The sequence below is a fragment of the Actinopolymorpha rutila genome (genome assembly GCF_013407855.1).
Lineage (GTDB): Bacteria > Actinomycetota > Actinomycetes > Propionibacteriales > Actinopolymorphaceae > Actinopolymorpha > Actinopolymorpha rutila.
Window position 1 is genome coordinate 916,476 of record NZ_JACBZH010000001.1, and the last position, 57,082, is coordinate 973,557.

A 57,082-nucleotide genomic window follows, 5' to 3' on the forward strand; every position below is an offset into this window, starting at 1 on the left:
CAACGTCGCCGACACCATCCCGCCGGCGCTGCTGGACCGGATGGAGCTGGTCGCGCTCGACGGCTACACCGAGGACGAGAAGGTCGCCATCGCCCGCGACCACCTGCTGCCCCAGGCGCTCGACCGGGCCGCGCTGTCGGCCGACGACGTGCGCGTGGCCGAGGACGCGATCCGTACGGTCGCGGCCGACTACACGCGCGAGGCGGGCGTCCGTACGCTCGACCGCGCCCTGGCGAAGGTGCTGCGGAAGGTCGCCACTGCGCTGGCCACCGGCAAGGCCACCGCGCCGGTGGAGGTCGGTGCCGCCGACGTGCGCACGTACCTCGGCCGGGCGAGGTTCCAGCCGGAGTCGGCGCGCGACGGCTCGACGCCGGGTGTGGCTACCGGGCTGGCGGTCACCGGCGCGGGCGGCGACGTGTTGTACGTCGAGGCCGCGACCATGGCCGGTGAGCCCGGGCTCAACCTCACCGGGCAGCTCGGCGACGTGATGAAGGAGTCCGCCCAGATCGCGGTGTCGTACCTCCGGGCGCACGGCGGCGAGCTCGGCGTACCCGTCGACGCGCTGACCGGCGGCCGGGTGCACGTGCACGTTCCCGCGGGCGCCGTACCCAAGGACGGGCCCTCGGCCGGGGTCACCATGACCACCGCGCTGGCGTCGCTGCTGTCCGGGCGGCCGGTCCGGCCCGAGGTGGGGATGACCGGCGAGGTCTCCCTCACCGGACGGGTGCTGCCGATCGGCGGGGTCAAGCAGAAGCTGCTGGCCGCGCACCGGGCCGGGCTCACCGAGGTGATCCTGCCGCGACGCAACGAACCCGACCTCGACGACGTACCCGAGGCGGTGCTGGCGGACCTGACCGTCCGGCTCGCCGACGATGTGTCGGAGGTGGTGCGCTGGGCGCTCGCGGACAGCGGCGCCGCCGGCAGTGACGCCGACGGGGCGGCCGTCCGCGCGGCCTGACGTTCGAGTGGAGAACTCGAGGCAGGAGAAGACGAACGGGAAGCGGAGCGCCGTTGTCCAGGGCGGGCCACGAGGTGGTCGAAGATCGGGCCCGCCCCGGACCGGCCACCGGTGAACCCGCGCGCCAGGGGGCGACCAACAACGGCGTCGGCGGGGACCGGCGGTTCGGGACGGTCCTGGTGATGCCGCTGGTGCGTCTGCTGCCTTCGCGGCGTTGATTAGAGAATGATCGACCGCCGGGCGAAGTGGATCAGTGCGCGTACTCAGCTTCGGTGCTCCGGCACTCAGCGGCTGCCTGAGTTCTCCCGCCCGCCGCGCCGCTGTGGCCCTTCTGGATGCCCGCGTCGAATGTACCCTTGCGGTTACGTATCCGATTGGGTACGTTCCCCTCATGGATGCGGTGTTGCAGGCATTGGCCGACCAGAGCCGCCGCACGGTACTCGAGATTCTGCGGGATCATCCGGCGACGGCGGGCGAGCTGGCCGAGGCACTGCCTATTGCGCGGCCCGGCGTGTCTCGGCACCTGCGCGTTCTGCGTGAAGCCGGGCTGGTCGACGTACGCCAGGAGGCGCAGCGGCGGATCTACAGCCTGCGAGCGGAGGCGCTCGTCGAGGTGGACGAGTGGCTGGAGGGATACCGCGCGCTGTGGCGGAACCGGCTCGATGCGCTGCACACGGAGATCGCACGAGGGAAGAAGGCGCGGAAGTGAAGATCATCGGGACGATGCGAGCACTCGACGAGACCCGTGGGATGGTGCGCGTCGAGGACGTGTACGACACCCACATCGACGACCTGTGGAAGGCGTGCACCACGCCCGAGCGGCTGGCGCGGTGGGTCGCCGAGGTCTCCGGCGACCTGCGTGAGGGTGGGACCGTGCAGGCCGTCATGACCAGTACGTGGAACGGCCCGCTGCGGATCGAGCTGTGCGACGCCCCACACCACCTGCTGCTGACCTCGGAGCCCGGGACGGACGACGAGAGCCAGATCGAGGCGTGGCTCACCGCCGAGGGGGCGGGCACCCGGTTGGTGGTCGAGGAGCGCGGCCTGCCGGTCAACTCGCTCCACTTCTACGGAGCCGGCTGGCAGGCCCACCTGCAGGACCTCGGACGCTCACTTGCGAGCGACGGCTCCGCACACCTCGGCGGATGGTCGGAGCGGACGCCGGCCTCGGCCTGGCACGAGCGCTGGACCGAACTCACCCCTGCCTACGAACAGACGCCGGTCGGCTGATGTGCGACAGCATCAGACTGAACGGGACGACGGTGAACGCACCCGACGCCCTCGCCCTTGCGGAGTTCTACGCCGAGATCACCAACGGCGTCGCCAGGGGTGACTCGCACTGGGCGACGGTCACCGGCCCGAACGGTTTCATCGCCTTCCAGCGGGTCGAGGACTTCCGGCCGCCGGTGTGGCCGGGAAACGACGTACCGATGCAGATGCATCTCGACTTCCTCGTCGACGACCTCGAGGCGACCGAAGCCCGGGTCCTCGCCGCCGGGGCCATGCTGCTCGAGTTCCAGCCCAATTCCGATCACTGCTTCGTGTACGCCGACCCGGCCGGGCATCCGTTCTGTCTGTCGACCTGGGACGGCCGGGAGCTTGCCGAAGGCTGGCGGCAGCCACGTCGGCTGAACGCCCGGATGACAGGAACTGCTCGTCCGGTCGTCCGGTCGTCCGGGTAGTCCGGGTAGTCCGGGCAGCCCGGGTAGTCCGGTTGATGGGGACTCGGGCGTGGCGTCTCACCGCAAGGTAGGGGTGGGGAACGACCTACGGACGACGCCCGGGCCGGTGTCGGCGACTTACGGTCGAAGGGCCGGGACGACAGCCGAGCACTGATCCGGAGCGGCCGATGGGCACCGTGGAATGAACGTCGTAGGGCGGGCGACGGCGGCCGCGGCCTCGCTGACCGTGCTGGTCGTGCTGGCTGTGCTGGCCGCCGACGCGGTGCTGGTCTTCCCGGCGAGCGCCCAGGCGGCCCGCCGCTCCGCCCCGCCGCCGGATGCGGGCCTGGCCCTTCCGGCACCCACCGGCAGGTCCCTGGTCGGCGCGACGACGCTGGACCTGCTCGACCGCCGGCGCGCGGATCCGTGGCGGCCGGCCGTACGCCGCGAACTCATGGTCACCCTCTGGTATCCGGCCGGCGCGCGAACCCGCCGCCTGCTGGCGTACACCACTCCGGAGGTCTCCGCCGGCGTCCTGGGGAGCATGGGCGTGGCCCGCTCGTCCTGGCCGGGAGTGCTGAGCGCGGTCCGTACCCACTCCTACGTCGACGCCCCGCCGGCGGGGTCGCCGGGAAGGCGCCCACTCGTCCTGCTCTCGCCCGGCTTCGGCATGCCGCGGTCCTCGCTGACCGCGCTGGGGGAGGACCTCGCCAGCCGGGGGTACGTCGTGGCCGGTGTCGACCACACCTACGAGGCGGCCGGGGTGCAGTTCCCCGACGGCCGGTTCGCCGGTTGCGTGCCGTGCTCGTCCACCGATCCCGAGCGCTTCGGCAAGGTGATCCGCGGCCGGCGGGAGGACCTGTCGTTCGTCCTCGACCGGCTCACCGGTGCCCACCCGGCATGGTCCGGCGCCGGGATCATCGACAGTTCGCGGGTCGGCATGGCCGGCCACTCCATCGGCGGCGCGGCCGCCCTGGCCACCCTGCAGACGGACCGGCGGGTGCGGGCCGGACTGGACCTGGACGGCACCCTGCTGCCGCCGCGGCACGAGGTGCGCAGACCCTTCCTGCTGGTCGGCAGCGACGTGCACGGCATGCCCGGAACCGACGGCAGCTGGGAAGCCTCCTGGGCGGAGCTGACCGGCTGGAAGAAGTGGCTGCGGCTGGCCGGTGCGGGCCACCTGACGTTCACCGACTGGGGTCTGCTCGCCGAGGGGCTCGGCGTGCGCCGTCAGCTTCCGCCCGACAGCGCCGCGGAGCAGTACGGCACGATCGGCTCCGCCCGTGGCCTGCGGATCACCCGGGCCTACGTCGCGGCGTTCTTCGACGCGAAGCTGCGGGGCGAGCGGGCACCACTGCTGACCGGGCCGTCGCGGGCGTACCCGGAGATCTCGTTCAAGGTGCCCCGCTGATGACCTGCCCGGTGACGGTGCCCCGATGGAATTGGTCCGGTTCGCCCCGCCCGCAGCCGGTCCGCCCGCCCCAGTCCCCTATTTCCGGCGGATCCCGGCCGGTGGGGCCGGGTACGTGACAGGTGCCGGCCGGACGGTTCGAAGGCGGAGGAGTGAGAACACATGGGCCTCGTGGGTGCGCAGGCGGTCGTGGTCACGGACGGCCCGGTGGTGACGCCTGGTCTGACACCTGGAGTGGATGCCGGGTGGTACCGCGAGGTGACGGAGTTCGCCGCGACGACCCCGGGCTGGCTGGCCGACATGGCCGAGGTCGCCACCGACGCCGGGCTGGCGGCGTTCGCGCTGCTGTTCGTGTTCGCGTGGTGGCGGTCCCGGCGCGGCGACGCCCGCGGTGTCGCCCTTGCTGTGATCGCGCCTCTCGCCACGGTCGTCGCGTACCTCGTCAGCGAGGTCACCAAGTCCTTCGTGCGCGAGGATCGTCCCTGTCGCGCGGTGGCCGGAGTCGTCACCCTCGTGCCCTGCCCGGCGACCGGCGACTGGTCGTTCCCGAGCAACCACGCGACGATCGCGGCCGCGGCCGCCGTCGCGCTCGTGCTGGCCTGGCGCCGGCTCGCGTGGCTGGTCGTACCGCTCGCGCTCCTGCTCGGGTCCACTCGCGTCTACCTCGGCGTGCACTACCCGCACGACGTGGCCGCCGGCCTGCTGCTCGGCGGCGGCGTGGCGTTGCTCCTAGGCCTGGTGCTCGCCGGTCCGCTGGTGCCGGTGGTCCGGCGGTTGCGGGTGCTTCCCCTGGTCGGTGTGTTGATGGTCGCCGGAGGAGCGGCGGCCGGGCGTACGCCGGAAGCGGCCGGCCCACGTGCCCAGGTGATGCGCGGCCCGGCTCGGCGGGTGTCCACGACCTCCGTACGGTCCGACCGTACGGACGGCGGCTCGCGGAGAGGCACCTGAGGCGGATGACGCGGGCGACCTCGCGAGGGTCGCGCAGTACGCCATAAGCTCGCCCGGTGCCCGCACGCCTGCGTCCCGCCGATCCGACCGACGCGGCCGCCGCGCTCGGCCGAGTCCTGCACGCCCACGACGCCGGGGAACGCCCGCCGGCCGAGGACCTGCGACTGCTGGTCCGGCACTCCCTCGCCCTGTTGCTGGCGCGGGCGCCGGGGCGTTCGGTGGAAGTACGCGTTCCGCCGTACGCCGCCATCCAGTGTGTCCCCGGCCCCCGGCACACCAGGGGCACGCCGCCCGGCGTCGTCGAGACCGACCCGCTGACCTGGGTGCTCCTCGCCGCGGACCGGATGACCTGGGCGACGGCCCGGGAGTCGGGAGCGCTGGCCGCGAGCGGGGAGCGGACCGACCTGTCCGTCTACCTGCCGCTCCTCCCGTCGGCCCAGGCCGCGCCGGGCGATCCCGCGGGCTCCGACGACGGGCCGAGCTGACCGGGGTGATCGTCACGCGGCCCGCTGACCTGGGGTTATGCGGTGCGTTCCCATTGCGGGAAAAAAAGTCGGGGAAATTTGCGCCCAGATGGAACCGAACCGGGAACCATCCCGTCTGATCGCCGGTGGTCCGAAGCCATCTGAAGGAGCCCTCGCGATACCCCCCGACGCGGGGGCTTCTTCATGCCCGGATTCAGCGCCCGGATTCAGTCCTCGGATTCAGGCCTCGGACCGATGCCCTGACCCAGGCCGGTCGCGCGGCATCGGCTGTCGGCGCGGTCCACTAGCGTCGGCCAGGTGACAGCCCACCAGCCCAACGACCCGCCGGCCGCGCGGAGCGCGGGTGACCCGCCGCCCGACTGGGCCCTGCGCGAGCCCCCGCCCGACGACTGGGACCCGGGTGATCCGCCCCCGCCCGACGACTGGGACCGAGCCGAGGTCCGCCCGTCGAAGGCACGTCCGCCCTCCCGGCCCGACCAGGCCGAGCGGGTCGTGTCTCCGCCGGCCGATCTGCGCGCGGAGGCCGACGCACACCTGCGCCGGCTGGTCGGCCGGGACGACGCCGCGTTCCGCGAGGGTCAGTGGGAGGCGATCGAGGCACTGGTCGCCCGGCGCCGACGGGCACTCGTCGTCCAGCGCACCGGCTGGGGCAAGTCGGCCGTCTACTTCGTGGCCACCGCCCTAAGGCGCGCCCAGGGCGCGGGCCCCACCCTCATCGTGTCGCCGCTGCTCGCGCTGATGCGCGACCAGGTGGCCGCGGCCGAGCGGGCGGGCATCCGGGCGGTGACGATCAACTCCGCCAACGCCGACGAGTGGGCCGACGTGGTGAAGGCGCTGGGCGAGGACGAGGTCGACGTCCTGCTCGTCAGCCCGGAGCGGCTCAACAACCCACGCTTCCGCGCCGAGCAGCTGCCCGAGCTCGCCGAGCGCACCGGTCTGCTGGTCGTCGACGAGGCACACTGCGTCTCCGACTGGGGCCACGACTTCCGCCCCGACTACCGCCGCATCCGTGACCTGCTGGCCCGGCTGCCCGCCGACACCCCGGTCCTCGGCACCACCGCGACCGCCAACGCCCGGGTGGTCGCCGACGTGGCCGAGCAACTCGGCGGGGGCGAGGTGCTCACTCTGCGGGGCCCGCTGGCCCGTGACAGCCTGCGGCTCGGCGTACTCCGCCTGCCCACCGCTCAGCAGCGGCTCGCCTGGCTGCTCGCCCACCTCGACGAGCTGCCGGGCAGCGGCATCATCTACACCCTCACCGTCGCGGCGGCCGACGACATCGCCGCGTTGCTGCGGGAGGCCGGCCACGCCGTGCTCGCCTACACCGGCCGCACCGACGACGCCGAACGCCGCTCCGCCGAGGAGGCCCTGCGCGGTAACGACGTCAAGGCCCTGGTCGCGACCTCGGCGCTCGGCATGGGGTTCGACAAGCCCGACCTCGGCTTCATCGTGCACGTCGGCGCCCCGTCGTCCCCGATCGCCTACTACCAGCAGATCGGTCGGGCCGGGCGGGCCACCGAGCGCGCCGACGTCCTGCTGCTCCCGGGTGTCGAGGACGCCGACATCTGGCGTTACTTCGCCACCGCGTCGATGCCGCGCCAGGACCAGGCCGACGCCGTGATCGCCGCACTCGGCGACGCCGGCAAACCAATGTCCACCGCCGCGCTGGAGGTCGTCGTCGACGTCCGCCGCACCCGGCTGGAGCTGTTGCTGAAGGTGCTCGACGTGGAGGGCGCGGTCCGGCGGGTGTCCGGTGGGTGGGAGGCGACCGGCCGGCCGTGGGTCTACGACGCCGAGCGGTACTCCCGGGTGGCCGGCGTCCGGGACGCCGAGGCCACGGCGATGCTCGAGTTCGAGAAGCACGACGGCTGCCGGATGGCCTACCTGCAGCGTGCGCTGGACGACCCCAGCGCCGCCGCCTGTGGCCGCTGCGACCGGTGCGCCGGTGAGTGGTACCCCACGGACGTGCCCGCGCCGGCCCAGGAGGCGGCCGCCGGCCGGCTGGCCCAGGTGGGCGTCCCGATCGAGCCGCGCGCGATGTGGCCGAGCGGGATGGACCGGCTCGGTGTTCCGGTGCGCGGGCGGATCGCCGCGGCCGAGCGCGCGGAGACCGGCCGCGCGGTGGCGAGGCTCACCGACCTCGGCTGGGGGCAGCGGCTACGGACGCTGCTGGCACCTGGTGCGGAGGACGCGCAGGCACCGGAGGGGGTGCTGAGCGCCTGCGTCGACGTACTCCGCACCTGGGGCTGGGAGCGGCGGCCGGTGGCGGTGGTGGCGCTGAGCTCGCGTGCGCGGCCGCGCCTGGTCGGCTCGGTCGCAGAGGGACTCGCCCGGATCGGCCGGCTGCCGCTGCTGGGCACGATGGAGGTCGTCCACGGCGGGCCGATCGGCGAGCCCGGCGGCAACAGCGCGTTCCGGCTGGCGGGGGTGTGGGAGCGCCTCGACGCCGGCACGGAAGTACGCGAGGGACTGGCGGTGCTGGCCCGGGACACCGGCGAGCCGCCGCCGGTGCTGCTCGTGGACGACCTGGTGGACTCGCGGTGGACGATGACGGTGGCGGCCCGGGCGCTCCGGCAGGCCGGAGCCGGGAAGGTACTGCCGTTCGCGCTGGCCGTCGCCGGGTGACCGCCGTGACGGTCCCGCGCCGGCGACACGCTCCGGGGAGGTGCCGGCCCACTGGCCGGGCACCACCTACCGGGAGGTTCTCAGGCCGCGACCGGCTCCGCCTCTTGGGCTTCCGCGTCGAGTTCGGCCCTCTCGGCACGGTAGGCCCGAAGCGACCACAGCACGGCGCCCGCCCACACCGCCGCGATGATCACGTAGGCCACGGTGCGCGTGCCGGCGGCCGCGTCCACCAGGTCCGACTTCAAGATGGTGCGCACGTTGGTCAGCACGATGATGCCGCCGACCAGCGAGCCGAGGATGCGACCGGGCAGGAGCCGGACCAGCCAGGCCGCGATCGGCGCCGCGACCAGGCCGCCGACGAGCAGCGCGGCCACCGCGCCGAGCGGGATGCCCTCGCCGCCCAGGCCGATGAGAAAGCCCAGGCTCGCCGCGACCGAGACGACGAACTCGCTGGTGTCGACGGAGCCGATCACCCGGCGCGGCTCCATCCGGCCACTGGCGAGGAGGGCAGGAGTGGCGACCGGCCCCCAGCCGCCACCACCGGTGGAGTCGATGAAGCCGGCGAAGATGCCGAGCGGCGCGAGGAACCTCGCCCGCACCGGCTTGCCGAGCTGGCCACGCGGAGTGCCCCAGGCGGTGAACCGGATCAGGATGTAGATGCCGAGCGCCAGCAGGATGCCGGACATGACCGGCGCGGCGGAGTCGGTGGACAGCGAGCTGAGGAAGGTCGCGCCCGCGAAGGAGCCGATCGCTCCTGGGATCGCGATCCGGCCGACGACCTTCCAGTCGACGTTGCCGAATCTCCAGTGCGAGGCACCCGAGGCCAGCGTCGTGCCGATCTCGGCGAGGTGCACGGTCGCCGACGCTGCCGCCGGCGCCACCCCGGTGGCCAGCAGGAGCGTGGTCGACGTGACGCCGTAGGCCATGCCCAGGCTGCCGTCGACGAGCTGGGCCGCCAGCCCGACGATCGCGAGAAGAACGAGCTTGCGCACGCGCACGCCCACCTTTCACATATTCCCTATCTAACCGATGGGATTAGCGTAGGGGAAGCGGTGTGGGGGCATGCACACTTCGTCCAGATGGGAAGACGCCGGACGTCGTCGCGGCGGCGTACGCTGGCGCACCGTGACCAACATCGACCCCCTCGAGGCCGTTCGAGCCGTGCTTCCCGCAGTTCGGGACGACCTGGAGCGGCTGATCCGGATCCCGTCCGTGAGCGCCGACCCCGCCGCCCGAGCCGACGTACGCCGCACCGCCGACCTCACCGCCGAACTGTTCCGTGCCGAGGGCGCGCAGGACGTGGAGATCCTCGAGGTCGAGGGCGGCCAGCCCGCGGTGGTGGCGCACTTCCCGGCGCCCGCCGGCCAGCCGACCGTCCTGCTGTACGCCCACCACGACGTCCAGCCCACCGGCGAGGTGGCGCAGTGGACCAGCCCGCCGTTCGAGCCGACCGAACGCGAAGGTCGCCTGTACGGGCGCGGCGCAGCGGACGACAAGGCCGGCATCGCCCTGCACCTGGCCACGGTCCGGGCGTTCGGTGGCCGACCTCCGGTCGGGGTGACGGTGTTCGTCGAGGGCGAGGAGGAGATCGGCTCGCCGGCGCTCGGGGAGTTCCTCGCGAAGTACCACGACCGGCTCGCCGCCGACGTCATCGTGCTCGCCGACTCGGCCAACTTCGACGTCGGCGTCCCCGCGCTCACCACCACGCTGCGCGGCCTCGCCGACTGCGTGGTCGAGGTGCGCGCCCTCGACCACGGTGTGCACTCCGGCCTCTACGGCGGTGCCGCGCCGGACGCGCTCACCGCTCTGTGCCGGCTGCTGGCGACCCTGCACGACGAGGAGGGGAACGTCGCCATCGAGGGCCTGGGCACTGCTCCGGCCCCGGCGGTGGACTACCCGGAGGAGAGGTTCCGGGCCGAGGCCGCGATGCTCGACGGCGTACGCCTGCTCGGTGAGGGAACCATCGCCGAACGCATCTGGGCCCGTCCGACCGCCTCCGTGCTGGCCATCGACGCACCCCGCGTCGCCGACGCGTCCAACACCCTGGTGCCGGTCGCCCGGGCCAAGGTGAGCGTCCGGCTCGCGCCTGGTGACGACGCGACGCTGGCGATGAAGGCGCTGACCGAGCATCTGCGTACCCGCGCGCCGTGGGGTGTGCAGGTCGAGGTGACGCCGGGCGACGCGGGACAGCCCTACGCCGCGCAGGCGTCCGGCCCGGTCTACGACGCGGCCAGGTCGGCGTTCGCGCAGGTGTGGAACCACGAGCCGGTGGACATCGGCATCGGCGGCTCGATCCCGTTCGTGGCGGAGTTCGCCGAGACCTTCCCCGACGCGGCCATCCTGGTCACCGGCGCGGCCGACCCACACTGCCGGGCACACGGGGTGGACGAGAGCCTGCATCTCGGCGACTTCGCCCGGGCCTGCGCGGCCGAGGCGTTGCTGTTGACGAAGCTCGTCCGGGCGTGAACGCCACCGCGGGTGTCCGCATACTGAGCTTTGCTACGGAGTTCGGAAGAACCGCGCGGCCGGGTTTGCTGCGCTGACAATGCCCTCCGCACAGTCCTCGACCCAACCGCCCGACCGGCCGGCCGCACGATCGGCCGGCCGGTCGGCCGAGCAGCCGTCCGAGCAGACCCGGCGCCGGATCGCGCCGGGTCTGATCGTCCTGCTCGGCGGGCTCACCGCCCTGGGGCCGATGACCATCGACCTCTACCTCCCGGCGCTGCCGCACATGACGCGGGAACTGCACAGCAGCCAGACGCTCCTGCAGCTGACGCTGACCGCCGCGCTGGTGGGCCTCGCGGTCGGTCAGGCCGTGGTCGGCCCGCTCTCCGACGCGGTGGGGCGGCGACGCCCGCTGCTGGTGGGTCTCGGCACGTACGCCGTCGCCTCGGTGGTGTGTGCCGTCGCGCCGACGGTCGAACTGCTGGTCACCGGCCGGTTGGTGCAGGCGCTCGGCGGCGCGGCGGGGATCGTGATCGCCCGCGCGATCGTGCGTGACCTGGTGTCCGGACGGGAGATCGCCCGGCTGTTCTCGCTGCTGTTGCTGGTCACCGGCCTGGCCCCGATCCTCGCGCCGGTCGTGGGTGGCCAGCTGCTGCGACTGGGCTCGTGGCGGATGCTGTTCGGGGTGCTGACGGCGTTCGGGGTGGTGCTGTTCGTCGGCGTGCTGCTCGAGCTACGGGAGAGCCTGCCGGCCGAGCGCCGCCGTCAGGGCGGGGCCCGGGACGCGGCCAACAGCTACCTCCGCCTGGTCCGCGACCGGTCCTTCCTCGGCTACGCCCTGGCCGGCGGGTTCGGGTTCGCCGGGATGTTCGCCTACATCTCCGGCTCGCCGTTCGTCTACCAGGGGGTCTTCGGGATCAGCCCGCAGTTCTACGGCGTGCTGTTCGGCCTGAACGGCCTCGGGCTGATGGCGTTCTCCCAGACCAACGGCAGGCTGGTCCGCCGGGTCGACCCGCGCCGGCTGCTGGCGATCGGCCAGTTCACGTCGCTGGCCGGCGCGGCGCTGCTCGTCCTCGCCGCCGCGACGTCGGTCGGCGGAGTGGTGGGCGTTCTGCTGCCGCTGTTCGTGGCGGTGGCGAGCCTCGGCATGGTCGGCCCGAACGCGATGGCGCTCGGCCTGGCCCAGCACCCGGACATGGCGGGTACGGCGTCGGCGCTGATCGGCACGCTGCAGTTCGTGGTGGGCGCGCTGGCGGGTCCGCTGGTCACCGCGGTCCAGGTGCGTTCGGCCCTGCCGATGGCGATGGTCGTCGCCGGGTGCGTGGTGCTCGGGATCCTGGCCCGGGTGATTCTCACCAGGGACGACCGGTCCGAAGAGTCCGAGAAGGTGTCCGAGGCGTCGGAGGAACCGTCCGGGCGGCCGGCCCGCCCTGCTACGGCGTCGGCGGAGGAGAGCTGAGCAGGCCGCGTTCGTCGAGCAGTCCGAGCACTTTCGCCGCGGCGTCGTCCACCGTCACGTCACTGGTGTCGATCGCCAGGTCGGCGTCGGCCGGCGGTTCGTACGGGTCGGAGATCCCGGTGAACTCGGGGATGAGGCCGGCCCGGGCCTTGGCGTAGAGGCCCTTGCGGTCCCGGCGTTCGCACTCGGCCAGCGGGGTCGACACGTGGACCAGCACGAACGTGCCGCCGGCGGCCTCCACCATCCGGCGTACCTCCGCCCGGGTCGCGGCGTACGGCGCGATCGGTGCGCAGATGGCGAGCCCGCCGTGCCGGGCCACCTCGGCGGCCACGAACCCGATCCGGGCGATGTTCGCCTCGCGATCGGCGCGGGAGAAACCGAGCCCGGCGGACAGCATCCGGCGTACGACGTCGCCGTCGAGCTGGGTGACCGTACGGTCGCCGCGTTCCAGCACCAGGTCGTGCAGGCGGCGGGCGAGCGTCGACTTGCCCGAGCCGGACAGGCCGGTGAAGAACACCACCAGGCCGCGCTGGTGCGCGCCGCGGGACGCGGGCCCCAACGTCGCGGCGATCGGTGCCGGGTGTCCGTCGCGGTCGCCCCCCTCGGCTGCCGAGCGGGAGGTGGGCTCGACCGTGAGCCGGACCGGATCGCCGTACGCCCCGGCCACCAGCTCGCGGAGGGCGAGGTCGGCCGCCGGGTCGGTGCGTGCCGCCAACGGCACGGGAACCACCAGGGGCTGCCCGGGCAGGAGTTCGGCGGCGGCGAAAGTGGCGCGGACCAGCGTGTGCGCCGAGACGCCGCGCGGGGACCCGGCGCCGACCAGCGGAAGCAGCACGGTCGCGTCGTACCCGGCGACCGCGTCGGCCAGCCGGTCCAGCGCCGCGTGGTCCAGCGGAGCGTCGAGGACGACCGCCGCGACCCGGCCGCCGGAGCCGGACCCAGGGCCGAGCAGCTCACTCACCTGCGCCGGACTGCGGTGCAGGTGACGGAACACGCCGTCCTCACGGGGACGCAGCGGTGTGACGGTCCCGGTCAGCGCCCAGGCGCCGGGTGCGGTCTCCGCCGCGGCGGAGACGTCCAGCCGGGCCACCGGGGTGCCCTCCAGGTCGGTGAGCTCGGCGGCGGTGAGCTCGGCGGCGGTGGCGTCCCCACCCGGGACGAGGTTCGCCGGCACGGCCACGGTGACCTCGGTGAGGATCCCGTCCAGGGCCAGCGCCAGGTCGTCGTACTCCCGCGGCGACGGCGCCCACCGCGGGGCGTCGGCGCGATCAGGCTCGCTCATCGACTGCTCACACCTCCATGACCAGCGTGACCGGTCCGTCGTTGACCAGCGAGACGTCCATGTGCGCGCCGAACCGGCCGGTCTCCACGTGCGCCCCGAGGCCGCGAAGGGTCGTGCAGAAGTGCTCCACCAGGGGTTCGGCGACCTCGCCGGGCGCGGCCTGCGACCACGAGGGCCGGCGGCCCTTGCGGGTGTCGGCGTACAGCGTGAACTGGCTGACCACCAGCAACGGCGCGCCGACCTCGGAACAGGACCGCTCCTCGGCCAGGATCCGCAGCCCCCAGATCTTGCCGGCGAGCTTCTCCGCCAGCGCCGGGGTGTCGGTGTGGGTCGCGCCGAGCAGGACCAGCAGGCCCGGCTTGTCGATCGCGCCCACGGTCTCGCCGCCGACGACCACCCGGGCCTCGCTGACACGCTGGACGACCGCACGCATGGCCCCCATTGTTCCGGCTCTGCCAGGATGCGGTGCATGCCGACCCTCATCACGGTCGCCCCGACCGGGGCGGAGACCACGAAGGAGGCGTGTCCGACCCTGCCGACCACGCTGCCGGAGCTGGTCGAGACCGCCCGGCGCTGCCAGGACGCCGGTGCGGCGATGATCCACCTGCACATCCGTGACGCCGAGCACCGGCCCACGCTCGACGTCGGCCGGCTTCGGGCGGCGGTGGCGGCCGTACGCGCCGAGACCGACCTGGTGGTCCAGCTGTCCACCGGCGGCGCGGTGACCGACCCCTTCGAGGACCGCCTGCGGGTGCTGGACGCCGAACCCGACTCGTGCTCGCTCACGATGGGCACGGTCAACTTCGGTGACGACGTGTTCACCAATCCGTGGCCGTTCGTCACCCGGCTGTACGAGCTGACCCAGGAGCGGGAGGTCGTCCCGGAGTTCGAGCTGTTCGACCTCGGCCACGTCGCTGCGCTGCACCGGCTCCTGGACACCTACGGCCTGCCGTACGGCGGCCGGGTGCATGCGGACCTGGTGATGGGCGTTCCCGGCGGGATGCCCGGCGACGCGGCCACCCTGGTGGCAGCGGTACGGGCGCTGCCGGCCGCGGTGACGTCGTGGTCGGCGACGGGAATCGGGCGGACGACGCTCCCGGTCGCGCTGGCCGCGCTCAGCTGCGGCGGCCACCTTCGGGTCGGCATGGAGGACACGCTGAACTTCGCCCGGGGCCGCCCGGTACGCCACAACGACGAGCTGGTCGCCCGGGCCGCCCGGCTCGCCGACCTGGCCCAGCGGCCGCCGATGTCGCCGGACGAGGCGCGCGACCTGCTCAACGTCAAGGCGCGGTAGCGCCGCGAGCCGCCGTGGGGCCAAGCCTCACCGGCCGGGGGTAGTGTGCGGCCTCGTGTCGTCCCTGATGTCGTCTCGGCCCCAGCAGCCCGCCCACCTTCCCGTCGTCGCCGAGGTCGTCCGCTCCGGCTTCGTGGAGTGCCGCCACCACGGCTCGGTGGTGGTGCTGGACGCGGACGGTTCGACCGCCCTCGCGCTCGGTGACGTGGAGTCGCCGATCTACCCCCGCTCGGCCAACAAGCCGATGCAGGCGGCCGGGATGCTGCACAGCGGCCTGGACCTCGAGGGCGAGCTGCTGGCGCTGTCCACCGCGAGCCACTCGGGCGAGGAGTTCCACGTCGCGGGCGTACGCCGAATCCTGGCCGGTGCCGGGCTCACCGAGGACGACCTGCGCTGCCCGCCCGACTGGCCGGCCGACGTGGCCGCGCGGGACGCGCTCGTCCGGGCCGGTGGCGAACCCGCCCGGGTGACCATGAACTGCTCCGGCAAGCACGCCGCGATGCTCGCCACCTGCGTCGCGGCCGGCTGGCCGACGCAGACCTACCTCGACCCGGGCCACCCGCTGCAGAAGGCGATCCGGGAGTCGGTCGAACGCCTGGCGGCGGAGAAGGTCGCGCACACCGGCGTGGACGGCTGCGGCGCCCCGCTGTTCGCGCTCAGCCTCACCGGCCTGGCCCGCGCGTTCCAGGCGATGGTGCGGGCCCCGGAGGGCTCGCCCGAGGCCCGGCTCGTGGCCGCGGTCCGTGCCCACCCGGCGTACACCAGCGGCAGCACCCGGGACGAGGCGGCGCTGATCGGCGCGACGCCGGGACTGTTCGCCAAGGGTGGGGCCGAGGCCTGCTACGCCGTCGCGTTGCGGGACGGCCGGACGGTCGCGCTGAAGATCGAGGACGGCGGCCAGCGGGCGCGCCCGGTGGTGATGGCCGCGGCACTGCGCCGGTTGGGCGTCGCCAACCCGGTCGTGGAGGCCCAGGCGTACGCCGTGCAGACCGGCGGCGGGGTTCCGGTCGGTGAGATCCGCGCCGTGGGTTTCTGAGGTGTCCACGGCCTGCTGAGGGCTCGTGCTCGTTCGGCGAATCGCGGAGTCCGCGACGCTGATTTGCTGTGAGTTTGCGCTTGCTAGCTTTTGCAAGCACACTGGGAGTCATGAAGGTCCGGTCCATCGGTCCGCTCGGTGACTACCTGCGGGAGCAGCGACGCAACGCCGAGCTCTCCCTGCGGCAGCTCGCCGACCTCGCCGGGGTCTCCAATCCCTACCTCAGCCAGATCGAGCGCGGTGTGCGCAAGCCCTCCGCCGAGGTGCTCCAGCAGCTGGCCAAGGCGCTGAGGGTTTCCGCGGAGGTTCTCTACGTACGGGCCGGACTGCTCGACCCCACCGACGGTGACGGCGAGCAGGACATTTCGGTCGAGATGGCCATTCACGCCGACCCAATTCTCTCGGTACGCCAGAAGCGGGTCCTGCTCGACATCTACTCGTCGTTTCGCCGCGAGGCCGACGAGGAAGAGACCAGTGAGCCGGAACGCGAGAGCACGACCCAGAACCGGGCTGTACGTCACGCCCGTCAGGAGGACTGACATGCCCCGCACCACTCGCAACAAGAACATCAGCGAGACCATCACCCCGCTCTACGTCCTGGCCGGTGCCGGCGACCTGGCGGTGGAGAAGATCCGGGAGATCTCCAAGATGGCCTCCAGCAAGATCTCATCCCTGGAGACCACCGACCCGGCCGAGGTGTCCGACCGCATGCAGGTGCGGATCGAAGAGGGCGCCGACACCCTCGGCGTGGCGCTCCGCAGCGCCACCAGCGACATTCGCGAGCAGGCCAAGGGCATCTCCGGCCGCGCGCAGTCGGCCATGCAGGCGATGTGGATGTCGGCCGGCGACGCCTACGACGACCTGGTCGAACGCGGTGAGGGTGTCGTGAGCCACCTGCGCGGCCAGAACGGCCGGACCATCCAGCGCGCCGCCGCCGGTGCGCGCGGCGGCCGCACCACCGCGGCCAAGAAGGCCACCCGCTCGGCCACCAAGTCCGCCGGCACCAAGGCCACCGGCACCAAGTCGACGACGAAGAAGTCGGCGGGCAAGACGGCCGGCCGTTCGACCACCAAGTCCGCGTCCAAGTCGACGCGTACCGCCAGCAAGTCGACCACCCGGAAGCGGGCGGCGAGCAAGGGCGGTCGCGCCAACTCCTCGGGCTCGGCCAACAGCCGCAAGTCCACGACCAGCGCGTCGAAGTCGACGCCGGCCGGTGCGGCGCGGCCCGCGAGCAGCAACACCTCGACGGGAACCACCACGACGAGCGCGTCGTCGACCCCCACGACCAACAGCACCAGCAGCAGCTGAGCCCGTAGCGGCTGAGCCTCCCGTCCGGCGGGTGGACGCGGGTGGTGTCTCGGGGCGGACACCACCCGCGTGCTCAGTACGCCTACACACCGCGCACCGTGTGTGCGGTTGTGCCCCACTTCGTGGCATCCGGGCCGTCGACGCCCTTTCGTCCTCCTCGCATGCCCCGCTCGCTGTGCGAAAGCGGTTCGGCAGGGCGAAACGCTCCGGTCGGGCGACCGGCACCGGGTGCGTCCGGCGGCTACCCTCGGGGTGTGTTCGAAGCCACCTCGATCGTGTTCTACCTCCAGTTCGCCCTCTGGATCATCCTGCTGGTCCTGAAGGCGTTCGCCCTGGGTGACGCCGTGATGCGGCCGGCGGATGCGTTCCCGGCCGTCGACAAGCAGACCAAGCCGCTGTGGCTGATCCTCACCGGCCTCGCCCTGCTGATCCACCTGATCCCACAGTTCTGGTCGCCGATCAGCCTGCTGAACATCGCGGGCACCATCGCCGCGGCCGTCTACGTCGTCGGCGTCCGGCCTGCGGTCCGCGAGATCGGCGGCAGCCGCGGCGGCCGGGGTGGCGGACCTTCCGGCGGCTGGTGAGCGCAGACCCTCGCCCGGCGTACGTCCTGACCGGCGCGGGCCGTCCCACCACCGTCTTCGCGCCCGGGCTCGGCGGCTCCGTCGAGCAGACCCGGCCGTTCGGCAGCGGGGTGCGGGGCACCCGGGCGTTCCTCGAGTTCCACGGCGGCGGAGAGGTGGGGCCGGCCGGGAGCCCCGGGCAGAACCTCACGTACGCCGACCTGGCCGCCGACGTGCGCCGGATCGCCGGCGACGCCGGGGCGACCCGGGCGGTCGGCGTGTCCCTCGGAGCGGGCGCGATCCTGCACCTGTTGGCGGCGACGCCGGACCGGTTCGAACGCCTCGTCCTGTTGCTGCCGGCGGCCCTGGACCGCCCTCGTCCCGCGCGGGTGGCCACCCGGATGCGGGCCGCGGCCGAGCGTGCCGACCGCGGTGACGTGGACGCCGTGGCCGCGGCCCTGCGTGACCTCCAGCCTGGTTCGGCCCGTGACCGCCCCGACGTCGTGGCCTGGTCCCAGGACCGCGCGCGGGCGCTGGCGGGCCCGGCGTTCGCGCGGGTGCTGCGGGCGTTCGCCGATCAGAAACCGCTCGCCGACCGCGGCGTACTCGCCCGGTGCACGGCCCCGGTCCTGGTGGTCGGTCAGGAAGGCGACGACGCCCATCCCGCGGACGTGGCGCGGGAGACGGCGGCGGCACTTCCGAACGCCGAACTCGAGGTGTTCCCACCCGGCGGCCTGCTCTGGGAGCACCGGTCGGCGACCCGCGCGCGGATCAGCGCGTTCCTCAACGGCGCCGGCGGCAACGGCGTCGGCGACGGCAACGGCGTCCACGCCGATGTCGACGGGCCCGATGCTGTCGGTGGCCTCCCGTAGCGTGTCCGCATGACCACCGCCGACTTCGACCGCCACGGGCGCACACACCGGCTCGAGCTCACCGACCAGAGTGTCCGGGAGTGGGACGCGACCGTTCTCGACGCCGGTGCCGAGGACGGCATCGTGCTCGACCGGTCGGCGTTCTATCCCGGTGGCGGCGGCCAGCCGCCCGACGAGGGCGTGCTGTTGTGGGGCGGCGTGCGCACCCGGATCGTCGGCGTACGCAAGGGCGACGACCTCGCCCTGCTGCCCCACGAGGACGACCCGATCCCGCCGTCGGCACATCCGTGCGCGGCGCGCTGGAAGACGTACGCCGCACCGCGCTGATGCGCACCCACTCCGCCCTCCACGTGCTCGGCGGTGTGGTCTTCCGCGATTTCGGCGCCCTGATCACCGGGTCGAACATGAACCCCCTGGAGGGGCGGCTGGACTTCAACCTCGACACCCTGCCCGAGGGGTTTCGCGACCGGATCACCGAGGCGGCAAACGCCGAGGTCGCCGCCGACCGGGCGATCGAGGTGCGGGTGCTGCCGCGGGCGGAGGCGTTCGCGCTGCCCGACATCATCCGCACCGCCACCAACCTCGTTCCCGCCGACGTGGAGGTGGTCCGGTTGGTCGACATCACCGGGCTGGACGTCCAGGCCGATGCCGGCACGCACGTGGCGTCCACACGGAGCATCGGCGAGATCGAGATCGCGAAGGTGGAGAACAAGGGCCGCGGCTTCCGCCGGGTGCGGGTCCGGCTGCGTTGATCTCCGAATCATGCGCTGTCCCGCGGCCGGGCAATAATGGGCCACGGGGGAACGCCATGACCGAGCATCCGAGGCCTCCGGTGCCCACGCCGGTACGCCACCTCCCGGAGGTGGACGCGGGACGACTGTGGGCCGGTGGCCTGGCCACGGCGCTGGTCGCGGCGTTGATCGTGATCGTCGCCGCCTTCGTCATCCAGGCGTTCGTCACCATTCCGGTCGTACCACCCCTGGGAGCCACCCACCTGGGCGACATGGTGACCCTCGCCTACGCCCTGCTGGCCGCCCTGGCCGCGATCGCCGCCACCGGGCTGCTGCACGTGCTCCTGGTGGCCACTCCGCGCCCGCTGCTGTTCTTCTCCTGGATCGTGGCGCTCACCACCGTGGTCGCGGTGGTCACGCCGTTCCTGGCCGCCGCGAGCCGCGACAGCCAACTGATCACCGCCGCCATCAACCTGGTGGTCGGCATCGCCATCCTGTCGCTGCTGAACGGCGTCGGACTGAGTGCTGTGAGGCGCCCGTGAGTCCCCGTGTCGTACTCCTCGAAGGTGACATCACGGCCCAGTCGGTCGATGTGGTGGTCAATGCCGCCAACTCCGCGATGCGGGGCGGCGGCGGGGTCGACGGGGCGATTCACCGGGCCGGCGGGCCGGCCGTCCTGGCCGACTGCGTGCGGCTGTTCCCCGACGGGCTCGCCGTGGGCGCCGCCGGTGCGACGACGGCCGGCAACCTGGCCGCCCGCTGGGTGGTGCACGTCGTCGGCCCCAACTGGAACGCCGGCCAGCGCGACCGCGGCCTGCTGGCCGCCTGCTACCGCAACGCGCTCGGCGTGGCCGACGACCTCGGCGCCGCGACTGTCGCGTTCCCGGCGATCTCGGCGGGCATCTTCGGCTGGCCGCTCGACGACGCGGCACGGACCGCGGTCCAGGTCGTCCGCGACACCCCCACACGAGTGGTGGAGGCGAGGTTCGTGCTGTTCACGACCGCGGTGTTCGGTGCGTTCTCCCAGGCGCTGGGCGCGGCCTCGGCGGGTGAGCCGGCGTCCGGTTCGGACACCCGGGAATGACTCGCCGACGCCCGGGGGTTGCAATGGATCAGGCCGGCCGTGCCGTCGGCCGCGATCGGGAGCCGGGTCGTCGGCGGAGGAGGTGCGTCGGGGTGCGCCATGGATTCGTGCCCAGGCGGGTGGCGATGCTGAGCGTCCACACCTCGCCGCTGGACCAGCCGGGCACCGGTGACGCCGGCGGCATGAACGTCTATGTCGTCGAGCTCGCCCGCCGGATGGCGGCGCTGGGCATCGAGGTGGAGATCTTCACCCGGGCGACCAGCAGCGACCAGCCGCCGATCGTCGAGGCCGGGCCCGGTGTCCGGGTCCGGCACGTGGTCGCCGGCCCGTTCGCGGGCCTGGCCAAGGACGAGCTTCCCGCACAGCTGTGCGCGTTCGCCCGCGGTGTGCTGCGCACGGAGGCGGCCCACGACGTCGGGTGGTACGACCTGATCCACTCCCACTACTGGCTGTCCGGGCAGGTCGGCGCGCTGGCCAAGGAACGCTGGGGCGTGCCGCTGGTGCACTCGATGCACACCATGGCCAAGGTCAAGAACGCCCAGCTCGCCAGGGGGGACCGGCCCGAGCCGAGAGCCCGGGTGATCGGTGAGGAGCAGGTGGTGGAGGCGGCGGACTGGCTGGTCGCCAACACCGACGAGGAGGCCCGCCAGCTCGTCGAGCTGTACGACGCGGACCCGGCGGGCTTGGTCACCGTCAACCCCGGCGTCGACCTGGACGTCTTCGCACCCGGCGACACCCGGGCCGCCCGGTGCGAGCTCGGCCTGCCCGACGACGCCGTGGTGCTGATGTTCGCGGGCCGGATCCAGCCCCTGAAGGCGCCGGACGTGTTGGTCCGCGCGGCCGCCGAACTCCTGCGCGTGCGCCCCGACCTGCGGCGCCGCCTCGTGGTCGCGGTCGTGGGTGGCCCGAGCGGATCGGGTACGTCCGCGCCGGGCAAGCTGGCCCGGCTGGCCCGCGACCTGGGCCTGGGCGACGTGGTGCGGTTCGTGCCGCCGGTCCGGCAGGCGGAGCTGGCCCGGTGGTACCACGCGGCGACCCTGGTGGCCGTTCCGTCGTACAACGAGTCGTTCGGGCTGGTGGCGCTGGAGGCGCAGGCCTGCGGCACCCCCGTGGTGGCGGCCGCCACCGGCGGCCTGCTGACCGCGGTGGCCGACGACGTCTCCGGCGTGCTGGTCGACGGCCACGACCCGCGCAGGTGGGCCAAGGTGCTGGGCGACCTGCTCGACGACTCCGACCGGCTCGCCCGGCTGGGTGCGGGCGGCGTACGCCACGCGCAGGGGTTCGGCTGGGCGGTGACGGCGGCGCGCATGCTGGACGTCTACTCCGCGGCCCTCGCCCCGCCCGAACGCTCGGTCACCATGCTCCGCTGATCGGGGCCCGTCGCGTCGGCTCCGCCGGCCGGGCCGCGGCCCGGCTACGGTGGGCGGGTGAGCGATGATGCCGCCGCCGTGATCCGGGCCGCCCTCGCCGACCTGGGCGTCGACGCCGAGGAGCCGCGCCCGGGATCGTTCGTGGTGCAGCTGCCCGGTGAGCGCAAGCTGCGCACCACCTGCGTGCTGGACGTGGGCGAGCAGGCGGTGAGCGTGCACGCGTTCGTCGCCCGCCACCCGGACGAGAACCACGAGGCCGTCTATCGCTATCTGCTCGAACGCAACCTGCGGTTGTACGGCGTGGCGTTCGCGGTGGACCACCTGGGCGACATCCACCTCACCGGCAAGGTCGCATTGACAGCGGTCACGCCGGAGGAGATCGACCGGATCCTCGGCACGGTGCTGGACGCGGCCGACTCCTCGTTCAACCAGCTGCTCGAACTCGGCTTCGCCGGCGCGATCCGCCGCGAGTGGGAGTGGCGTACGTCGCGGGGTGAGTCGACGGCCAACCTGGCGGCGTTCCGCCATCTGCTTCCCGACGAGCAGTAGGCCTGGCGGTGCCGTCCGGTGCCGGTTTCGACCGGCCGGCCCTCAGGTGCCTGGCCGGTCGACCGTGGCGATCGTCCCCTGGGCGACCGCGCACAGGATCGACGTGCCGGTGTCGTCGCGGGCCGAGACGTCACAGCGCACCACCGCGAGCCGCCGGCCGCCGTTGACCACTCTCGCCTCGGCCGCCAGCCGTTCGCCCCGAGCCGGCCGGAGGTAGTTGATCGAGAACCCGACGGTGGTCACCGCCGGGCCGAGCACCGAACCACCGGCGAAGGTCATCGCGTTGTCGGCGAGGTAGCTGATCACGCCGCCGTGGGCGTGGCCGTACTGCTGCAGCAGGCGCGGGCCGAGCGGGACGGAAAGCTCCACCCGGCCGGGCCGGAAGCCGTCCAGCCTGGCCCCCAGCAGCGTGCTGAACGGCTGGGCGGCCAGCAGTTCGCGGCCGAGCCGAAGGAGCGCTTCGGGGTCTTCGGGGAGTGAGCGTTCGGTCACGCCGACCCAGTCAACCGTTCCGGGGTGCGGGCCGCCCGGGAAGCGTCGGTAAAGTCGGGCGCATGAGCGCAGCGCCGTACCGACTTGTCCTCCTCCGCCACGGCGAGAGTGAGTGGAACGCCAAGAACCTCTTCACCGGCTGGGTCGACGTCAACCTGTCCGCGACCGGTGAGGCGGAGGCACGCCGTGGCGGGGAACTGCTGCGCGAGCGTGCCCTGCTGCCCGATGTCGTGCACACCTCCGTGCTGCGCCGGGCGATCCGCACCGCCGAGATCGCGCTGGACACCTGCGACCGGCACTGGCTGCCGGTCCGCCGCAGCTGGCGACTCAACGAGCGGCACTACGGCGCACTGCAGGGCAAGGACAAGAAGCAGACGCTGGAGCAGTTCGGCGAGGAGCAGTTCATGATCTGGCGGCGGTCGTACAACACGCCGCCCCCGCCGATCGAGGACGCCTCGGAGTTCTCCCAGGCAGGCGATGCCCGTTACGCCGACCTTCCGCCGGAACTCCTGCCCCGCACCGAATGCCTGGCCGACGTGGTCGAGCGGATGCTGCCGTACTGGTACGACGCGATCATCCCCGACCTGCGGCGCGGGTCGACGGTCCTGGTGGCCGCGCACGGCAACTCCATCCGTGCCCTCGTCAAGCACCTGGACGGGATGAGCGACGAGGCGGTCGTCGGGCTGAACATCCCCACCGGCGTTCCGCTGCTGTACGAGCTCGACGAGCAGATGCGGCCGGCCAAGGTGGGCGGGGAGTACCTCGACCCGGCCGCGGCCGCCGCCGCGATCGAGGCGGTCAAGAACCAGGGCCGCTGATCACTTCCCGTTCGCTGGGCCCGGGAGGTCGGCCGACCTCCCGGGCCCAGCGAACCGGCAGCCGAACCGGCGCTGCGAGCCCGGCCCGGCGAACCGGCAGCGAACGCCCGGCAAATTGGTGCGACAAAAGCTGCTCCCCGACGTAACCACGGACGGCGTTGGGGAGTTGACAGTTCCGGATGACCAAGGGGCGGCACGTCGCGTCGCGTCCATGATGTGGAAAGCGGTCGCGAGTTTCGCACGCCCCGGTTAGCCTTTTGTCATTCGCAGACGACGAAGCCTGCTTCCTTCAGTTCCTGGCCAACCCACAGCAGCAGTTGAGGTGCGTGCGCGCCATGTCAGCGTCACATCGGACGCTTCGCAAGATCCTTCCCCACCGACCCACAGTGCGGCGCTATCACCCGCACGTTCCCGCGTACTTCTTCCCGTCCATTCTCTTGTGACAGGGACCCTCGGCACGGGCGCCTGAGAGCACTCGTGTGGAGAGGGAACGCCGGACCCTGTGGCGAGCTGTAGCCACCTGAGTGGGATCGTTTCCACAACCTGGACCCGCGAGACGACCTGACGCCTGCCGCGCTGCGGCCGGTGGCTGATCGTCGCGCCCGGACCTGCCGTGCGCACCCGACTGGTGTGCCGTGGCGTGTCCGGGTTGTGTTCGAAGGATCCCCCGCGGTCTGTTGCCCTGCCATGGAGTCCGCGACTTCCTCTCCCGCACCTGCTCGACCTTGCGACCACCTCGCCGTCGGCGGACGAGGTGCCCGACCATGCCGGCCCTGTTGTTATGTGACACCGACGTTCCGCCGTCGGCGGGAAAAGACGAATCGTGTTCTCTCTTGGGTCCCGGGCCGGGGCCCGGACCAGACCTGTCCTGCCCACGCCACGTTCTGACGGCGCCACACCGGCGTCCACACCGACGTCAACACCGACGGCCACGCCCATCGCGACCTCGTCGGTGTCCGTCGCCCGCCAACCTAAGGCGACGCCGAAAGTCCTTGTAAACAAGGGAAATTCGGCACTATCGGCTCAGTCCGCTCCTGTCAAGGGCTGGTTGCGGTGGCTGGCTCCCTACCTCGGTCGCCATCGCCGCGCTCTGGTGACCGCCCTGGCCGCCGCCACGGCGTGGACCGCCGCCTTGGTCAGCGCGCCGCTGTTGCAAAAGGTCGTGGTCGACGACGCGATCGTGGCGCGGACCAAGCCGGTGCTTCCGTGGGTGCTCGCCCTGGTGGGCGTCGTCGCGCTTCGGGCCTGCGCCAGCGGCCTGTGGCGGGAGACCGGTGGACGGCTGAGCATCCACGTCCAGAACGACATCCGCGACGACCTCTACGCGCACCTGCAGCATCTGGACGCCGCCGCGCACGAGCGGATGCAGAGCGGCCAGCTGGTCGCCCGGGTCAACTCCGACCTGGTGCTGATCCAGCAGGCCGTCGGTCTGCTGCCGCCGGTGCTCGGCACCGTCCTGCAGGTGACCTTGGCCCTGTGCATCATGGCCACGTTGTCACCCCTGCTGGCGTTGGTGTTGTGCGCCGTCCTCGTGGTGCTGGTGATCGTGACCCGCCGGCTGCACATGCGGGTGTACGCCGCGTCCTGGGACGCCCAGCAGCGTGAGGCGGACATGACCACGGTCGCCGAGGAGGCGATCACCGGCGTGCGGGTAGTGAAGGGCTTCGGCCAGGAGCGGGCCGAACTCGGCCGGTTCGTCGAGTCCCTGACGGTCCTGTTCCGTTCGCGGGTACGCGCGGTGCGCGAACGCTCGCCGCTGCTGGCGACGCTGCAGGCCTCGCCGCTGGCCGGGCAGGTGCTGGTGCTGTTGTTCGGCGGCTGGCTCGCCCTGAACGGTCACCTGACCGTCGGTACGTTCTTCGCCTTCCTGGCCTACCTCGCCGACCTGAACGGTTCGGCCCGGCTGCTGGCGATGGTGCTCACGCTGCTCCCGCGGGCGCGGTCGGGTACCGAGCGGATCGCCGAGGTGTTCGCCGTTCACCCCGAGGTGCGCGACGAGGTGGCCGGCCGTGCGGACCGCGCCGGTGACACCAACGGCGACAACGCAGCCGGCAGTGCCGAACGCGGTGCGTTCGTGACGTTCGACGACGTGTCGTTCTCCTACCCCGACGGGCCGGAGGCGCTGGACGGGTTCAGCCTGGACGTCCTGCCCGGTGAGACCGTGGCGATCGTCGGGCCCACCGGGTCCGGCAAGTCCTCGGCACTGCAGTTGGTGTCCCGGCTGCGCGACGTGAGCTCGGGCCGGGTGCTGCTGGACGGTGTGGACGTACGGGAGCTTTCGCTGCCCGACCTGCGCCGGCGGGTCAGCGTGGTCTTCGACGAGGCGATGCTGCTGTCCGGTTCGATCCGGGACAACATCGCCTACGGCCGCGCGGACGCCACCGACGACGAGGTCGTCGCGATGGCGAAGATCGCCGCCATCCACGACTTCGTGGCCAACCTGCCCGAGGGGTACGACACCGAGGTGGGGCAGGAGGGTCTCGGCCTGTCCGGCGGGCAGCGGCAGCGGATCGCGCTCGCCCGGGCGCTGGTGGCCGACGCGGACGTGCTCGTCCTGGACGACGCGACGTCGGCGGTGGACGTGCACGTCGAGCGGCGCATCCTGGACGCGATGCGTGAGGTGGTCGACGGCCGCACCGTGATCGTCGTCGCCTACCGCGAGTCCACCGTGGCGCTGGCCGACCGGGTGGTGCTCGTGGACGGCGGGCGCGTGGTCGACCAGGGCACCCACGAGGAGTTGCTGGTCCGGTCGGAGCTGTACCAGGCACTGATGTCGGAGCTGGCAGACGCCAGGGCCGACGACACCGGAGCCGGCTCGCCGGGGACCGCCGAGGTGACCGCCGAGGTGACCCCCGAGGCGTGGCAGCCCTCACAGACGGCCATGAACCCGTTGCGGGCAAGGGTCGGCGACCCGGTGTCGCCGGAACTCCTGTCCGCGCTGGCCGCACTGCGCCCGGCCACCGACCAGATGGGCGTCGACGTCGAGCGGGAGTCGAACCGGCACGAGCGGTTCAAGCTCACCCGGATGCTGCGGCCGCAGCGGTGGGGGATCCTGCTCGGCCTGGCCCTGCTCCTGGTGGACGCGCTGGCGGTGCTGGCCGGTCCGCTGCTGGTGCAGAACGGCCTGGACCAGGCCCTGGGCAGCAGGTCGCTGGGCATGCTGCTGGTCACCTGCGCGGTGTTCGGCCTGGTGGCGCTGATCGACTGGAGTGATGTCTGGGCCACCACGTTCGTCACCGCACGTACCACCGAGCGCATCCTGTACGCCTTGCGGATAAGGCTGTTCGCCCATCTGCAGCGGCTCGGCATGGACTACTACGACCGCACCCACGCGGGACGGATCATGACCCGGCTCACCTCCGACGTCAACGCGGTGGCCGAGCTCATCCAGGCCGGGCTCACCAACGCCCTGGTCGCGATCGTCACGTTCACCGGCATGACGGCGGTGCTGCTGGTGCTCAACCCGACGCTCGCGCTGGTGGTGCTGGCGGTCGTCCCGCCGGCGACGGTGGCCACGATCTGGTACCGCCGCGTGGTCGGTCCCGCGTACGAGGAGGCACGGGAACTCAACTCCGCGCTGAACACCTACCTGCACGAGACCCTCGCGGTGCTGCCGGTCACCCAGGCGTTCCAGCGGGAGCACGCCAACCAGACGCACTTCCGGGGCCTTGCCCAGCGGCAGTTCGTCGCGCGGCGGACGAGCAACCGGGCGACCGCGATCTACGTCGCGTTCATCGAACTGCTGGCCGGGCTCACCGTGGCAACCACGCTGCTGGTCGGCTGGCACCTGGTCGAAGCGGGTCAGTTGCGGGTGGCCGAGCTGGTGCCGTTCCTGCTCTACCTCGCGCTGGCGTTCGCACCGATCCAGCAGATGGCGACGGTGTTCGACATCTACCAGCGGGCCCGCACCGGCGTCACCAGGATCGCGGCCCTGCTGGCGGAGGAGGTCAGCGTGCCCACGCCGGCCGAGCCCGCCGAGATCGGCAAGCTGCGCGGCGACATCGAGCTCCGCGACGTCACGCTGCAGTACAACGGCACCCGCAAGCCCGCCTTGCGCGAGGCCAACCTGCGTATCGACGCCGGTGAGCGGGTGGCGTTCGTCGGCCAGACCGGTGCCGGGAAGTCCACGATCGCCAAGGTGATAACGAGGTTCTACGACGCCACCGGTGGGCAGGTCGAGGTTGACGGTGCGCCGGTGACCGGCTTCGACCCGGAGAAGTTCCGCCAGTCGATCGGTTACGTCCCGCAGGAGCCGTTCCTGTTCTCGCGCACCATCCGGGACAACATCGCGTACGGCATCCCGGACGTCACCGACGAGATGGTGGAGCAGGCCGCCCGCGCCGTGGGTGCGCACGACTTCATCGCCGGACTGGACGGTGGCTACCTGCACGAGGTGCAGGAACGCGGCCGGTCGCTGTCGGCGGGACAGCGCCAGTTGCTGTGCCTGGCCAGGGCGCTGGTCATGGACCCGCGGATCCTGGTTCTCGACGAGGCCACCTCACATCTGGACCTGCAGAGTGAACGCCGCGTCGAGCAGGCGATGGCGAAGGTAGCCGCCGGACGGACGACCATCGTGATCGCGCACCGGCCGCAGACGCTGCGGTGGGTGGACCGGATCGTCACCGTGCACGACGGGCAGGTGGTCGCCGACCAGACCGCCGAGCAGTTCCAGGCGGCCCGGGTCTCCGCGGTGCAGTAGGCCGGAAACGAAGAACCGGGGCCGGTGTCGGGATCGACACCGGCCCCGGTCGCGTTCGAGGGCAGGTTCGCGGGCTGCGAGAAGGCAGCCCGGTCAGGAAGAACGGACCGGCACGTCCCCGGTCACGAGGTAGATCACCCGGCGGGCCATGGAGACCGCGTGGTCGGCGATGCGTTCGTAGTAGCGCCCCAGCAGGGCGATGTCGATCGCCGCCTCGACGCCGTGCGACCAGTCCTTGTCCAGCACGATGTGGAACAGCGACCGCCGCAGCCGGTCCATCTGGTCGTCCTCGGACACCAGGTCGACCGCCTGGGTGACGTCGGAGGAAGCCACTGTCTGTGCGACCTTGTGCACCATCCGCTCCGCCACCGACCCCATCTCGGCGATCGTGTCGTGGAGCTCGGCCGGGATCGCGCACTCGGGGTAGCGCATCCGGGCGATCTTGGCGACGTGCTCGGCGAGGTCGCCCATGCGTTCCAGGTCGGCCACCATCCGCAGCGCGGCCACCAGGGCGCGCAGGTCGCTGGCAACCGGCTGTTGCAGGGCAAGCTGCTCGAACGTGCGTTCCTCGACCAGAGACTGCAACCGGTCGATCTGGGCGTCGGCGGCGATCACCCGCTCGGCCCGCCGGGCGTCGGCCTCCAGCAGGGCGCCGGTCCCTTCCCGGACGGCGACCTCCACCAGATTGGCCATTTCGACCATGCGGTCGGTCAGATGCTGAAGCTGTTCGTGAAACGCGTCTCGCATAGCGAACACCGTAGGTGATTCAGGTGACCAGGCGGAGTACGCGGTCAAACAACGGGTGAACTCTGGCCGTCGGCTGTGCGGATGACCGCCCCCGACGAGGGCTTTTGCTGGGAAGGTCGGCTTACCATCGGGGCGTGGAAGCGACGCTCGCCGCGACCCTCAGCGGCCTGGTCGGCCTCGCCATCGGCGCGGTCGCGGTCCTCGCCTTCCGGTTGAGCGAAGGCGCCCAGACCAGGGCGCCGGAGGAGCCGGAGCCGGCCGTGCCGCCCGACGTGGCGAAGGTCCTCGCCGTGCTGCGCTCGGCCGCCGTGGTCGTCGGTCCCCACGACGAGGTACGCCAGGCCAGCGCCCCGGCCCGGTCGTTCGGGCTGGTCCGCGGCAGCCGGATCGTGGTCGAGGACCTTCTCGAGCTCGTGAGACAGGTGCGCAAGGACGGTGAAATCCGGCAGTGCGACCTGGAGCTCCCCCGTGGCCGCTTCGGCCAGGACGTCCTGTCCGTTTCCGCCCGGGTCGCCCCGCTCGGCAGCGAGCTGATCCTGGTGCTGGTCGAGGACCGCACCAAGGAACGCCGGATCGACACCATTCGGCGCGATTTCGTCGCCAACGTCAGCCATGAGCTGAAGACCCCGATCGGGGCCCTCGTCCTGCTGGCGGAGGCGGTCCAGCACGCCGCGGACGACCCCGAGGCCGTCCAGCGGTTCGCCGGCCGGATGCAGGTCGAGAGCGACCGGCTGACCCGGCTGGTGCAGCAGATCATCGAGCTCTCCCGCGTGCAGGCCGACGACCCGGTGGAGGAGGCCGCGCCGATCGAGCTGGACCAGGTGGTCGACGGCGCGCTGGACCGGTCCCGGGTGGATGCGCAGACCAAGCACGTCACGCTGGTCCGGGCCGGGGACACCGGCCTCGCGGTGACCGGAAGCGCCCAGCAGCTGATCATCGCGCTCGGCAACCTGGTCGAGAACGCCGTGACGTACAGCCCGGAGCACACCCGCGTGGTGGTCGACGTACGCCGGCGGCCCGCGGCGACCTTCGAAGGCTTCGGCCCGATGGTCGAGATCGCGGTGTCCGACCAGGGCGTCGGCATCCCGGAGAAGGAGCTGGAGCGAGTCTTCGAACGCTTCTACCGGGTCGACCGGGCCCGCAGCCGGCAGACCGGCGGCACCGGCCTGGGCCTGTCCATCGTCAAGCACGTGGCGGCCAGTCACGGCGGGGCGGTCGACGTGTGGAGCGTGGAGGGGGAGGGGTCGACCTTCACCCTCCTGCTGCCGCTGCGTCCCGACCTCGCGTCGGAGTCGTCCGCGCCCATCCGCGAGATCGGCTCGGTCCGCCTTCCCGGCCCGGCCGAGCTTCCAAGCCCCGGGCGGCTCTCGGCCGCTGCCGCGGACCAGTGCGAGCAGAACAGACCAACAACCAGACCCACAACCAGACCCGCAAAGGCGGCGGACGCGAGTGCCGTACGCCGCCCGAAGGAGGCAAGCCGGTGACCCGAGTGCTCGTCGTGGAGGACGAGGAGAGCTACAGCGACGCACTGTCGTACGTGCTTCGCAAGGAGGGGTTCGAGGTCGCGCTGGCGGCCACCGGCACCGTCGCGCTGGAGGAGTTCGAACGCGGTGGCGCCGACATCGTGTTGCTCGACCTGATGCTGCCCGGACTGTCCGGCACCGAGGTCTGCCGTGAGCTTCGCCGCACCTCCAACGTCCCGGTGATCATGGTGACGGCGAAGGACACCGAGATCGACAAGGTGGTGGGGCTGGAGCTGGGCGCCGACGACTACGTCACCAAGCCCTACAGCCCGCGCGAGCTGGTCGCCCGGATCCGCGCGGTCCTGCGCCGCGGCACCGAACCGACCGGCGAGGTCGTCCAGGCCACGCTGGAGGGCGGACCGGTCCGGATGGACGTCGAACGCCACGTGGTGTCGGTGGGCGGCGGCGACGTACGCCTGCCGCTGAAGGAGTTCGAGCTGCTGGAGATGTTCCTGCGCAACACCGGCCGGGTGCTGACCCGCGGTCAGCTGATCGACCGGGTGTGGGGCGCGGACTACGTGGGTGACACCAAGACGCTGGACGTGCACGTCAAGCGGCTGCGGGCGAAGATCGAACCGGACCCGTCCAACCCGCGCCACCTGGTGACGGTGCGCGGGCTGGGCTACAAGTTCGAGGGCTAGCTGGGGCGCGTTTCGACACGCCCCAGCGACTCAGCCGGGGATCGACTACGACGGGAGCTTCGGCGTGGGGCTACCGGGCGGCGGCACGGTGGCCCAGATGCCCTTACGGGGCACGACCAGGACGTCGAGGCGCACGGTGCCGGCTCGCTGGAACCGGAACGTCACCGGGACGACGAGGCCGGGCTTGAGCCCGGCGCCGGTCAGTGCGGTGGGTACTGCGGCACCCAGGCTGGTGTCGACGCCGAGCACCGCCGTGCCACTGGCGGGCAACGGCACCGTGCCCGAGCCCACCTTGCCCCGTCCGCCGGGCAGCTGCACGCCCGTCAAGGTGTCCGCGCCGGCGCCGACGTTGAAGATCGTGCCGACCAGCGTGGCCTCGCCCTCGCGTGGCGCGACCGCGACGATGTTGCGAAGCTCCAGGCCGTCGTGGTTGGTCCACACACCGTCGGCCGGGGTGTAGGGCGTCTGCGAGGCGGAGGAGCCACAGCCTGCGAGAAGGGGCAGAGAGACGGCGACCAGGCCTGCGGCCAGGCCGCGGCCGATCCTCGATGACAGCACGGCGTTCCTTCCTCGGTGTCACACGCGGCGCGTCGCACAGCGTATCGGGCCTTCCTGGACGCCCCGACGCTCAGGGCACGAACGCGCGCCGGGCACGCCGGCGGTACGCGCGCGGGGAAAGTCCGTGTGCCCGGTGGAAGCAACGGGTGAAGTACGACTGGCTGGCGAAGCCGGTGCGGTGGGCGATCGCGGTGACGGTGAGGTCGGTGGTGGCCAGCAGGACGCGGGCGCGTTCGAGCCGCAACTCGGTGACGAAGCGGGTGGGCGAGGTGGCGTAGTGCGTGCGCATGGACCGGGCCAGGTGGGCGCCGCTCACGGTCGCGAGCTCGCGCAGCCGGGGTACGCCGGCCCGGAGGTTGTCCTCGGCGCGCATCTCGGCGCAGGCGCGTACCAACCAGGCCGGGCGGAGCTCGCCGGCGCGCACACCGGAGCCGGCGCGTTCGGTGCCGGTGTGCGCGTCGAAGGTGCCGAGGGCGAGGATCTCCGACCAGAACCTGATCAGGTCGAGCATCGTCGGCGTGCCGTGGAACGCCGCGAGCGCCCGGTCGAACGCCGCCCGCCCGGCCTCGCCGCGCTCACCCCGCAGTGCCAGCAGCGGAGGGTCGGGCCGCTGCTCCAGCTCCCCGTCCGGATCGGCGCCGGCGAGGTCGACGAAGGCCTGCCAGGCCGGCGCGGGAAAGGCGACGTTGACGAACGTCACCCCGGCCGGTGACCGCCCGGCGATCGCGTGCTGGTCGCGTGGGCGGACGAGAACCACGTCGCCCGGTGCCAGTGCCTGGACGCCGGTGCCGACGTGGTGGTCGGCATATCCGTCGACGACGGCCATCAGCTCGTAGAAGTCCGCGTGGCCGTGCCGGTCGGAGCCGCCCGATCGGGGGCCGAGCCGGACCTGGGCGGCGTGGTAGGCGCGCCCCAGGGCATGGGACTCGAACCGCAGCGGCTGCCGGGAGGGCATGTCAGAAAAGTACACATTCCCGCGTCGGCAGTGCTATCGCACGACCCGCTCCGGATCCGACGATGGGCGCAGGACACGGAAGTGCCCATCAGGACGATCGCCGACGAAGGGGACGAGTTCGATGAGCGCAGAAGTACTGGACGAACGCGACGCACGCGAACGCTACGACACCGACGGCTACGTGATCTTCCGCGACGTCATCGACGCCGACCTGATCAAGGAAGTGAACGCCCACGTCGAGTGGCTGCAGGCCCGGCACCCTGAGCTGCGGCCCGAGAACCTCGGGCACGTTCTGATGCGGGACGACCCGTTCTGGGTGCGCCTGATCGGTGACGACCGGTTGGTCGACATCGCGCAGCTGTTCGTGGGCCCGGACGTCGCGTTGTTCGCGTCCCACTACATCTGCAAGCCGCCGTTCTCCGGCCAGCCGGTGCTGTGGCACCAGGACGGCGCGTTCTGGCCGCTGGAGCCGATGAAGGTCGTCACGCTGTGGCTGGCGGTCGACCCGTCCACCCCGGAGAACGGCTGCGTACGGCTGGTCCCCGGCTCGCACAAGTGGGACGTCGCGGGGATGCGGGACAACACCGACGTGGAGAGCGTTCTGGGCAAGGAGATCGCGGTCGACGTGGACGAGGACCAGGCCGTCGACATGGTGCTGCGGCCCGGCGACGTGGAAGTCCACCACCCGCACATCGTGCACGGGAGCAACGCGAACACCTCACCACAGCGCAGATGCGGTCTCACGATCCGCTACATTCCGACCACGACACGTATCGTCACCGACGAGTTGCCGTGGCCGAGCGCGTTCCATCTGCGCGGTGCTCCGGGCGTCAATCCGTACCAACCGAAGCCCGTGTACGTCGAGGGAGAACACCTGCCTTTCCGGGGCTGTGAAGCCTGGTCGTAGCCGCTCCTTGCAGGCCCTTTCACCTGCCCGAGCATGCCGCGACGCGGCTTGTCAACCCCCCATCCCCGCGCTGACCTGCGGAAACGTCGAGGGTGTCAGGATCGCCCCGTGTTACCCTTGTCACCGAGGAAGGGGTACCTGACATATGACTTTCAAGGTCGGCGAGACAGTGGTGTACCCCCATCATGGGGCTGCCGTCATCGATGACATCGAGACACGCAAGATCAAGGGCGTGGACAAGACCTACCTCGTCCTGCGGATCGTGGCACAAAGCGATCTCGTTGTCCGGGTCCCGGCGGAGAACGTCGACCTGGTCGGCGTCCGCGACGTAGTGGGTCAGGAAGGTCTGGAGAAGGTCTTCGAGGTTCTCCGTGCTCCACACACGGAGGAGCCGACCAACTGGTCGCGGCGCTACAAGGCCAACCTCGAGAAGCTTGCCTCCGGTGACGTGATCAAGGTGGCGGAGGTCGTCCGCGACCTGTGGCGCCGGGAGCGGGACCGCGGGCTTTCCGCGGGTGAGAAGCGGATGCTGGCGAAGGCCCGGCAGATACTGGTCTCCGAGTTGGCGCTGGCGGAGAACACCAACGAGGACAAGGCGGAAGCCCTCCTCGACGAGGTGCTCGCTTCCTGACGACGTGCGCGAGCCTCGACCCCGGCTGACGCCGGGGTCGAGGCTTCTCCTGCGCCCGCACCCTTCCTCACAACCTCACAGAAGTGATGAGAACCGCAGCGATCATTCCGGCCGCCGGCCGCGGCGAACGTCTGGGCCCCGGTGTGCCGAAGGCCCTCCGCGAGTTGGGCGGCGCACCGCTGCTCGTGCACGCGGTCAGGGCGGTGGACCGCGCCCGTTCGGTCGACCTCGTGGTGGTAGCCGCACCCCCCGACGACCCGGCGGGTGTCGAACGCCTGCTGGCCGACTACGAGTGGATCGGTGAGGTCCTCGTCGTCCCCGGTGGCCTGGACCGGCAACAGTCCGTGGCCCGCGCGCTGGCCAGCCTGCCCGAGGATGTGGACGTCGTACTGGTCCACGACGCGGCCCGGCCGCTGGCGCCGCCCGAACTCGTCGACGCGGTGGCCGCGACGATCCGCCGCGGTGCCGCCGCCTGTGTGCCGGTCGTTCCGCTCGCGGACACCGTGAAGGTGGTCGCCGGAGACCAGGTGGTCAGCACCCTGGACCGGTCCTCGTTGCGTGCCGTCCAGACTCCGCAGGGATTCCGGCGGGCCGTGCTGAGGGCCGCGCACGCGGCGGTCGAGCAGGCCCTGGCCGACGGCGGACTTCCGGAGGGCCCACCGGTCACCGACGATGCCGGCATGGTCGAACGCCAGGGCGTCCCGGTGGTGGCCGTGCCCGGCTCGGAGGAGGCGTTCAAGGTGACCAGGCCGCTGGACCTGCTGACCGCGGAGGCGCTGCTGACCCGGCGGAGGGCCGCCGGTGCCCGCTGACTCGCCGGCCGATCTGCCTGGACTTCCCCGGGTCGGCGTCGGCGTCGACGTCCACCCGTTCGCCCCCGGCCGGCCGATGTGGGTCGCCGGGCTGCACTGGCCGCAGGAGAGCGTCGGGCTGTCCGGCCACTCCGACGGCGACGTGGCCGCGCACGCCTGCTGCGACGCGATCCTGACCGCCGCGGGGCTGGGTGACCTCGGTGCCCAGATCGGCACGTCGGACCCGGTGTGGGCCGGTGCCTCCGGCGTCGCGCTGCTGACCGAGATGGCCGCTCGGGTCCGGTCGGCGGGGTGGCGGATCGGGAACGTCTCGGTGCAGGTGGTCGGCGTCCGGCCCCGGATGGCCGCACGTCGCGTCGAGGCCGAGCGCGTGCTGAGCGAGGCGTGTGGCGCGCCGGTGGGCGTGGCCGCGAAGACGACCGACGGGCTCGGGTTCACCGGCCGCGGCGAGGGGCTGGCGGCGTTCGCCACCGCGCTGGTCGTACCTGCCTGAGTCGTACCCAACTGACCGACGGGCAGATCCACTGATCGGTGGATGTGTGCCTTGCCGGTGCGTCGTTACGTTCGTGTGGCCGGTGGCACGATCAGCGTGACCGCCTTGCCAGGAACGGATTTCGCGATGACGAACGTGACCAGACGGGGCTTCCTCGGTGCGACCGCCGCACTCGCCGGAGTGGCGGGAACCGGGGTCGTGGGAACAGGAACGGCGGATGCCGCCGGCCGCGGCGATGGGCCCGGTGGTGGCACAGGTGGTGTCGGACCGGACGACCCGCGCTACGGCGACCTGCTGCTGCGTGGGCAGAACCGCCGCTTCGTCGGGCATCCCGAACGCATCGAGGTGGTGCACTCCACCGAGGACGTCGTACGCGCGGTCGAGAACGCTGCACGCTCGGGTCGGCGGATCGCGGTGCGAAGCGGCGGCCACTGCTTCGAGAACTTCGTCGACGACCCCGACGTGCAGGTGGTCGTCGACATGTCGGCACTGTCCGGGGTGACCTGGGACCACCGCCGGCGGGCGTTCGCCGTCGAGGCGGGCGCGACCCTGGAGCAGGTGTACAAGGCGCTCTTCTACGGCTGGGGCGTCACCGTGCCGGGCGGCGGTTGCCTGTCGGTCGGGGTCGGCGGCCACTTCAGCGGCGGCGGGTACGGCCCGCTGTCCCGGCTGCACGGTTCGGTCGTCGACCACCTGTACGCCGTTGAGGTGGTGGTCGTGGACCGGTCCGGGCACGCCCGGCCGGTTGTCGCGACCCGGGAGCCGCACGACCCGCACCGCGACCTGTGGTGGGCGCACACCGGCGGAGGCGGCGGGAACTTCGGTGTCGTCACCCGCTACTTCCTGCGCAGCCACGGCGTTTCCGGCAACGATCCCACCCGTGCGCTGCCCCGGCCGCCGGCCACGCTGCTGAGCTCCTTCGTCGCCTGGGACTGGAAGGCCGTCACCGCGGAGTCGTTCGCGCGGACGATGGCGAACTACTTCGGGTGGTACGAGAAGTACGCCGGCGCGGGCTCGCCGTACGCCAGTCTCTACAGCCCGTTCCTCATCCCCACCAGCGCGGCCGACGGGTTCCTGCTGTCCACGCAGATCGACGGGACGCTGCCCGATGCCAAGGCGAGGTTGACAGCGTTCCACGAGGCGATCGCCGACGGCGTTTCGCCCAGGCCCTATCTGGGCGAGGTGGAGGAGGGCCACTTCCTGCACCTGACCCTGATCCGCTCGATCCAGGAGACCCAGCAGCCGGGCCGGGGGAAGTACAAGGCGGCCTACCTGCGGACGGGCTACACCGCCGACCAGGTGGCCACGCTCCACCGCCACCTCACCGACCCCGGCTACCGCAACCCCGAGTCGCTGGCGTTGTTCATCCCGTACGGCGGGCAGGTCAACACCGTCAACCCGTCGGCCACCGCCACCGCCCAGCGGGACTCGATCATGAAGGTCGTCTACGCCGCCTCGTGGACCGACCCGGGGCGCGACGAGGAGGAGGTCGACTGGACCCGGCGCGTCTACCGGGACGTGTACGCCGAGACCGGCGGGGTGCCGGTGCCGAACGCCGCCAACGACGGGTCGTACATCAACTATCCCGACCGCGACCTCGCCGACCCGCGGTGGAACACCTCCGGGGTGCCCTGGCACACCCTGTACTACAAGGGGAACTACCCGCGGCTGCAGCGGATCAAGGCACACTACGACTCGCGCGGCGTGTTCGGCCACGAGCTCGGCGTCGAGCCGGCCCGCTGAACCCGGGAGAAACGACTCCGGGGAATTTCGGGCGAATCGCCGAATCGGCGGCCCGGATCGCCGGGAGGCGGGCCGGTGCGGGGTCATCGGTACGCTGAGTCAATGAACTTGCGCCTGTACGACACGCGCGCGCGTGCGATCCGTGACTTCGAGCCGCTCCAGCCCGGCAAGGTCACGATGTACGTCTGTGGCGCCACCGTGCAGAGCCCGCCGCACATCGGGCACGTGCGGTTCGCCGTCAACTTCGACCTGCTCCGGCGCTGGCTGCTGCACCAGGGCACCGAGGTCGTCTACGTCCGCAACGTCACCGACGTCGAGGACAAGGTGATCGCCAGGTCCCAGGCGGAGCAGGTGCCCTGGTGGGAGCTCGCCTACCGCAACGAGCGGGCGTTCTCCGCGGCGTACGACCTGCTCGGCTGCCTCCCGGCGACGCTGGAACCGCGGGCGACCGGGCACGTCCCCGAGATCGTCGCGCTGATCGACCGGCTGATCGAGGCCGGCCACGCCTACGCCAGCGGCGGCGACGTGCTGTTCGACGTCCGGTCGTTCGCCGACTACGGCGCCCTGTCCGGTCAGCGGGTCGAGGAGGTCCAGTCGGCCGGCGACACCGAGAACGCCGAGGCCAAGCGCGACCCGCGCGACTTCGCGTTGTGGAAGCGGGCCAAGCCGGGTGAGCCGAGCTGGGACACGCCGTGGGGCCCGGGCCGGCCGGGCTGGCACATCGAGTGCTCGGCGATGTCGACGAAGTACCTCGGCCGGGAGTTCGACATCCACGGCGGCGGCATCGACCTGGTGTTCCCGCACCACGAGAACGAACGCGCCCAGTCGCTGGCGGCCGGCGACCCGTTCGCGCGCTACTGGCTGCACAACGCCTGGGTGACGCTGTCCGGGGAGAAGATGAGCAAGTCGCTCGGCAACTCCCTGCTGGTCCGGGAGGTCGTCCGCCGCGACGTCCGCCCGGTCGAGCTGCGCTACTACCTCGCCTCGCCGCACTACCGCTCGATGATCGAGTACTCCGAGGAGGCGCTGCACGAGGCGGCCGCCGGGTACCAACGGCTGGAGGGCTTCGTCGAGCGGGCGGTGGAGTTCGTCGGGGAGGTCGGCGCCGCGCCGCTCGCCGGCGAGGGCACGGACGGGGAGGGGTGGACGTCCACCCTGCCGGATGCGTTCGTCCAGGCGATGAACGACGACCTCGGCGTCCCCCAGGCACTCGCGGTGGTGCACGCGGCGGTCCGGGACGGCAACACCGCCCTGGCCGCCGACGACAAGGCGACCGTCCGGGCGCGACTGCTCGAGGTCAGGTCGATGCTGTCCGTGCTCGGCCTGGACCCGATGGACCCGCGCTGGCGGCGTTCGGCCGGCCAGGACGACTCCCTCCGCGCGGTGGCCGACACCCTGGTGCGAGCATTGCTGGTTCAGCGCGAGGAAGCGCGGGCCCGGCGGGACTGGGCGACGGCCGACGCGGTGCGCGACCAACTCAGGGACGCCGGCGTGGAGGTCACCGACACCCCGCACGGCGCCCGGTGGGACGTCGCCGACCGGAGCTAGCTGGGATCAGCCGGGCCGGCCGAGGCGGACGGCCCGGCTGATCGACGTACGACATCGAGTGGGTGGAGGCTGGCGTGGCCGGCAACAGCAAGCGCCGGGGTGCGATCCGGCAGCGTTCCGGGGGCAACCCGACGGCGGGCTCGGGCGGCCGGGTCCGCCGCGGCCTGGAGGGCAAGGGCCCGACGCCGCGGGCGGAGGACCGGCCCTACCACAAGGCGCACAAGCGGGTGCAGGCGCAGAAGCGGGCGGCTGCCACCTCGGATGGCCGGCGCGGCGGCTCCGGCCGGGCGGGCGCTGGGGGGCGCGCCGGTGACCGGCCGGAGTGGATCGTCGGCCGCAACCCGGTTGTGGAGACCCTGCGCTCCGGCGTACCGGTGAAGTCCGTCCAGGTCGCCGAGCGGATCGACCGCGACGACCGGGTACGCGAGATCCTGCGGCTGGCCGCCGAGACCGGCGCCCCGCTGCTGGAGGTCACCCGGCTGGAGCTGGACCGGCTCACCAGCGGTGCGGTCCACCAGGGCGTAGCCGTGCAGGTGCCGCCGTACGAGTACGCCGACCCCGACGAGCTGCTCCAGGACGCCATCGACAGCGGTGAGCCGCCGCTGCTGGTGGCCCTGGACGGTGTCACCGACCCGCGCAACCTGGGCGCGGTGGTCCGCTCGGCGGCGGCGTTCGGCGCGCACGGCGTGGTGGTGCCCGAACGCCGGTCCGCCGCGATGACGGCGGCCGCCTGGAAGACCTCGGCGGGTGCGGCGGTGCGGGTGCCGGTGGCCCGGGCGGTCAACCTCAACCGCACGCTGAAGGCCTACCAGAAGGCCGGGCTGCGCGTCGTCGGGCTGGCCGCGGAGGGTGAGGGCGACCTCGCCGAGGTGGCCGACCTGGACGGCCCGGTGGTCCTGGTCGCGGGTTCGGAGGGCAAGGGGCTGTCCCGGCTGGTCCGCGAGACCGCCGACGACCTGGCGAGGATCCCGATGCACTCGGGAACGGAGTCGCTGAACGCCGGCGTCGCCGCGGGCATCGCGTTGTACGAGGTGGCCCAGCAGCGCGCCCGGTCCGCGGCCGCCGAGTAGGCTGCCCAGCCTTCCCAACGTCGAGGAGGACCCCGCCATGCCGGTCGAACGCCTGCTTCCCACGCCGGAGGCGCACGACCTCCTCGACCTGACCCGGGAGATCGCCGCGGAGCAACTCGCGCCCCGGGCGGCCGAGGCGGAGGAGACGAGCAGCTTCCCGCGGGAGACGTTCCGCCTGCTCGGCCGGTCCGGCCTGCTGTCGCTGCCCTACCCGGAGGAGTACGGCGGGGGCGGCCAGCCGTTCGAGGTCTACCTGCAGGTGCTGGAGGAGCTGGCGTACGCCTGGCTGAGCGTCGGCGTCGGCGCCTCGGTGCAGTCGCTGACCTGCTACCCGCTGGCGACCTTCGGCACCGACGCGCAGCGTGAACGCTGGCTGGGGACGCTGCTGTCCGGTGACCTGCTCGGCGCGTACTGCCTGTCGGAGCCGCAGGCGGGTTCGGACGTGGCCGGGATGACCACCCGGGCCGTGCGCGACGGGGACGGCGCTGACGCGGGCCCCACCGGCCCGTACGTCGTGAACGGCACGAAGGCCTGGATCACCCACGGCGGCGAGGCCGACTTCTACACGTTGTTCGCCCGGACCTCGGCCGACCGCACCCGCGGGATCAGCTGCTTCCTGGTGGACGCGTCCGCGCCCGGGCTGTCGTTCGCCGCGCCCGAGCACAAGATGGGGATGACGGCGTCCACGACCCGTCAGGTGCACTGGGACGACGTACGTGTCGACGCCGACCGGCTGATCGGCGCGGAGGGCGAGGGCCTGCGAATCGCCTTGTCCGCCTTGGATTCGGGTCGCCTCGGCATCGCGGCGTGTGCGGTCGGGCTGGCGCAAGCCGCGCTTGACACCGCGGTGGCGTACGCCAAGGAACGCACGCAGTTCGGCCAGCCGGTCATCGGTTTCCAGGGAATGTCGTTCCTGCTCGCCGACATGGCCGCCGGCGTGCAGAGCGCCCGCGCGACCTACCTGGACGCGGCACGGCGACGCGACCGCGGCATGGCGTACTCCACCGAGGCGGCCGTGGCCAAGCTCACCGCCACCGACGTGGCGATGAAGGTGACGACGGACGCGGTGCAGGTGCTCGGCGGCTACGGCTACACCCGTGACTTCCCGGTGGAGCGGTACATGCGGGAGGCGAAGGTGCTGCAGATCTTCGAGGGCACCAACCAGATCCAGCGGCTTGTCATCGGCCGAACACTGTCGGCATAGTCCAATCCTGGTTGGGGTTTCGCGGTGTCGGCGACTGCCGGCACGTGGGGATCTGCCGGTAGCCTTCGGCGGTTGGTGACCATCGGCACGGCCGGACCCGCCGGCATTCGCCGACGTGGCCACACACGTCGGCAAGCACCGGCGCGGCTGTCCGCGCCGCCAGTTGTCGGCATCGGTAGACCGCGCCGATCCCGCGTTGTTTCCGTCCTACCGGACAGGTCCGATGCGGGACCTCCCCCGGTGTCGGCGAGGTAGGCCGCAGCGGCTTACGGGCCGTCCGGGGGAGGCCTTCGAAGGTATGGCGTTCGCACGATGAAGGCATGGAGACCGGCTCGGCCACCAAGCATCGACCGCACTTCTCGCGCAAGGCGCTCGTCGCCCTGGGAGCTCTGGTGGCGGCCAGGGCGGCACCACCTGCAGCCCCACCGACAAGCCGGGTGCGGTGGACGTCAAGAACCTCGTCATCGCGACGTACCACAATGCGTGGTGGGGAATTCACCGAGCCTGTACGTCGTCGGTGAACGAGCACAAGGAGGGCCGGGCGATCGACGTCGCGTTCAGCGCCGCCGACCCGGTTCAGCGCACCAACGCCAACGACTTCCTGTACTGGCTGCTCAAGCCCGACCAGTACGGCAACCGGAACGCGATGGCCCGCCGGCTCGGCGTGATGTACCTGATCTGGAACCACAAGATGTGGCGGGCCTACAACCCCAGCGCGGGCTGGCAGCCGTACAACGGGTCGAACCCGCACACCGACCACGTCCACATCAGCCTCAGCTGGGACGGCGCGCTGCGGAAGACGACGTGGTGGACCCAGCAGGCCGCCTCGGGCACGAGGACCTCGACGCCGTCGCCACCGGTGGGGGTCAGCCGGGAGCACCCGACAGACGTCCAGTGACAACCCGCGGTTGACATGGAGTACGAGCCCGGTCCGCTCGGAGGGTGCACCACCTGCGGTTTCCCAGGACGGGAGCACCGCAGGTGGTGCACCTTGGTGTGATGAGCAGCCACCGGGGCCTTCGGCGGTTACTCGCCGCGGTGGCGGTCCTCGTGCTGCTCCTGGTGGCCGGCCGGGCGGGCCTGGCGGCGTCGTCCATCCCCCGGGACGTCGTCTCCTGGCCGGCCGGTACGTCCTGGCCCGCGGTGGAGTCCGGGCAGCCGGTCGCCTCGGGCGCGCCGATCAGCACCCTCGGCTCGGTCAGCTCGCTGGGCGCGGTCACCTCGGGTGAGTCGGTCCGGTCGGCGGCGTTCGGTCCCTCGATCGACCCGTACGCGCCGTATGTCGGACAGTGGCTGTGCGACCCCACCCCCAAGCCGGGTGTGGTCGACGTGCTCAACCTGGTGCGGATGGTGTACCGGCCGCGCTGGTGGGGCATCTCGGGCACCTGCGCCGGCCGGATGCAGAGCGAGCACAAGGAGGGGCGCGCGCTGGACATCGCGTTCGACGCCCGGTCGCCGCGCGAACGTGCCGCGGCGGAGGACCTCCTGCGCTGGCTGCTGGCCCCGGACCAGTACGGCAACCAGAACGCGATGGCCCGCCGGCTCGGCGTCATGTACATCATCTGGAACCACCAGATCTGGCGTTCCTACCGCGCAAGCGCGGGTTGGCAGCCGTACTCGGGTACGCCGAACCCGCACACCGACCACATCCACCTCAGCTTCAGCTGGCAGGGCGCGCTGCGGCAGACCACCTGGTGGCGGGAGGGCGGGCCGATGGCACCGGGCGGGGCGGGGAAGCAGCTTCCGCCGACGGGCGGACGGATCGCCGGCGACGGCAGCCGTTAGCTCGTTCAGCCGGGCAAGACCGTGCGGCGCGTCAAGGTCGGATTGACAGCGGCCGTTCAGGAACCGCCGTCCCGGAACGGCTTCAGGTCGGTGAGGGTGTCGTCGTCGCGCACCGGCTCCAGGTCGGAGAGCGTGTCGTCGCCGCGCGGGAGCGCCTCGCGTTCGTCCGGGCGGGACCGCAGGACGGTGTCGACGTAGGAGCGGGCGGCCTCCACCAGCGGCAGCTCCCGGTGGGCGTTCTCGGAGCGGTACCACCTGTGTTCGAGTACCTCGTGGAACACCTCGGCGGGTTCGAGCTTGCCGCGCAGTTCGGCCGGGACCGCCTGTACGACGGGTTCGAACACCTCGGTGAGCCACTGGTGCGCGACGATCTCCTCGTCTTCGTACTGCTGCTCGGTCGCGGCCCGGAACGCGTCCAGGTCGTTCAGCAGCCGGCGCGCCTGGTTCTCCTCGACGTCCAGGCCGGTGAGCCGGAGCAGCCGGCGGGAGTGGTGCCCGGCGTCGACGACCTTCGGCTGGATGCGGATGTGCCGGCCGTCGAAGTCGGTGTGGATGTCGAGTTCGGCGACGTCGAAACCGAGGTCGTTCAGCCGCTGGATGCGCTGCTCCAGGCGGTACATCTCGCCGGTGTCGAACTCCTCCGGCTCGGTCAGCTCCGCCCACAGCCGCTGGTAGCGCTCGACCACTGTGTCGGCGAGCTCGAGGAGTTCGAGGTCCTCCGACAGGTAGCCGCCGGCCTGCAGGTCCATCAGCTCGCCGAAGATGTTGGTGTGCGCGAGGTCCAGGTCGTAGGAGCGCTGGCCGGGGGAGAGCTCGTCGTGCAGGTCGCCGGTCTCGGCGTCGACGAGGTAAGCCGCGAACGCGCCCGCGTCCCGCCGGAACAACGTGTTGGACAGCGAGCAGTCGCCCCAGAAGAAGCCGGCCAGGTGGAGCCGGACGAGCAGCGCGGCGAGCGCGTCGACGAGGCGTACGACGGTCTCCGGGCGGAGAGTACGAGAGAAGACCGCGCGGTAGGGCAGGGAGAACGACAGGTGCCGGGTGATCAGGATCGGGTCGATCGGGTCGCCCGCGGCGTCCACCCGGTCCAGGACGATGCCGACGGATTCCACGGAGGGGACGTCCAGACGTTCGAGGTCGTGGAGCAGGCGGTTCTCCCGTACCACGAACCGCTCGGCGGCCTCCTTCAGCGCGTACACCTGACCGCGGTTGCGGATGAACCGCACCACGTGGCGGGAGATGCCGCGGGGGAGGGCGACGAGGTGGTGCTGCGGCCACTCCGCGAGCGGGGTGTTCCACGGAAGGGCGAGCAGACCGGGGTCTGCGGCCATGGAGGCGAACCGAGGCATAGGGACCAGTTAATCCGCAAGGCTGCCCGGGAGACAAAACGACGGGGGTCCGCCGGATGGAACCGGCGGACCCCCGTGGCCGACCGCGGTCGACCGATGTCGTTTCTTCGGTGCGGACACGTGGCCCGCCCGGGCGGCTCCTCGCGTCAGTCGGTGAGGCGGTCGCCGGTGGACGCGGAGAAGACGTGGATCCGCTCGGTGTCGGCGGCGAGCTTCACCTTGGCGCCCTTCTCCGGCGGGCGGCGGGCGTCGATGCGGGCGATGATCTCCTTCTGCTCGTCGCCGTTGCCGACCAGGCCGTAGAGGTAGGCGTCCGCGCCGAGCTCCTCGACCACCGCCACCTCGACGGGCAGGCCGTTCTCCTCGTTGGAGACGATGCGGAAGGCCTCCGGCCGGATGCCGACGGTCGCCGCGGCGTCCTGGCCGAGCTTGCTGCGCACGGCCGGCAGGAGCGGTACGACGTAGCTGCCGACGTCGACGCCGGACTCGGTGACCTTGCCGTCGAGCAGGTTCATCGCCGGGGAGCCGATGAAGCCGGCCACGAAGACGTTGTTCGGCTTGTCGTAGAGGTTCAGCGGGGTGTCGTTCTGCTGCAGGAGGCCGTCCTTGAGGACCGCCACCCGGTCGCCCATCGTCATCGCCTCGGTCTGGTCGTGGGTGACGTAGACCGTGGTGATGCCGAGCCGGCGCTGCAGCGCGGCGATCTGCGTACGGGTGGAGACACGCAGCTTGGCGTCCAGGTTGGACAGCGGCTCGTCCATGAGGAAGACCTTCGGCTCCCGGACGATCGCGCGGCCCATCGCGACGCGCTGGCGCTGACCACCGGAGAGCGCCTTCGGCTTGCGGTCGAGGAACTCCTCCAGGCCCAGCAGCTGCGCGGCCTCGCGGACCTTCTGCAGACGCTGCTCCTTGGACACGCCCTGCATCTTCAGCGCGAAGCCCATGTTCTCCGCGACCGACATGTGCGGGTAGAGCGCGTAGTTCTGGAACACCATCGCGATGTCGCGGTCCTTCGGCGGGAGGTGCGTGACGTCCCGGTCGCCGATGCGGACCGAGCCGTCGTTGATCTCCTCCAGCCCCGCGAGCATGCGCAGCGAGGTGGACTTCCCGCATCCGGAGGGGCCGACGAGGACCATGAACTCGCCGTCGGCGATGTCGAGGTCGAGCTTGTCCACCGCGGGCTTGTCGGAGCCGGGGTAGATCCTGGATGCGCTGTCGTACGTGACGGTAGCCATGAAGAAGCTCCATCCCTTCACCGGCAGGAACGTGCCGGACGATCCGAGCAAAGGGTTGCTGGCGTGCCTTTGTGTAGGACGCCACGGGCAGGGTCATGGTGACATGACGCTCACCTGGATGTCACCAGGTGGCGAGCGGTCAGCCCGAAACCGGCCGCCCTTCTGGGGACCCTCTTCGCCTTCCTGTTGGTACGTTCGGTGACCGCGCGAGCGCGGGGCGCGGCGGGGAGGCCTCCCTCGAAGGGTTTTACGTACCGACTGCTGCCTTCTTCCACGGGTTTTCTGCAAGAACCGTCCGATCCGTGCATGCTGTTGCTGGCCGGACGGCTTGGGGCGTTGTCCGGAGTGCTGCTCGGTGGGTGATCCCAGCCGTGCGGCGCGCCGGTGGGTGATCCCGCCCCGGCCAGGCGACGCGCGCGGGTGATCCTCGCCGCACCGACATGACGGAGGGACGCATGCACGGAGGGCCCGGTAAGCGGGCACGACTGGTCGATCTTGCCGCCCAGGCGGGCGTGAGCGAGGCGACCGTGTCAAGGGTCCTCAACGGCCGGCCCGGGGTGAGCCCGGAGACCACGCGGGCCGTTCTCACCGCTCTGGACGTGCTGGGGTACGAGCGACCTGCCCGGCTGCGGCAGCGCAGCGCCGGCCTCATCGGCCTTGTCGTACCAGAGTTGGACAATCCGATCTTTCCGGCGTTTGCCCAGGTGATCGAGACGACCTGTGGCCACCACGGCTACACCCCGGTGCTGTGCACCCAGACTCCGGGCGGGGTCGGTGAGGACGAGTACGTCGAGATGCTGCTCGACCGGGGCGTGTCCGGGATCATCTTCGTCTCCGGCCTGCACTCCGACCTGTCCAGCGACCCCGGGCGGTACCAGAAGCTGACCGGGCGCGGGCTGCCTGTGGTGTTCGTCAACGGGTACGTCGAACAGGTCGACGCGCCGTTCGTGTCCGCCGACGACGCGGTGGCGACCGACCTCGCCGTACGGCACCTGGCCAGCCTCGGGCACCGGCGGATCGGGTTCGCGTGCGGGCCGGACCGGTACGTGCCGGTGCAGCGGAAGCTGGCGGCGTTCAGTGCTGCGGTCGGTGCCCCCGCCCTCAAGGCGTCCGGGGTCGTCGGGATCGTGGAACAGTCGCTGTTCTCCGTCGAGGGCGGGCACGCCGCGGCCACTCGGTTGCTCGCCGAAGGCGTCACCGGGATCGTGTGCGGTTCGGACCTGATGGCCCTCGGCGCGATCCGGGCGGTCCGCCAGCGCGGGCTGGAGGTGCCGCGGGACGTGTCCGTGGCGGGGTACGACGACTCGCCGCTGATCGCGTTCACCGACCCGCCGCTGACCACCGTGCGGCAGCCCGTCCACGCGATGGGGCTGGCGGCGGTGCGCGCGCTGATCGACGAGATCCACGGGCACGGCGCGCCGCACTCGGAGTACCTCTTCCGGCCCGAGCTCGTGGTGCGCGGGTCGACCGGGGCGGCGCGGCCCCGCTGAGGTGGTGCCCATATCGAGCGGGCCGCGGGTAGGGCGGATCCCCATCGCGGCTAGGCTTGGCGGGCCTGGCCAGCGTGGCGCAACTGGTAGCGCACCCGACTTGTAATCGGGCGGTTAGGGGTTCAAGTCCCCTCGCTGGCTCAACCTGAAAGCCCAGGTCAAAAGCCGTTTCTGACCTGGGCCTCATCATGCCCGGCGCGGCGTCTGTCAATGGCGATGTCAATGAATACACTCACCGCATGGTTGCGAAGACGCGCGGTAGGCGACGTGAACGCGGCTACGTACGCCGACGCGGCAACTCGTTCCAGGTGCTCGTCTACTCCGGTGTCGACCCGCTGACCGGCAAGGACAGCTACCTCACCGAGTCGGCGAAGGACAAGCGCCAGGTCGAGAAGATACGGACGCGGTTGCTCGCTCAGGTCGATCAGCAGCGCCAGGCGACGACCAAGGCGTCGCGCGTACGTCCTTGACTCCTGGCTGGACGTGCACGAGGCCGAACCCACGACACTCGCCGGCTACCGCCGAGCAGCTGACACGCGCATCAAGCCGGCGCTGGGGCAACGCGCCGATCGCAGCGGACAGCGCCCCGGGGTGTCGGCTTGCAGGGTGATCCAAACGGCCAACGTGCAGACGCCATGTCTGCTTAGCTGTACCTTGTCCGCGGCAGGCGGGCTGCTGTCGATACGACGGCCTCTCACGCAACCGTCCTGACAGCGCAACTCTGGCGCTGAGAGGAGTGGCGTATGCCTCCGGGTAGGACTTCCCGCAGGGTCCGCAGGGAGCTTCTGATTAACGGTCGGCGAGTCCGGATCTCAGATCTACTCGAAGCCAATCTGCTACAGGCCGGGCAGACGCTCCTCTTCGAACAGCGCATCGGCGAACCCCCGCACACAGCAACAGTGACCCGCCGCGGCTCGCTCAAACTGGTGGACGGACGTGAGTTTGCTACACCGTCCAAAGCAGCTGCAACGATCGCCAAATTAAGCGCAGCACCTGGATGGTCAGTATGGCGTGTCGGAAGAGACGGCCCAACGCTTCACGAGCTACGCCAGGAACTCCTGCTTTCAGTCACTGAGGAAGCGGCCGCAGCCAATGGAGGCTCGACAGATGGAGGTAGCGCTGCACGTCAGCGGTTTGAGTCATTGAATGATGCCCGCAAGAAGGCCGAGGCGGGTACTCCCGAGAAGCTCACAGTGCGCGATCTTCTCAAATTCTGGCATCTAGAAGATCGTGACCGTGCAGGTAGTGCCCAGATAGCCGCTGATCTTGCTAACCACAGCTTGACCACTGTCCCCGACTTCCGCGCGGTGAATCTCGACCGAGTGGTCTCGCTTGTGACAATCTCCGAAGCGGAAAGCGCTGAGTCGTCAGACGGATCAGTGGGCTCGGTGGCGGCGCCCGACGAACTCAATGAAGAGGACAGTTTTGACATCGGCCTCACGCTCGGGAACTTGCTCTCGGATCAACGTCCGCTGGCGTCAGTCGAGCCATCTGCTTCTTTCGATCAAGCAATTACTATCATGCTATTGAACGATTACTCGCAGGTTGCAGTTCTGACGAGTCCAGACGTCCTGCACGGCGCTGTAAGTTGGAAGTCGATAGCTCAAGCAAAGAATGCTGACCCGAAGGCTTCCTTCAGTTCGGCGATTATTCGCGATGCGAAAGTGTTTAGCTATAGCGATCGTCTCCTGGATGTGTTGGATGTGCTTCAGAAGGAGGAGTTCATCTTCGTACGTGACTTCGATGGAAGAATCTATGGGATCATTACGGCCGCTGATGTGGTAAATAAATACGACGAGACCGCTACTCCCTTTTTCCTAATCGGCGAGGTAGACCAGGAGCTTCGTCAGTTGATCCAGTCCGCCTTCGACAAGGATCTCGTGAAGATGGCGTACAGTAATTTCAGCTCCTTTGACAAGATGACTATGGGGCAGTATCAGGCCGTCCTGAACGACGCGAATTGCTGGCGTGCTCTCGGGTGGTCTCTAGATCGCACCCTCTTTATAGAGCGCCTGAACGAGATTCGTAATTTGCGGAACACTGTTATGCATTTTAATCCTGATCCGATCAGGGACGTGGACGTCGAGAAACTAAGACACTTCCTGAACCTGATCCGCGCATATAACAGGTAGCGGCATTCAATGCTTAGTTGCAGTCGTGCGTTAGGTGTGTCAGGTGCCGTGCGAGCTGAGGAAGCCAGTTCGGAGTAGTTTCTGTCCTAGACTCCACTTCGCTCGGCGTGGCCTCTGTAGATGGCGCTACAGAGGAATACACTCACCGCATGGTTGCGAAGACGCGCGGTAGGCGGCGTGAACGCGGCTACGTGCGCCGACGAGGCAACTCGTTTCAGGTGCTCGTCTACTCCGGTGTCGACCCGCTGACCGGCAAGGACAGCTACCTCACCGAGTCGACGAAGGACGAGCGCCAGGTCGAGAAGATACGGACGCGGCTGCTGGCCCAGGTCGACCAGCAGCGCCAGGCGACGACCAAGGCGTCGCTCGCGTACGTCCTTGACTCCTGGCTGGACGTGCACGAGGCGGAACCCACCACGCTCGCCGGGTACCGCCGAGCAGCTGAGACCCGCATCAAGCCTGCGTTGGGCCGAGTGCCGATCGCGAAGCTCACGCCGCGCGTCCTGGAGCAGTTCTACGCCGAGCTGCGCCGGTGCAGGAACCGCTGTGACGGCAGGCCGTACGTCGAACACCGGACGAGTGAACCGCACGACTGCGATGAGAACGACCTGTCAACGCGCCGGCGGTGCCAGCCGCACCAATGCCGCCCCTATGCGGCGGCCACGATCCGAGAGACGCACGTCATCATCAGCGGTGCGTTGTCGACCGCGGTCCGGTGGGGCTGGCTCCAGAGCAATCCGGCCGAGGTGACGAAGAAGCCGAAGCAGCCGAAGCCCGCACCCAAGCCGCCGACGCCGAAGCAGGCGGCGCAGCTGGTCGAGGCCGCGATGGCACAGGACGAGTCCTGGGGAGCACTGGTCTGGCTCTACATGGTCACCGGTGCCCGCCGGGGCGAGATCCTCGCGCTCCGCTGGCACGACGTACACCTCGACACCGGGATGCTCGAGATCCGCCGCAACATCGTCGACGGGATCGAGAAGGACACCAAGACCCACCAGATCCGCCGCATCGCGCTCGACAACGGCACCTGCGAGCTGCTGCGAGTCCATCGGAAACGCTACGAGGAGCAGATCCGCGCCATGGACGAGGCGCCTCGCGAAGATGCATTCGTCTTCTCCTACCAAGCCGACCACAGCCGACCGTGCGACCCGGACGGCGTGAGCCACCGCTACAAGGCCATGTGTACTGGTCTGGGCATCGACAGCCACCTCCACGCCTTGCGCCACTACTCCGCTACCGAGCTGATCACCGCCGGCGTCGACGTCCGCACCGTCGCCGGCCGCCTCGGCCATGGCGGCGGAGGTACGACAACCCTTCGCGTCTACACCGCGTGGGTAGCTGAATCCGACAAGCGGGCCGCTGAGCTACTTGCTGGAAGCTTGCGAACCGTGCCAGATGCCTGAAGGGCCGTGTCAGTCATTCCAGTCTTTGGCGCGGTCGGGTGCTTGAGCTCAACGTAGGTGACGTCCGGGTGCGCTATGAGCCTCCACAGGTCGGGAGGCTGAAGTGCAATCGCCCCGTTTCGCATACATACAAGTACTCTAGCGCTAAGGTACTGGGTGCCGTGCAATAAGGATTTGGGGGTAGTGGTGGCTACGACGATGCGAGAGCGGACAATTGCGTTCTTCGAGGTAGTCGCGCAGAGGTCCGGTGAGCAGGTTCGGATGCAGCAATTTTCATGGCAAGACGCCCTCACCGAGATATCCAAAGCAAGCGTGCAACAGCGAACCTGGCAAGGCGACCAGACGTTCGTCGGCACGGTTTATCCGCTAGCAGAAGAGGATCATTTGCTTCTTCACCGAGTGAAATCGGTGAGCGAATGGCTCTCGGTAATGGATTTTGGGACAGGGGACTGGCGTGAGTTAGAATCAAGGGCGCATGAAGGATATCTTGAAACAAGCGTGTTCTGCTTTGTCCCTTACGGAAACGTAGTCGGAGTTATGCAAGGATCCAGATCTGCTCCGACTCACAAATCACTTGAGGGATGGCTCAATCATCTGAGAGTTTTCCCAGAGGAAATTGTAGTACGACCGCTGTTGTCTCGCGCTCAGATCGAGAAGCTTCGAACTGCCCAGGGTGCCAACAAGGTCGAGATTCGAATCGGATCAGATCGAGTTGGCATGCTTAGAAACAAGCAAGGTCGACTGTCTCAGTTCCTGCATCAAGCTCAAGAATCCTACGGGGATATCTCAGTGACTATGGTCATTAGCATCCCACGCGGCAAGGCTCGTGATGAAGACCGAGAGAAACTGCTTAGTGACTTGCGGGACCTCGAAGATGTAATGCCTCGGGCCGCAGACGTGGCGAAGGCACGTCTCGTTTACGCCGAATCACAAGGTCCGGAGTACTCTCAGCTGGTCGAGTTTGTAGAGCATCACATCACAGCGAAGCGCCGTGTGCCCGCCGTGGACGAGGAGGGCAACTCGGTTCGGCTACAGTCGGCTGTACGCGTGATCCTCGACGTGACCGTAACTCATGAAGAGGAACTTCGGCTAGCTTCTGGCGTCGAGAACTGATGAAGAGGTAGGAATCCAGGAAGGAATGAGATGGCCCGGGTGCGCTTAGGGTGGGTTTCGGAACGTCCAAGTATTGATTTGGTAGCGGCCCTAGTGCTTGTGTTGGCTCACGTGTCTATCGTGAGGCTTTGGGGCCACTGGAACTTGCTTTCCTGGATTCCGTTGGATCAGCGCTTGGGAGTCTATGGAACTGGCGCCACGGTCGTCTCGATTGTTGGCGGACTCTGCGCGGTAGCGATCACAGTCTATCTGGGAGCTGGCGGCGATCGGGCTTTAGCGGTTCGACGCCATTACTCGGTGGAGGTCCGACGAAACTGGCGATCACTACTGTCTGCTACCGGTGTTTCTGCGATGCTGTGTTTGGTCGCGCAGATAGTTGACCGCAGCAGCGGTCCACCGATCGCCCCTTGGCTGTTTGAGTTCGCTGTACTGCTAGCGGTGGCCCGGCTACTTCGCATCATTTGGCTCTTTGACAACCTTATAGCTGTTGCTGATATCGATCTGATCGATGAGCCCCGACCTGCCGCGCCCGAAGTTGATCCGAGGTGGCGAGATAGAGTGTCGTGAAATTTACGGCAGAGCAATTTCCTCTGTATGCCTTGCAAGTGTTGGTGCGCGGCTGATTCCGTAGTAAAGGGCGCTGAGCGTGCTGTCCGACTGTGTTGGGAGTCGCATGTGGGGGCTGCCCATCCATGGCTAGGCCATGTGTGACATCGTGTAGCACCGTGAAACTAGTGCATTCGGGCAAGGTTCGTGATGTCTACGCCGATGGCGACGACCTGATCTTGGTTGCGTCCGATCGGGTGTCGGTCTATGACGTGGTGCTACCGACGCCGATCCCGGACAAGGGCAAGCTGCTCACTGCGCTGTCCCTGTGGTGGTTCGAGCAGTTGGCCGATCTGGTGCCGAACCACGTCCTCAGCGCGACGGACGTGCCGGAAGAGTTCGCCGGCCGGGCCATCCGGTGCCGGCGGCTGGAGATCCTCCCGGTGGAGTGGATCGCCCGTGGCTATCTGGCCGGCCTCGGCTGGGAGTCGTACCAGGCGACCAACACGATCTCGGGTGTGCAGTTCCCGCCTGGGCTCCTCGAGGGATCGCAGCTGCCGCGACCGGTCTTCACCCCGTCGACCAAGACTGACCCGGCCGATGGGCACGACGAGCACATCAATGAGGACCAGGTGGCCGCGCTGGTCGGCGCTGACGTCACCAAGAAGCTCGGTGAGCTGACGGTCGAGCTGTACTCCCGCGGCGCGGAGATCGCCCGCGAGCGAGGCGTCATCATCGCGGACACGAAGTTCGAGTTCGGCCGGGCGGCGGACGGCTCGCTCCTCCTCGCTGATGAGGTGCTGACGCCGGACTCCTCGCGGTTCTGGCGGGTGGAGGACTGGAAGCCGGGCCAGCGGCAGAACGCGTTCGACAAGCAGTTCGTCCGCGACTGGGCCCGCGACCTGGGCTGGTGGGACAAGACCCCGCCTGGCCCGGAGGTGCCGCCCGAGGTGGTCGACGAGACCCGGCGGCGGTACGTCGACATCTACGAGCGGTTGACTGGTCTACGGTGGGCGTAGGCGCCAGTCGTATGAGGAGGAGCGCTCGCATGTCTGAGAAGACGCCGGAGCAGAGGTACGAGGAGATCGCCAAGCAGCGGCTTGCCGAGGTATTGGCGACCCAGGAGGTACACCGGCGCATGCTCGCGGGCGAGGCGACCCCTCAGGAGGTCGAAATCGTACGCCAGTTCACCGGCGATGCCAGCGTGCAGCGGGATCGGGCCTGGGCTCCGGACGAGTACTGATCTCTGCCCCACTGCCCTGGTCGAGCCGGAAGCGATAGGAGACGGTCCGGTCCGGCCTCAGCACGGACTGGCCGTACTCGATGACGTCTCCCTCGTCATCGAGCAGCCAATTCTCGCCGCGGATGATGGGCGCACCCGGCTCCACGCCGAAGATGAACTCTTCGTCAGAGCCGGCCTCGGACAGTCGTAGCTCCTCGAGGACCTCGACGGGAGTCCGTCCGGTCATCTCCTCGATATAGCCGAAGGTCCCCTGCACGATCCGGTCGCGCTCCAGCAACAGCGGGGCCTGCTCGGCCAATTCGCCGGCGAACCACGAAGTACTTGCCGACTGCGGTATCTCGCTACCGTCGGATTCAGTGCGGTAGGTGACGCGCGCCCGGCGAATGACCTCAGAGCCCGCGTCGACACCAAGTCCGACCGCGACCTCATCAGGCGCCGGGACCAGCTCGGCGGCAGTGATCTTCGCGTACTGGCCCGGCGGGTAGATACGGCCAGTGCCTCGTGCTTCCCTTGCCCGGGCGCCGGCGCCCTGGTCGCCACGCTTCTGAACGATCGTGCCGGTCCCCGGAACGCCAACGACCAGGCCCTCGGTCCGTAGCACGGCCAAGGCGGTCCGGGCGGTGCCGTGAGCGACGCCCCAGTCGGCGGCGAGCTGCCGCACCGAGGGCACGGTGTCGCCTTCGCGAAGAGCGCCGTTCTCGATCTGGCGGCGAAGGTCGTCGGCGATCTGTAGGTAGGGCGGCCTGGTCCGCTCGATCTTGGGCGACACCCGCCCCTCCACTTCGTTTCCTGTGCGGTGTACTGACACACCATTTCAGGCGGGTTGCAGTCAGCGCAAGCCCGCCTGTTGACCGGCTCAACTGACCGCAATCCGCCTCGGCCGGTTGCCTTGACGGTGTGTCAACACACCCTTACCGTGTCATGTGTTGACACGCAATCGCCAGATAGTCACAGCCTGTCCTGAGTGCCTGGCGACGTCGACGCGACAAGGCCCGCAACGCGGGCCCAATAGAGCCGGCGCGGGAGCGGTGTTGGCTGCGACACCCGCCGCTCCCGCGCCTTCCAACCAATCCCTCGTAGAGGAGTGGATGGCATGTCTGAGCGTAGTAACTGTCAGCCCGCCGGTGTGGCCGGTGGTGCGAGGTCGGCGCGTGCTGCGTGGCGTGAGGCCGGCCGTGATCTGGCTTTGCAGAACGCGTTGCGGAAGCGGGCGGCCGGTGTGCCGACGTATTCGGTGCCGGAGGCGGCCGCGTTGTTGAGCGTGTCGCAGGAGCACCTTTACCGCCTGGTGCGGGCGGACGCGTTCCCCGCGGTGCGGATGCGCGCCGGCGGCGGGGACCAGGGCCGCTACGTCGTCCCGGCGAAGGCGGTGGAGCGGCTGCTGGACGCCGCGGCCGGATCGGGGGCGTGCGTGGAAGTCGGGGACTGGGCGCCGACCTGGCAGACCCCGACCGACCCCGCAACCGGTGCGGCCAGCGTGGTCGGGCCGCGTGGGGGTGACGCAGCATGAGCCCCACGGACGACCTGGTGTGGGTCGACGAGGCCTACGACCGTGACTACGCCTCGGACGGGGTGAGCCGTTACGGGGCGTACCTGCGGTCGCGGGCGCACCTGTTCGACGACGACGGCGCCCCCTTGGACGCAGTCTCGTTCGCCGGCATCGCGTGGCAGATCGCCTGTGCGCCGGTGATGAGCCCGGGCTTCGTGCACACCGCCGACACCATCGGCAGGGTCCGGTGCCGAGGCAGTGAGGAGAGCTCTGAGGAGCTGATCGCCGAGATGGACGCGAGGCTCGGCTGGCCGGCCCGCCTTGCCCGTCCCCGGCTATCGGGGTGGCGTGACTGGGAGCGGGACGACTTCGGCGGCCTGATGGAGCCGGCCGCGGACCGTCGCGCCTTGTTGTTCTCGGTCCGGGTGCAGCTGCCGGTCAGCACGCTCGGCCTGCCTGTCCCCACCTCCACGGCGGTCGACGTTGGCGCCGCGATCGAGGCGGTCCATCTGCTGTGTCGGCGGATCAACGATGACGTCAGGCCGGCGCTGGACGCAGTGCGCGAGACCTGGCGGGAGGCCCGCCGATGAACGACCTCACCAGAACACCAACGCCCCCGGCGTCGGCCTGTAGCCGCTGCCACGACACGGGGTTCGTGCGGGCGCACGCCGACGATCCGGACGGGGTGACCCGGATCGTGGAGGTGTCCTGCCCGGCCTGTTGCTCGAGCCCTGGCCGGCTGCAGGACTGGCGCGACTCCCATCACTGGTCACCGCGACGGCTGCCGTGCCGGCACTGCGGAGCCGCGACGAACCTGCGCGCCGCGGACGGCCTGCCGGCGCACAAGGTGTGCGCCGAGTCCGCCGAGCCGGTCGAACCGGCGCCCATCCCTGACGAGGTGCCTGGCCGTCTGGACCAGACGCCGCCGCCGGCCACGCGGGCAGTGGCCGAGGCACAGGGGAGGGGTCGATGAGGAACCACGCACGTCGCAACCTCATGCCCCAGGTCGCGCTGGCCGGCGTCGGTGTGGCCGGGGTGGGGTGGCTGCTGCACTCCGCCCCGCCCCGCACCCCGGGTCGGCTTTGGTGGCCGTGGCTGCTCGTCGCCGGCGCGAGTTTGGTGGTGATGGCGGTGGGTGTGTGGTGGAACCGCCGCGCCGGGTCGGCCGGGGTGGTGGGCCGCTGGGCTCACCGTTCGCGCAAGAACCAGGGCATGGCAACCGCGTGGACGATCCTGCGGGTCTCCAGTCGGCTCGCAATGAGGGCCCGCGCGAAGGTGCTACGCCCGTCGCTGGCCGAGCTTGGTTTCTGGCGGCGGCTGTGGGTGAGGACGCGGGAGTTCGCCACACCTGTCGTCCGGGTCGGGTTGTGGTGGGTGTGGTCGGCGATTGAGGACGTCACCTTGCGGGTCGGTGGCCCGCGTACCGGGAAGACCGGGGAGCTGGCGTGCCGGATCCTCGACGCACCGGGCGCGGTCATCGCGACCTCCACCCGGACCGACCTGATCGAGCTGACCCGGGGCTTGAGGGCCCGGCGCGGGCCGGTGGAGGTGTTCAACCCCAGCGGCGTGGGCGGGCTGCCGTCCTCGATCACGTTCGACCCGCTGTCTGGCTGCCAGGTCCCCGCGACCGCCACGTCGCGTGCGGCGGATCTGTTGGCCGGGGTGAGCGCCCCGGGCACGGGCGGGGACCGGGAGTTCTGGGCCGGTCAGGCAAGGCGGGTGCTGGCGTCGCTGATGCACGCCGCCGCCCTCGGGGACGCGTCGATGCGCGACGTGCTCGCCTGGGTCGCCGACCCCGACGCCCACGCCGGCGAGGTACGCCGCCTGCTGCGCAGGTCACCGGAACCGGCGTATGAGTCCGACGCGCTGCAGTTCCTGTCCACCAACGAGCGGACCCGTTCCTCGATCTGTTCCACGATCATGCCCGCGCTGGGCTGGTTGACCGACTCCACCGCGGCCGCCGCCACCACCCCCGACCCATCCGGCGGGAGCTTCGACGTGGCGGCGCTGCTGGAGCACCGCGGCACGGTGTTCATGCTCGGCGCCGAAGACGCGCAGGTCGCCCCGCTCGTGACCGCTCTGACGGGGCACATCGCCCGGGAGGCCCGCCGGATCGCCGGCGACCAACCGGGTGGCCGGCTGGATCCGCCGCTGACGCTGGCGTTGGACGAGGCGGCGCTGATCTGCCCAATCCCGCTGGACAACTGGACCGCCGACATGGGCGGACGCGGCGTCACCATCCATATCGCGGTGCAGTCCCGCGCCCAGCTGCGCCAACGCTGGGGCGACACCGGTGCCGGGGCGATCATGAACAACGCCGCCACCGTGATGGTGTTCGGCGGCACCCGCGACCCCGACGACCTGTCCGCCTACGCCGCCCT

General features: G+C 70.7%; 56 protein-coding genes and 1 tRNA gene (2 of these 57 only partly in view). 47 read left to right on the forward strand and 10 right to left on the reverse strand.

Annotation, left to right across the window (positions count from 1 at the left end):
- The 8 genes from lon to F4554_RS04050 all read left to right on the forward strand — a co-directional run.
- On the forward strand, positions 1–958 hold the 3' portion of the coding sequence (gene lon, locus F4554_RS04015) for an endopeptidase La (RefSeq protein ID WP_179786117.1). 1,439 nt of this gene lie to the left of the window's left edge; the window shows 958 of its 2,397 coding nt (coding positions 1,440–2,397); its start codon lies off the left edge, out of view; it ends in the stop codon at positions 956–958.
- Between the two features lie 391 nt (positions 959–1,349).
- Positions 1,350–1,667 (forward strand): ArsR/SmtB family transcription factor, encoded by a 318-nt coding sequence (locus F4554_RS04020; RefSeq protein WP_179786118.1) that lies wholly within the window; start codon positions 1,350–1,352, stop codon positions 1,665–1,667.
- Positions 1,664–2,188: an SRPBCC domain-containing protein gene (locus F4554_RS04025; RefSeq protein ID WP_179786119.1), complete on the forward strand. Its 525-nt coding sequence runs from the start codon at positions 1,664–1,666 to the stop codon at positions 2,186–2,188. Before F4554_RS04020 ends, F4554_RS04025 begins: the two co-directional genes overlap by 4 nt.
- Before the next feature lie 32 nt (positions 2,189–2,220).
- Positions 2,221–2,640, forward strand: a complete 420-nt coding sequence (locus tag F4554_RS04030) for a VOC family protein (RefSeq protein ID WP_337795863.1) — start codon at positions 2,221–2,223, stop codon at positions 2,638–2,640.
- A gap of 181 nt (positions 2,641–2,821) precedes the next feature.
- Positions 2,822–4,030 (forward strand): alpha/beta hydrolase family protein, encoded by a 1,209-nt coding sequence (locus F4554_RS04035; protein ID WP_179786121.1) that lies wholly within the window; start codon positions 2,822–2,824, stop codon positions 4,028–4,030.
- Positions 4,031–4,192: 162 nt separating this feature from the next.
- Positions 4,193–4,978: a phosphatase PAP2 family protein gene (locus F4554_RS04040; RefSeq protein ID WP_179786122.1), complete on the forward strand. Its 786-nt coding sequence runs from the start codon at positions 4,193–4,195 to the stop codon at positions 4,976–4,978.
- A gap of 56 nt (positions 4,979–5,034) precedes the next feature.
- Positions 5,035–5,463 carry a sterol carrier family protein gene (locus F4554_RS04045; RefSeq protein ID WP_179786123.1) on the forward strand — a complete coding sequence of 143 codons (429 nt, stop codon included), beginning with the start codon at positions 5,035–5,037 and terminating at the stop codon, positions 5,461–5,463.
- A 492-nt stretch (positions 5,464–5,955) separates the two neighbouring features.
- Positions 5,956–8,085 (forward strand): RecQ family ATP-dependent DNA helicase, encoded by a 2,130-nt coding sequence (locus tag F4554_RS04050; RefSeq protein WP_179791285.1) that lies wholly within the window; start codon positions 5,956–5,958, stop codon positions 8,083–8,085.
- Positions 8,086–8,165: 80 nt separating this feature from the next.
- On the opposite strand, the gene F4554_RS04055 is transcribed toward F4554_RS04050, so the two are convergent.
- On the reverse strand, positions 8,166–9,077 hold the full coding sequence (locus tag F4554_RS04055; RefSeq protein ID WP_179786124.1) for a TSUP family transporter: 912 nt from the start codon (positions 9,075–9,077) through the stop codon (positions 8,166–8,168).
- A gap of 133 nt (positions 9,078–9,210) precedes the next feature.
- On the opposite strand from F4554_RS04055, the gene F4554_RS04060 reads away from it, so the two are divergent.
- Positions 9,211–10,551 carry a dipeptidase gene (locus F4554_RS04060; RefSeq protein ID WP_337795864.1) on the forward strand — a complete coding sequence of 447 codons (1,341 nt, stop codon included), beginning with the start codon at positions 9,211–9,213 and terminating at the stop codon, positions 10,549–10,551.
- Between the two features lie 79 nt (positions 10,552–10,630).
- Positions 10,631–11,989, forward strand: coding sequence for a Bcr/CflA family multidrug efflux MFS transporter (locus tag F4554_RS04065; protein ID WP_179786126.1), 1,359 nt, complete (start codon positions 10,631–10,633; stop codon positions 11,987–11,989).
- Here the strand turns inward: F4554_RS04065 and cysC are convergent.
- Positions 11,964–13,271: an adenylyl-sulfate kinase gene (cysC, locus tag F4554_RS04070; RefSeq protein WP_179786127.1), complete on the reverse strand. Its 1,308-nt coding sequence runs from the start codon at positions 13,269–13,271 to the stop codon at positions 11,964–11,966. The genes F4554_RS04065 and cysC overlap by 26 nt on opposite strands.
- Positions 13,272–13,278: 7 nt before the next feature.
- The gene (dtd, locus tag F4554_RS04075) at positions 13,279–13,704 is read right to left on the reverse strand and encodes a D-aminoacyl-tRNA deacylase (RefSeq protein WP_179786128.1); all 426 of its coding nucleotides are present in this window, start codon (positions 13,702–13,704) and stop codon (positions 13,279–13,281) included.
- A gap of 36 nt (positions 13,705–13,740) precedes the next feature.
- Between dtd and F4554_RS04080 the strand changes: the two genes are divergently transcribed.
- From F4554_RS04080 to F4554_RS04130, 12 genes are all read left to right on the forward strand, one after another.
- The gene (locus F4554_RS04080) at positions 13,741–14,565 is read left to right on the forward strand and encodes a beta-keto acid cleavage family enzyme (protein ID WP_179786129.1); all 825 of its coding nucleotides are present in this window, start codon (positions 13,741–13,743) and stop codon (positions 14,563–14,565) included.
- Positions 14,566–14,632: 67 nt separating this feature from the next.
- Positions 14,633–15,601 (forward strand): asparaginase, encoded by a 969-nt coding sequence (locus F4554_RS04085; protein WP_179786130.1) that lies wholly within the window; start codon positions 14,633–14,635, stop codon positions 15,599–15,601.
- Positions 15,602–15,711: 110 nt separating this feature from the next.
- Positions 15,712–16,140 (forward strand): helix-turn-helix domain-containing protein, encoded by a 429-nt coding sequence (locus F4554_RS04090; RefSeq protein WP_092650144.1) that lies wholly within the window; start codon positions 15,712–15,714, stop codon positions 16,138–16,140.
- A 1-nt stretch (position 16,141) separates the two neighbouring features.
- Positions 16,142–16,909: a hypothetical protein gene (locus F4554_RS04095; protein WP_179786131.1), complete on the forward strand. Its 768-nt coding sequence runs from the start codon at positions 16,142–16,144 to the stop codon at positions 16,907–16,909.
- Positions 16,910–17,163: 254 nt separating this feature from the next.
- The gene (locus F4554_RS04100) at positions 17,164–17,493 is read left to right on the forward strand and encodes a DUF2516 family protein (RefSeq protein WP_202889141.1); all 330 of its coding nucleotides are present in this window, start codon (positions 17,164–17,166) and stop codon (positions 17,491–17,493) included.
- The gene (locus tag F4554_RS04105) at positions 17,490–18,344 is read left to right on the forward strand and encodes an alpha/beta fold hydrolase (protein WP_179786133.1); all 855 of its coding nucleotides are present in this window, start codon (positions 17,490–17,492) and stop codon (positions 18,342–18,344) included. Before F4554_RS04100 ends, F4554_RS04105 begins: the two co-directional genes overlap by 4 nt.
- A 9-nt stretch (positions 18,345–18,353) precedes the next feature.
- Complete coding sequence (locus tag F4554_RS31420) at positions 18,354–18,671, forward strand: alanine--tRNA ligase-related protein (protein WP_202889142.1); 318 nt, start codon at positions 18,354–18,356, stop codon at positions 18,669–18,671.
- Positions 18,632–19,096, forward strand: coding sequence for an alanyl-tRNA editing protein (locus F4554_RS31425; RefSeq protein ID WP_202889143.1), 465 nt, complete (start codon positions 18,632–18,634; stop codon positions 19,094–19,096). The genes F4554_RS31420 and F4554_RS31425 overlap by 40 nt, the downstream gene beginning before the upstream one ends.
- Positions 19,097–19,152: 56 nt before the next feature.
- Positions 19,153–19,617, forward strand: coding sequence for a DUF6069 family protein (locus F4554_RS04115; protein ID WP_179786134.1), 465 nt, complete (start codon positions 19,153–19,155; stop codon positions 19,615–19,617).
- Positions 19,614–20,159, forward strand: coding sequence for an O-acetyl-ADP-ribose deacetylase (locus tag F4554_RS04120; protein ID WP_179786135.1), 546 nt, complete (start codon positions 19,614–19,616; stop codon positions 20,157–20,159). The genes F4554_RS04115 and F4554_RS04120 overlap by 4 nt, the downstream gene beginning before the upstream one ends.
- Positions 20,160–20,251: 92 nt before the next feature.
- Positions 20,252–21,529 carry a D-inositol-3-phosphate glycosyltransferase gene (gene mshA, locus F4554_RS04125; protein WP_425546723.1) on the forward strand — a complete coding sequence of 426 codons (1,278 nt, stop codon included), beginning with the start codon at positions 20,252–20,254 and terminating at the stop codon, positions 21,527–21,529.
- Between the two features lie 57 nt (positions 21,530–21,586).
- A complete protein-coding gene (locus F4554_RS04130; RefSeq protein ID WP_179786137.1) occupies positions 21,587–22,078 on the forward strand; it encodes a YbjN domain-containing protein in 492 nt (163 codons plus the stop codon).
- Positions 22,079–22,120: 42 nt separating this feature from the next.
- Here F4554_RS04130 and F4554_RS04135 read toward each other — a convergent pair whose 3' ends face one another.
- Entirely contained in the window at positions 22,121–22,570 is a 450-nt protein-coding gene (locus tag F4554_RS04135) for a hotdog fold thioesterase (protein ID WP_179786138.1), read from the reverse strand.
- 62 nt (positions 22,571–22,632) lie between these two features.
- Here F4554_RS04135 and F4554_RS04140 point away from each other — a divergent pair, with 62 nt between their 5' ends.
- Both F4554_RS04140 and F4554_RS04145 read left to right on the forward strand, forming a co-directional pair.
- Positions 22,633–23,388 (forward strand): phosphoglyceromutase, encoded by a 756-nt coding sequence (locus tag F4554_RS04140; protein WP_179786139.1) that lies wholly within the window; start codon positions 22,633–22,635, stop codon positions 23,386–23,388.
- Positions 23,389–24,481: 1,093 nt separating this feature from the next.
- The gene (locus F4554_RS04145; protein WP_179786140.1) at positions 24,482–28,087 is read left to right on the forward strand and encodes an ABC transporter transmembrane domain-containing protein; all 3,606 of its coding nucleotides are present in this window, start codon (positions 24,482–24,484) and stop codon (positions 28,085–28,087) included.
- A 93-nt stretch (positions 28,088–28,180) separates the two neighbouring features.
- Here F4554_RS04145 and phoU read toward each other — a convergent pair whose 3' ends face one another.
- Complete coding sequence (gene phoU / locus F4554_RS04150) at positions 28,181–28,834, reverse strand: phosphate signaling complex protein PhoU (protein WP_179786141.1); 654 nt, start codon at positions 28,832–28,834, stop codon at positions 28,181–28,183.
- Positions 28,835–28,968: 134 nt separating this feature from the next.
- Here phoU and F4554_RS04155 point away from each other — a divergent pair, with 134 nt between their 5' ends.
- Positions 28,969–30,318, forward strand: coding sequence for an ATP-binding protein (locus F4554_RS04155; protein ID WP_179786142.1), 1,350 nt, complete (start codon positions 28,969–28,971; stop codon positions 30,316–30,318).
- Complete coding sequence (locus F4554_RS04160; RefSeq protein WP_179786143.1) at positions 30,315–30,998, forward strand: response regulator; 684 nt, start codon at positions 30,315–30,317, stop codon at positions 30,996–30,998. Before F4554_RS04155 ends, F4554_RS04160 begins: the two co-directional genes overlap by 4 nt.
- A gap of 45 nt (positions 30,999–31,043) precedes the next feature.
- Here F4554_RS04160 and F4554_RS04165 read toward each other — a convergent pair whose 3' ends face one another.
- Together F4554_RS04165 and F4554_RS04170 are read right to left on the reverse strand one after the other, a co-directional pair.
- The gene (locus F4554_RS04165; RefSeq protein WP_179786144.1) at positions 31,044–31,556 is read right to left on the reverse strand and encodes a hypothetical protein; all 513 of its coding nucleotides are present in this window, start codon (positions 31,554–31,556) and stop codon (positions 31,044–31,046) included.
- 70 nt (positions 31,557–31,626) lie between these two features.
- A complete protein-coding gene (locus tag F4554_RS04170; protein WP_179786145.1) occupies positions 31,627–32,511 on the reverse strand; it encodes an AraC family transcriptional regulator in 885 nt (294 codons plus the stop codon).
- A 121-nt stretch (positions 32,512–32,632) separates the two neighbouring features.
- Between F4554_RS04170 and F4554_RS04175 the strand changes: the two genes are divergently transcribed.
- The 10 genes from F4554_RS04175 (at position 32,633) to F4554_RS04220 (ending at position 42,704) form a co-directional block, all read left to right on the forward strand.
- Positions 32,633–33,418 (forward strand): phytanoyl-CoA dioxygenase family protein, encoded by a 786-nt coding sequence (locus F4554_RS04175; protein WP_179786146.1) that lies wholly within the window; start codon positions 32,633–32,635, stop codon positions 33,416–33,418.
- A gap of 145 nt (positions 33,419–33,563) precedes the next feature.
- The gene (locus F4554_RS04180; protein ID WP_179786147.1) at positions 33,564–34,049 is read left to right on the forward strand and encodes a CarD family transcriptional regulator; all 486 of its coding nucleotides are present in this window, start codon (positions 33,564–33,566) and stop codon (positions 34,047–34,049) included.
- Between the two features lie 86 nt (positions 34,050–34,135).
- Positions 34,136–34,861, forward strand: a complete 726-nt coding sequence (gene ispD / locus F4554_RS04185) for a 2-C-methyl-D-erythritol 4-phosphate cytidylyltransferase (RefSeq protein WP_179786148.1) — start codon at positions 34,136–34,138, stop codon at positions 34,859–34,861.
- A complete protein-coding gene (gene ispF, locus F4554_RS04190; RefSeq protein WP_179786149.1) occupies positions 34,851–35,354 on the forward strand; it encodes a 2-C-methyl-D-erythritol 2,4-cyclodiphosphate synthase in 504 nt (167 codons plus the stop codon). The genes ispD and ispF overlap by 11 nt, the downstream gene beginning before the upstream one ends.
- A gap of 126 nt (positions 35,355–35,480) precedes the next feature.
- Positions 35,481–37,097 carry an FAD-binding protein gene (locus F4554_RS04195; RefSeq protein WP_179786150.1) on the forward strand — a complete coding sequence of 539 codons (1,617 nt, stop codon included), beginning with the start codon at positions 35,481–35,483 and terminating at the stop codon, positions 37,095–37,097.
- Positions 37,098–37,199: 102 nt separating this feature from the next.
- Positions 37,200–38,645, forward strand: a complete 1,446-nt coding sequence (gene cysS, locus F4554_RS04200) for a cysteine--tRNA ligase (RefSeq protein ID WP_179786151.1) — start codon at positions 37,200–37,202, stop codon at positions 38,643–38,645.
- Positions 38,646–38,719: 74 nt separating this feature from the next.
- A complete protein-coding gene (rlmB, locus tag F4554_RS04205) occupies positions 38,720–39,715 on the forward strand; it encodes a 23S rRNA (guanosine(2251)-2'-O)-methyltransferase RlmB (protein ID WP_179786152.1) in 996 nt (331 codons plus the stop codon).
- Between the two features lie 37 nt (positions 39,716–39,752).
- On the forward strand, positions 39,753–40,919 hold the full coding sequence (locus F4554_RS04210; protein ID WP_179786153.1) for an acyl-CoA dehydrogenase family protein: 1,167 nt from the start codon (positions 39,753–39,755) through the stop codon (positions 40,917–40,919).
- A gap of 442 nt (positions 40,920–41,361) precedes the next feature.
- Positions 41,362–41,817 carry a VldE C-terminal domain-containing protein gene (locus tag F4554_RS04215; protein WP_179786154.1) on the forward strand — a complete coding sequence of 152 codons (456 nt, stop codon included), beginning with the start codon at positions 41,362–41,364 and terminating at the stop codon, positions 41,815–41,817.
- 101 nt (positions 41,818–41,918) lie between these two features.
- Entirely contained in the window at positions 41,919–42,704 is a 786-nt protein-coding gene (locus F4554_RS04220; protein WP_179785434.1) for a VldE C-terminal domain-containing protein, read from the forward strand.
- A 56-nt stretch (positions 42,705–42,760) separates the two neighbouring features.
- Here the strand turns inward: F4554_RS04220 and F4554_RS04225 are convergent, their stop codons facing one another.
- Both F4554_RS04225 and F4554_RS04230 read right to left on the reverse strand, forming a co-directional pair.
- Entirely contained in the window at positions 42,761–44,050 is a 1,290-nt protein-coding gene (locus F4554_RS04225) for a DUF4032 domain-containing protein (protein ID WP_179786155.1), read from the reverse strand.
- A gap of 146 nt (positions 44,051–44,196) precedes the next feature.
- A complete protein-coding gene (locus F4554_RS04230) occupies positions 44,197–45,285 on the reverse strand; it encodes an ABC transporter ATP-binding protein (RefSeq protein WP_179786156.1) in 1,089 nt (362 codons plus the stop codon).
- 455 nt (positions 45,286–45,740) lie between these two features.
- Between F4554_RS04230 and F4554_RS04235 the strand changes: the two genes are divergently transcribed.
- The 8 genes from F4554_RS04235 to F4554_RS04270 all read left to right on the forward strand — a co-directional run bounded on the left by F4554_RS04235 (position 45,741) and on the right by F4554_RS04270 (position 53,212).
- A complete protein-coding gene (locus tag F4554_RS04235; protein ID WP_179786157.1) occupies positions 45,741–46,775 on the forward strand; it encodes a LacI family DNA-binding transcriptional regulator in 1,035 nt (344 codons plus the stop codon).
- 68 nt (positions 46,776–46,843) lie between these two features.
- Positions 46,844–46,916: transfer RNA gene (locus tag F4554_RS04240), tRNA-Thr, on the forward strand.
- Between the two features lie 98 nt (positions 46,917–47,014).
- Entirely contained in the window at positions 47,015–47,245 is a 231-nt protein-coding gene (locus tag F4554_RS04245) for a hypothetical protein (RefSeq protein ID WP_179786158.1), read from the forward strand.
- 273 nt (positions 47,246–47,518) lie between these two features.
- Positions 47,519–48,907, forward strand: a complete 1,389-nt coding sequence (locus F4554_RS04250; RefSeq protein ID WP_179786159.1) for a restriction system modified-DNA reader domain-containing protein — start codon at positions 47,519–47,521, stop codon at positions 48,905–48,907.
- Between the two features lie 149 nt (positions 48,908–49,056).
- Positions 49,057–50,310, forward strand: coding sequence for a tyrosine-type recombinase/integrase (locus F4554_RS04255; RefSeq protein WP_179786160.1), 1,254 nt, complete (start codon positions 49,057–49,059; stop codon positions 50,308–50,310).
- 186 nt (positions 50,311–50,496) lie between these two features.
- Positions 50,497–51,423 carry a DUF6731 family protein gene (locus tag F4554_RS04260; protein ID WP_202889144.1) on the forward strand — a complete coding sequence of 309 codons (927 nt, stop codon included), beginning with the start codon at positions 50,497–50,499 and terminating at the stop codon, positions 51,421–51,423.
- A 692-nt stretch (positions 51,424–52,115) separates the two neighbouring features.
- Positions 52,116–52,988, forward strand: coding sequence for a phosphoribosylaminoimidazolesuccinocarboxamide synthase (locus F4554_RS04265; protein WP_179786161.1), 873 nt, complete (start codon positions 52,116–52,118; stop codon positions 52,986–52,988).
- Between the two features lie 29 nt (positions 52,989–53,017).
- Positions 53,018–53,212 (forward strand): hypothetical protein, encoded by a 195-nt coding sequence (locus F4554_RS04270; protein WP_179786162.1) that lies wholly within the window; start codon positions 53,018–53,020, stop codon positions 53,210–53,212.
- Here F4554_RS04270 and F4554_RS04275 read toward each other — a convergent pair.
- Positions 53,157–54,020: a GntR family transcriptional regulator gene (locus F4554_RS04275; RefSeq protein WP_337795865.1), complete on the reverse strand. Its 864-nt coding sequence runs from the start codon at positions 54,018–54,020 to the stop codon at positions 53,157–53,159. The two genes, F4554_RS04270 and F4554_RS04275, sit on opposite strands and share 56 nt — an antisense overlap.
- A gap of 285 nt (positions 54,021–54,305) precedes the next feature.
- On the opposite strand from F4554_RS04275, the gene F4554_RS04280 reads away from it, so the two are divergent.
- The 3 genes from F4554_RS04280 to F4554_RS04290 all read left to right on the forward strand — a co-directional run.
- Positions 54,306–54,722 carry a helix-turn-helix domain-containing protein gene (locus F4554_RS04280; protein WP_179786164.1) on the forward strand — a complete coding sequence of 139 codons (417 nt, stop codon included), beginning with the start codon at positions 54,306–54,308 and terminating at the stop codon, positions 54,720–54,722.
- Positions 54,719–55,291: a hypothetical protein gene (locus F4554_RS04285; RefSeq protein WP_179786165.1), complete on the forward strand. Its 573-nt coding sequence runs from the start codon at positions 54,719–54,721 to the stop codon at positions 55,289–55,291. Before F4554_RS04280 ends, F4554_RS04285 begins: the two co-directional genes overlap by 4 nt.
- Positions 55,292–55,670: 379 nt before the next feature.
- On the forward strand, positions 55,671–57,082 hold the 5' portion of the coding sequence (locus F4554_RS04290; protein ID WP_179786166.1) for a type IV secretory system conjugative DNA transfer family protein. 370 nt of this gene lie beyond the right edge of the window; only the first 1,412 of its 1,782 coding nucleotides appear in the window; it begins with the start codon at positions 55,671–55,673; its stop codon lies off the right edge, out of view.

Coding starts and splice junctions, on each gene's coding strand:
- cysS (WP_179786151.1), top strand. CDS start 37,200: ATGAACTTGCGCCTGTACGACACGCGCGCGCGTGCGATCCGTGACTTC.
- F4554_RS04235 (WP_179786157.1), top strand. CDS start 45,741: ATGCACGGAGGGCCCGGTAAGCGGGCACGACTGGTCGATCTTGCCGCC.
- F4554_RS04040 (WP_179786122.1), top strand. CDS start 4,193: ATGGGCCTCGTGGGTGCGCAGGCGGTCGTGGTCACGGACGGCCCGGTG.
- F4554_RS04095 (WP_179786131.1), top strand. CDS start 16,142: ATGCCCCGCACCACTCGCAACAAGAACATCAGCGAGACCATCACCCCG.
- F4554_RS04280 (WP_179786164.1), top strand. CDS start 54,306: ATGTCTGAGCGTAGTAACTGTCAGCCCGCCGGTGTGGCCGGTGGTGCG.
- F4554_RS31420 (WP_202889142.1), top strand. CDS start 18,354: ATGACCACCGCCGACTTCGACCGCCACGGGCGCACACACCGGCTCGAG.
- F4554_RS04140 (WP_179786139.1), top strand. CDS start 22,633: ATGAGCGCAGCGCCGTACCGACTTGTCCTCCTCCGCCACGGCGAGAGT.
- F4554_RS04085 (WP_179786130.1), top strand. CDS start 14,633: ATGTCGTCTCGGCCCCAGCAGCCCGCCCACCTTCCCGTCGTCGCCGAG.
- F4554_RS04265 (WP_179786161.1), top strand. CDS start 52,116: ATGGCTAGGCCATGTGTGACATCGTGTAGCACCGTGAAACTAGTGCAT.
- phoU (WP_179786141.1), bottom strand. CDS start 28,834: ATGCGAGACGCGTTTCACGAACAGCTTCAGCATCTGACCGACCGCATG.
- F4554_RS04220 (WP_179785434.1), top strand. CDS start 41,919: ATGAGCAGCCACCGGGGCCTTCGGCGGTTACTCGCCGCGGTGGCGGTC.
- F4554_RS04245 (WP_179786158.1), top strand. CDS start 47,015: ATGGTTGCGAAGACGCGCGGTAGGCGACGTGAACGCGGCTACGTACGC.
- F4554_RS04210 (WP_179786153.1), top strand. CDS start 39,753: ATGCCGGTCGAACGCCTGCTTCCCACGCCGGAGGCGCACGACCTCCTC.
- F4554_RS04170 (WP_179786145.1), bottom strand. CDS start 32,511: ATGCCCTCCCGGCAGCCGCTGCGGTTCGAGTCCCATGCCCTGGGGCGC.
- F4554_RS04230 (WP_179786156.1), bottom strand. CDS start 45,285: ATGGCTACCGTCACGTACGACAGCGCATCCAGGATCTACCCCGGCTCC.
- F4554_RS04020 (WP_179786118.1), top strand. CDS start 1,350: ATGGATGCGGTGTTGCAGGCATTGGCCGACCAGAGCCGCCGCACGGTA.
- F4554_RS04090 (WP_092650144.1), top strand. CDS start 15,712: ATGAAGGTCCGGTCCATCGGTCCGCTCGGTGACTACCTGCGGGAGCAG.
- F4554_RS04255 (WP_179786160.1), top strand. CDS start 49,057: ATGGTTGCGAAGACGCGCGGTAGGCGGCGTGAACGCGGCTACGTGCGC.
- F4554_RS04250 (WP_179786159.1), top strand. CDS start 47,519: ATGCCTCCGGGTAGGACTTCCCGCAGGGTCCGCAGGGAGCTTCTGATT.
- dtd (WP_179786128.1), bottom strand. CDS start 13,704: ATGCGTGCGGTCGTCCAGCGTGTCAGCGAGGCCCGGGTGGTCGTCGGC.
- F4554_RS04065 (WP_179786126.1), top strand. CDS start 10,631: ATGCCCTCCGCACAGTCCTCGACCCAACCGCCCGACCGGCCGGCCGCA.
- F4554_RS04175 (WP_179786146.1), top strand. CDS start 32,633: ATGAGCGCAGAAGTACTGGACGAACGCGACGCACGCGAACGCTACGAC.
- F4554_RS04115 (WP_179786134.1), top strand. CDS start 19,153: ATGACCGAGCATCCGAGGCCTCCGGTGCCCACGCCGGTACGCCACCTC.
- F4554_RS04195 (WP_179786150.1), top strand. CDS start 35,481: ATGACGAACGTGACCAGACGGGGCTTCCTCGGTGCGACCGCCGCACTC.
- ispD (WP_179786148.1), top strand. CDS start 34,136: ATGAGAACCGCAGCGATCATTCCGGCCGCCGGCCGCGGCGAACGTCTG.
- cysC (WP_179786127.1), bottom strand. CDS start 13,271: ATGAGCGAGCCTGATCGCGCCGACGCCCCGCGGTGGGCGCCGTCGCCG.
- F4554_RS04285 (WP_179786165.1), top strand. CDS start 54,719: ATGAGCCCCACGGACGACCTGGTGTGGGTCGACGAGGCCTACGACCGT.
- F4554_RS04225 (WP_179786155.1), bottom strand. CDS start 44,050: ATGCCTCGGTTCGCCTCCATGGCCGCAGACCCCGGTCTGCTCGCCCTT.
- F4554_RS04080 (WP_179786129.1), top strand. CDS start 13,741: ATGCCGACCCTCATCACGGTCGCCCCGACCGGGGCGGAGACCACGAAG.
- F4554_RS04035 (WP_179786121.1), top strand. CDS start 2,822: ATGAACGTCGTAGGGCGGGCGACGGCGGCCGCGGCCTCGCTGACCGTG.
- F4554_RS04180 (WP_179786147.1), top strand. CDS start 33,564: ATGACTTTCAAGGTCGGCGAGACAGTGGTGTACCCCCATCATGGGGCT.
- F4554_RS04270 (WP_179786162.1), top strand. CDS start 53,018: ATGTCTGAGAAGACGCCGGAGCAGAGGTACGAGGAGATCGCCAAGCAG.